We start from the raw sequence: 56,899 nt of genomic DNA, 5'->3' as shown, positions 1-56,899 counted from the left end.
CTTGGCAACCACGCTGTTGCCGGTAACGAGGGCCGCAGCGATCTGGCCGGTGAAGATCGCCAGCGGGAAATTCCATGGCGAGATGCAGGCGATGACGCCACGCGCGACAGTTCCTGCTTCGGCCTTCTCGGCCTCGGCAGCGTAATAGCGAAGGAAGTCGACTGCCTCACGCACTTCCGCCACGCCGTCTGCCAGCGACTTGCCGGCCTCCCGCGTCGCCAGCGAGAAGAACTCCACCGCATTGGCCTCGTAGAGATCGGCGGCGCGGCGCAGGATCGCCGCGCGCTCGGCAACCGGGCGTTTTGCCCAGGCCGGCTGCGCCTCAACCGCGATGCGCACGGCAGTCGACACCTGCTTGGCAGCGGCTTCGTGCACCGTGCCGACGATGTCGTCCGGCTTGGCCGGATTGACGAGCTTGCGCTGGCTGCCATAGCCGGCAGCGCGGGTGACGGGCTTTGCCGCCCAGCGCTCGGGCGTGGCGAATTCCAGTCTGGCCTTGTCGATAGCCGCCAGCGTCACCGGGTCGGTGATGTCGAAACCCTTGGCATTGATCCGCCCTGCCCCGAAAATCTCGGAGGGCCGCGCAATGGCCGGGTTTGCCGCCGGACCTTGTGTTTCAGCAGCCTCGATCGGATCGCGGGCGATGTCTTCGGGCTTCACGTCCTCGTCGGTCAATTGGTGCACGAAGGAGGAATTGGCGCCGTTTTCGAGCAGGCGGCGGACGAGATAGGCGAGCAGATCGGAATGCGCGCCGACCGGCGCATAGATGCGGCAGCGCGTGCCCTCGGTCTTGCGCACCGTCTCATGCAGGGATTCGCCCATGCCATGCAGGCGCTGGAATTCGAAGCAATCGCGGTCAGGCGCCATCGCCAGGATAGCCGCAACCGTATGCGCATTGTGGGTGGCGAATTGCGGATAGATGCGATCGGTCATCGACAGCAGCTTCTTGGCGCAGGCGATGTAGGAAACATCGGTGTTGACCTTGCGCGTGAACACCGGATAGCCGTCGAGGCCGAGCGTCTGGGCGCGCTTGATCTCGGTATCCCAGTAAGCACCCTTGACCAACCGCACCATGATGCGCCGGTCGAGCCGCTTGGCCAGCGCATGGAGCCAGTCGATGACGAAGGCACAGCGCGGGCCATAGGCCTGCACGACGACGCCGAAACCGTCCCAATCTTCCAGTTCCGGATCGGCCAGAACGCGCTCGATGACGTCCAGCGACAGGTCGAGGCGATCGGCCTCCTCGGCATCGATGTTGAGCCCCATTCGGGCGTGGCGGGCAGCAATCGCCAGCGACAGCAGGCGCTTGGCCATGACCGGCAGCATGGTTTCCTTCTGCGCCACTTCGTAGCGAGGGTGAAGCGCTGACAGCTTCACCGAAATGCCCGGATTGGTGCGGATATCCGGGCCGTTCGAGCCGCTGTTGAGCGACGAGATCGCATCGGCATAGGCGCGGTGATAGCGCAGCGCGTCGGCTTCGGTGCGCGCCGCCTCGCCCAGCATGTCGTAGGAATAGAGATAGCCCTTGGCGGTCATCGAGCGGCCGCGCTTGACGGCCTCAGCGATGGTGCGGCCAAGCACGAACTGCTCGCCCATTTCGCGCATTGCGGCTGCCACGGCCTTACGGATGACCGGCTCGCCAAGGCGGCGCACCATGTTGTGCAACGTGCCGGCAATGCCGTCCTCGCCCTCGTCGAGCACGCGGCCGGTCAGCATCAGCGCCCAGGTCGATGCGTTGACGAAGATCGAACTCGAGCCGCCGGAATGCGCCGACCAGTCATGCGGGGCGATCTTGTCCTGGATCAGGTCGTCCATGGTCTGCGTGTCCGGCACGCGCAGCAGCGCCTCGGCCAGGCACATCAGCGCCACGCCTTCCTTGGTGGAGAGGCCGTAAGCGGACAGAAACACTTCCATCAGCCGCGGATCGGTGGAACCGCGCACCGCTTTGACCAGTTGCACCGCCCGCCCCGTGATCGCCTTGCGCTCGGCTTTGCTCAGTCCTGCCGTCTCGACAAGCCGGGCCAGCGCCTCGTCCTCGTCAGGCAGATAGTTGGCGCGGATCTGGGTACGAATGGTGTCGAGCAATGGAGCGGTCATGGACATCCTGCTGGCGCTGAAACGGTTTGGAGACGGCTTCGAGATCTATCATAAACCTCTTTTTCAATCGGTCCAAAATATTGCACTGTAAAGGCTAATTAGACTATAGATCAGTCAGTTTTCTATAAACTTGGACTTCATTTCGAATGTCAAAAGACCAATTGGACCGCATCGACCGCAACATCCTCGCAGCCCTTTCGCGCGATGGCCGGCTTTCCATGGCCGAACTTGCAGCACAGGTCGGCCTGTCGAAGACGCCGGTGCAGGCGCGAGTGCGGCGGCTGGAGCAGGACGGCTTCATTCGCGGCTATTCGGCGGTGATCGACCGCGAGCGCATGGGCGAAGGCCATGTCGCCTTCGTGCAGGTGAAACTGTCGGACACGCGCTCGGCAGCGCTGGATGCCTTCAACCGTTCGGTCCATGCCGTGCGCGAGATCGAGCAATGCCACATGATGGCGGCAAGCTTCGATTACCTGCTGAAGGTCCGCACCACCGACATCGCAGCCTATCGCCGCGTGCTGGGCGAGCGCATCTCTGCCCTGCCCCACGTCGCGCAGACCTCGACCTTCGTGGCGATGGAGACGGTGAAGGATCGGTAGACTTTGAGTGAGCATCGGAATTACCCGAAAACCGAATCCACTTTTCGGTCCGATGCTTAATCCGAAATCGTCTTCAGGAACGCTATCAATGCGGCACGCTCGCGCTCGGAGATCGACAGCGGCACGACTTCCGATTTTCCACTCGGGCTTGCCGGCGCGCGGACATAGTGGTCGACGACATCTTCCAGCCGCTTGATCTGGCCGGCATGCATATAAGGCGGCCTGCCGGCTGCGCCGCGCAGCGACGGCGTCTTGTAGGCGCGCGTGAGTTGCGGGCCGGAAGTCACCATGAAGCGTAGCTCGCCGCAGGCTTCGGGACCGGCATCGCTGAAGGCACCGAGGCAATTGAACGGGTCGTTCTGGACCTGCTTCACCGCTGTCTCACGACCCAGATCTTCCGGCAGACCGGCGACGGCGGGAATGCCGGTGTTGTGGAAATGATCGTCGGTGAAGCGCGGGCCATTATGGCATTCGATGCAGTTCGCCTTGCCGACGAACAGGCGCAATCCATAGACTTCCTCGTCGGAAAGTGCCGCCTCGCCTTCGGGCGTTCTGCCTGCGGTAACGGCGTCGGCAAAGCGATCGAAGCGCGTTTTTTCATGCACGATCGAGCGCTCGAAGGCGGCGATCGCCTTGCCGAGATTGGAAAAGACGCGGCTGATTGTCTGCCGCTGCTGTTCGCTCATGCCCGCCCATGCGGCTTTTTCGGCTGCATTGCCGAGCGGCCCGGCATTTGCCGGCAGACCCTCCAGATCAGGCAATGGCCCGAAAATCCGCTCATAACGGTCGGCGAGATGGGCCTTGATGAAATGCGCATAGAGGGTGCGGTTGCCGCCATGCTCGCGGGCATCCTCCAGCGGTGTCAGCGCCTGCGCCCATAGGCTGTCGCGGCGGCCATCCCAAAACAGGAACGCGCTGCGCGCAACATCCGCCAGCGGCATGGTGCGGCGATTTGTGGTGGTTATGCCCTTGGCAAGCGGCAAGTCGTCCTGGAACTGCCGATCGATCAGGTGACAGGTGCCGCATGCGACATCGCCATTCCGGCTGAGACGCTGTTCGAAGAACAACGTCGCACCAAAAGCTGCCGCAGCCGGCAGGTCGGCATATTTGTTGGTGGGGTCGGCCGGCAGCGGCGGCAGTGCCGAAAGCGACAGCGATGCAACCGTCTTCTTCTCGGCTTCCGTCAGTTCCGGCGGTTTGCAGGCCGCCAGCATCCCGCTCATGACAAGCGCCACGATGGCAAGAGACGGCAGGATGCGGCGCATTTCTACAGCACCAGATTGAACACCACGTGATCATCGCCCTGCGGCGCGGAAATGGCGAATTTCAACTCCCACCAGCCGCCCATGTTGAATTTGACGCCTTCAATGCGATAGCGGCCCTCGCCAAGCTCGCCGGTCATCTGCGGCGCTGTCGGCAGCCCATGACCGTGTTGCGGCATGCCGCCGTCGACGGAGATCTTCGCGCCATCGACTGCCTTGCCGTCGGGCGTTTTCACCGACACGATCCAGTTGTGAAGCTCGCCCTGCTTCACCTCACCCGCCTCCGGTTCGATTGAAACGGCATAAACGCCCTTTTCGCTCGGCTTGGAGCGGGCAAGGTCGAGTTCGGACGGCGGTGGCGCCATGTGCATCTTCGAGAAGGCGATCGCAGCGATGGCCGCAATGCCGATGATCGCGACGAGATAACGCCAGTTGAAAATCATTTTCGCACTCCTCGCCGAATCCCGTTTGCGCAAGCGGCACGTTAGTCTGTGAAGACAACAACGAAAAGCAGCCAAATATCCTTCCATATCAGGGAAGTAGCCAGTACACCCTCGACACGCTAAAACGACGGTGCGGCGAGAGGAGAACGACATGACAAACGGCATTGCGGCGATCGGCGAATGCATGATCGAACTGTCGGGGCAAAGCTCGCAGGTCTGGCGCATGGGTTTTGCCGGCGACACGTTCAACACGCTGTGGGCGATGCGCGCTTTGAGCCCAGGCCACCATGTCGACTTCGTCTCGGCCTTTGGCGATGATCCCTTCTCGACCGACCAGATCGCCTTTTTCCGCGAACACGATATCGGCATCGCTTCAAGCCCGGTCATTCCCGGCGCACGCCCCGGCCTCTATGCGATCAAGCTGACTGGTGCCGAACGTTCTTTCACCTATTGGCGGGGCGACGCTGCCGCGCGCCAGCTTGCCAGCAATGCCGCCGCATTGGCAAAAAGCCTTGAAAATCGGTCGCTTGTCTACTTTTCCGGAATCACTTTGGCAATTCTGGAACCGGCTGCCAGGCGCACGCTGCTGCAGGCCATCGCGACGGCGCGGTCGCATGGCTGCCACATCGCCTTCGACCCGAATTACCGCGCGCGGCTCTGGCCGGACATTGCCACCGCTCGCGAGGCGATCGGTGAAGCGCTGAAGGTAACCGATATTGCCTTGCCGACCTTTCCCGACGAGCAGGAGCTTTATGGGGACGACTCGCCCGAGGAAACCGTGAAGCGGCTCGAGAAGGCAGGTGTCGCGGAGATCGTCGTTAAGAACGGCGAGCACGATGCGCTTATCTCTCATTACGAGAACACTGTTTCGGTTCCCGCGGTCTCCGTCCTCCCTGTCGACACGACCGGCGCCGGCGACAGCTTCAACGGCGCCTACCTTTCGGCGCGGTTGCTCGGCATCGCGCCGACGGACGCGGTCAAGCGCGCCCATCGCGTGGCTGGTGCGGTTGTGCAGGTGCGCGGCGCGCTCGCACCCTTCGATATCCTGAAACTGGCGTTCGATCGGTAGTTTCAGGCGGTTCAGCCAGCGCGGAACCGATATTCCGTCACCTGCCGGTATGTTTCTCCCGGCCGCAGCACGGCTTGCGGAAAATAGGGGCGATTGGGCGAATCCGGCCAGGTCTGCGCCTCGAGGCAAAGACCGGAATAAGCCTTGTAGCGGCGACCGCCCAAACCCTTGGCTTCCGGCGCGACATACTGGCCGATATAGAGCTGGATACCCGGCTCGGTCGTCCAGACTTCCATCTCGACGCCCGAAGCGGCGCCCTGCACCCAGGCAGCCTGCTTGAGCGCGCCACGCGCTGCGGCAAGGCAGAAATTGTTGTCGTAGTCGACCTGTGTCTCTCCGTTCAGGGCTCGCAACGGGCGTGCCTGCCGGAAATCGAACGGCGTGCCATTGATCGGCTGGACGACACCGGTGGGAATGAGTTTTTCGTCGACTGGGAGATAGGCAGCCGCCGCAAGCATCAGGCGATGATCGAGAATCTCGCCGCTGCCGCCATTGTCGAGATTGAAATAGGAATGCTGCGCCAGATTGCAGAGTGTCGGCTCATCGCTGGTTGCCGTGAGTTCGATCGAAAGCGAACCGGAACCCTTGATGCGATAGGTGCAACGCGCTTCCAGCGTGCCCGGAAAGCCCATGGATCCGTCGGGATCGCGCAGGCCGAGCGTGACGAAATCCCGCCCGTTTTCAATCACATCCCAGACTCTGGTGAAGTAACCTTCCGAGCCGCCATGCAGCCCATGCGTCCCGGGCTTGTCCTGATCGATCTGAAAACGCTTGCCGTCGAGCATGAAGCGCCCGTCCCGGATGCGGTTGGCATGGCGCCCGACGATGGCGCCGAAATAACCGGGCGATGCGAGATAATCCTCGAAGCGCTCAAAACCGAGCACCAAAGGCGCATCATGATCGGCCAGGCGCAGATCCTGAACGACGGCACCCCAGGTGATGATGTTTGCCGAAAGCCCGCCCGCGGCGATCGAGAGCCGCTGAACCGGCTTGCCGTCGCCCGTTGTGCCGAAGACTTCACCGTTCGCCATATCCCCTCCGATCAGGCATGAATCCGGCCGCCTCAATGGCTCAGCCAGACAAGCGCTCTAACAAACAACCCCAGAAACCGGAACCGGTTTCTGGGGTTGTTGATCGATTTCAAGTGTCAAAGCACCGCCCGTCCGATCGGACGGGTTGGTGCCTGACAGGATCAGAGGCCGAGGCCGCCGATGCAGACATATTTGGTGTCGAGATAGTCATCCATGCCCTGATGGCCACCCTCGCGACCCAAGCCGGATTCCTTGACGCCGCCGAACGGCGCTTCCGGCGTGGTGATCAGGCCTTCATTGACGCCGACCATGCCGTATTTCAGCCCCTCCATCACGCGGAAGGCACGGCCCAGGTCGCCGGTGTAGAAGTAGGAAGCGAGACCGAATTCGGTATCGTTGGCAAGCTCCACGCCCTCTTCTTCCGTTTCGAACTTGAAGACGGGTGCGACGGGGCCAAAAATCTCGTCCTTCATGAACTTCATGTTCGGCGTGGCGTTGGCAATGACGGTCGGCTGGAAGAAGGAGCCGCCCAGCGCGTGGCGCTTGCCGCCGGCAACGACCTTGCCACCATTGGCGGTAGCGTCCGCGATGAACTCCTCGACCTTCTCGACGGCCTTCTCATCGATCAGCGGGCCCTGCTGCACGCCGGCTTCCAGGCCGGGACCGACCTTGAGATTGTTGGAGGCAGCGGCCAGCTTCTCGACGAACTTGTCATAGATGCCTGCCTGTACGAAGAAGCGGTTGGTGCAGACGCAGGTCTGGCCCGAATTGCGGAACTTCGCGGTGATAGCACCTTCGACCGCGCGGTCGAGATCGGCATCGTCGAAGACCAGGAACGGCGCGTTGCCGCCGAGTTCCATCGAGACCTTCTTGACCGTCGAAGCCGACTTCTCGATCAGCATCTTGCCGACCTCGGTCGAGCCGGTGAAGGTGATCTTCTTGACCAGCGGGTTGGCGCAGATCTCGTCGCCAATCTCGCCTGCCGAGCCGGTGATGATGTTGACGACGCCCTTCGGGATGCCGACTTCCTCGCACAGCGCACCCCAGGCCAGGCCTGAGTAAGGCGTCTGCGATGCAGGCTTGACCACGGCGGTGCAGCCGGCGGCGAGTGCGGGGCCGATCTTGCGCGACAGCATCGAGGACGGGAAGTTCCAAGGCGTGATCGCGGCGATGACGCCGACCGGCTCCTTGGTGACGAGGATGCGGCGATCGGCCCACGGCGACGGCACGATATCGCCATAGGCGCGGCGTGCCTCTTCGGCGAACCACAGCACGTAAGCGGCCGACGAGCCAACTTCGCCCTTGGCTTCGGTCAGCGACTTGCCCTGCTCCAGAGTAAGCAGTTCGGCCAGTGCGTCCTGATTGTCCATGATGGCGTCATGCAGCTTGCGCAGCCACTTGGAGCGCTCGAGCGCCGAGGTCTTGCGGAAGGTCTTGAAGGCCTCGCTGGCAGCCTCGATGGCGCGGCGCGTCTCGGCAGCACCTGAGCGCGGAACGGTGCCGATCTTCAGGCCGGTCGCCGGGTTGATCACGTCGATGGTCTTGCCGGAATCGGCCTGCACCCATTCGCCGTTGATGAGGTTGGCCTGCTTCATGAAGTGGCTGGTTTTCTGCAACATCGTTCTCGCCTCTCGTGCAGCGCGTCAGTGCACGCTGATCCTCTGGAATTCGATGAACCGGACGAACGAAGCGCCCGGCGGGCCGTCGTGTCTGGCCTTGAATATAGGCTCGATCGACGATCGCGCCACCTCTTACCTTAGGGAGTGCTGTTGGATCAATCGCCTTGATCCATGGACGGACTGGTCCAGCGCTATCCGAAGACCATCTGGGCAATCGTCAGCCACAGTGCCGTTGTAACGACGGCGCAGGCGGTGGCGATGGTCATCTGGTTCGAGGCAAGCGCCTGCCCGGTGCCAAACTGCGTGGCAATGAGATAGGAATTGACGCCCGCCGGCAACGAGGCTGCAGCCACCGCGACCTTGGCCGACATCGGCGGAAGGCCAAACAGCCACGCCGCCCCGAGTGCCGCCGCCGGCATCAGGAACAGCTTAAGCGTCGAAAGGACCAGGGCGGGCCGGACATTGCCCGAAATGCCGAACCTGCGCAGGCCAAGACCCATCGCAAAAAGCGCCAGCGGTCCGGCGACATCTGCAAGCGCGTCGACAAGCCGGACGGCCAGCCCCGGCAGCGGCAGGCCGGTGAGACGCCAGAGCACGCCTGCAAAAATGCCGATGATCAGCGAGTTCTTGTAAAGACGGCGCAGAAAGTCGCGAGCAATGTGCAGCGGATGGACGCCGTTCTTCCTCCCGCCGAAAATCTCGAACAGGATGATCGAGGCGGCCAGCATTGTCGGCAGATGCACCGAGATGATCAGCGACAATATCTCGACCCCCTGATGCCCGAAAACACCCAGCATGAAGGGAAATCCAAGCAGGAGCACGTTGGAAAAGGAGGCAGCAACGCCACCCACGACACCCGCCTGCGAATCCCGCCCGAAGATTCTCGTCATCGCGAGATGCCCGGCGGTCCATGTCACCGCAACCGCGGTGAAATAGGTCGCCCAAAGCGCCCACGGTGCCGAGCCGTGGAAATCGGCGCTCACCATCGTGCGGAACAACAGCACCGGCAGAGCGACCCCGACCGCGAACTGCGAAAGCGCGTCGCCCACATCCGTCTTCAAATAGCCGGTCAGCCCGGCGAGATAGCCAAGCATCACAAGACCGAATACGAAAAGGACGGTTTCGACGAGGGGAGACATTTTCTCCCTGATAGGCGAGCGAAGGCTTTAGCGCAATCGCCACCGACATCTCGCCCGGCTTGCCTTTCATGACGGTTTCGCATCCCTATATCCCTCTTGTGGGGTTAGGGTTACGCATGCAGAAATTCGTCATCGCTTTGTTTTTATTGTTTTCGCTATCGCCGGCACAAGCGACGGAAGCGGGCTGGGCCCTGCTGCGCGACGGCGGCCATGTCGTACTTCTGCGCCACGCGATGACGCCCGGAACCGGCGAGCCGACCAATTTCGATATCGAGAAATGCGGCACGCAGCGCAATCTGTCGGATCGCGGCAAGCAGCAGGCACGCAAGATCGGCGCGCTTTTCGCAGCCCGTGCCGACACCACCGACCGTGTATTGTCCAGCCGCTACTGCAACGCGCTCGAAACCGCCCGCCTGGCATTCGGCGACCGGATCGTCGAGCCCTTCGCGCCGCTCGACCGGCCTGCCCCGGACGGCTCGACGCTGAAGGCGCAGGACGATGCGGTCATGCAGGAAATCCGCTCATACAGCGGCTCTGGAAACCTTATTCTCGTCACACATCTGGAAAATATCACCGCACTTACCGGCGGCCCGGCGCGAGAAGGCGAAGCCGTAATCGTGCGCCCGGAGGGTGAGGGACTGCATATTCTGGGGCGAATCGTCTTCAATTGATGGCATGGGAATTGCCCGTGCTTCCCCTGCGCCTAGCCGGCAAAGGCCGATTTGGTCTTTTCCTGCCCGGAAAAACGGATTAGAGAGCCGAACAAACATGCGCGGATGGAATCCGCCCGCACTTGAAGGAAAAGCCGTGTCCACGACATTCGAGAAAGTTGCCAAGATCATCGCCGACACGAGCGAGATCGACATCGACACCATCACCCCGGAAAGCCACACGATCGACGATCTCGGCATCGACAGCCTTGATTTCCTCGACATCGTGTTCGCGATCGACAAGGAATTCGGCATCAAGGTGCCGCTGGAAAAGTGGACGCAGGACGTCAATGACGGCAAGGCATCCACCGACGAATATTTCCTGATGAAGAACCTCTGCGCCAAGATCGACGGCCTCGTCGCGGCAAAGGCAGCAGTCTGACCCCCTTGACGGGGACAGGCCGCCCGACCGACAACAACCGCCCATGAGCGCACACGACGTCGTCATCACCGGTATCGGCCTTGTCTCTTCGCTTGGCGAAGGCACCGATGCGCATTGGCAGAAATTGACCGCAGCCGGCGCCGAGCCGGTTGTCGATTCGTCACGCTATGCGCCCTACTCCATCCATCCCCTGCCCGAGATCGACTGGGGCCTGCAGATCGCCAAGCGCGGCGACCAGCGCCAGATGGAAACCTGGCAGCGGCTCGGCACCTATACGGCCGGCCTTGCGCTGGACGATGCTGGCATCAAGGCGGACGAAGCGCTCTGCGCGACCATGGACATGGTGGTGGCTGCCGGCGGCGGCGAACGCGACGAAACGGTCGACAACGCCATCCTCGCCGCTTCCGAAAGCCGCAACGACCGCGACGTGCTGCTCAACGAGAAACTGACGACCGAACTGCGCCCAACGCTGTTCCTGGCGCAGCTTTCCAATCTGCTCGCCGGCAACATCTCCATCGTCCACAAGGTGACCGGCTCGTCTCGCACCTTCATGGGCGAGGAAGGTGCTGGCGTCTCGGCCGTGGAAACGGCTGCGGCGCGCATCCGTTCGGGCCAGTCGACCCATATGCTTGTCGGCGGCGCATTCCAGACCGAGCATTCCGACATGCTGCTCGGCTACGAACTCGGCGGCTATCTGCACCGCGGCCCGTGGAAGCCGGTATGGCAGCGTGATGGTTCGGAAGGCGGCGGCGTCGTCAGCGGATCGGGGGCGGCTTTCCTGGTGCTCGAATCACGCGAACACGCCAAGGCGCGCGGACGTCACATCTACGCCCAGCTCGGGCCGGTGATTTCCGGCCGTGCCCGGCGCCGCAAGGAAGACCTCTCTGAGGTCGTCAGCGCGATGCTTGAGAAGACCGCCCTGCTGGACGGCCCGTTGCTGACCATGTCGGGCGCATCGGGTGCGCATGCCGCGACAAAGGCCGAGAAGGCCGCATTCGAAAAGAACGCCGCCCTCGCCGCGCGTGCCTTCGGAACGCTGACGGGCCACATGAAGGAAGCACAGTTTCCTTTCGCCGTCGCGCTGGCAGCACTCGCCATCGACCGCAAGGCCGGCTATCCGGCCTTTGACGCGACGGTGGAAAAACCTTTCGAAGGAATTCCGCACACCGTTCTGGCAACGGCGGTCGGCTATCACTATTTCGAGGGCATGGCGCTCGTCGCCGCTGCTGATTGAACCGCCGGGAAACGGACATGGCTAAATACAACGACCATCTCGGCAGGCCGATCGTCGCCGTAACCGGCATTGGCGTTGTCACCTCGCTCGGCGTCGGCAAGGCCGACAACTGGGCAGCGCTTACCTCGGGCCGCTCCGGCATCCATCCGATCACGCGGTTCCCCATCGATCATCTCAACACGCGCATCGCCGGCACGGTCGACTTCCTGCCGTCGAGCGACAAGGGCGCCAGCGCCCTGACCTATGAGCTCGCCGAGACCGCCGGCCGCGAGGCGATCGCGGAATCAGGCCTCGACCCCGATGATTTCGGCGGCCCGCTGTTCCTTGCCTCGCCGCCGGTCGAGCTCGACTGGCGCGAGCGCTTCTCGCTCTACAACACCGGTAAGGACGGCAGCGCCTCCGACCGCCTGCTGACGGTTGCCCGCAACCTGCCGACGCTCGATACTTTCGAGACCTCGCAATTCGGCTCGATCGCCGCCCGCCTCGCCGACGAATTCGGCACGCGCGGCCTGCCGATCACGCTGTCGACTGCCTGCGCCTCGGGCGCGACCGCGATCCAGCTCGGCGTCGAGGCGATCCGGCGCGGCGAATGTGATCGCGCGCTGTCGATCGGCGCGGACGGTTCGGTTACCGCCGAAGCGCTGATCCGATTCTCGCTGCTGTCGGCCCTGTCGACGCACAACGACATTCCCGAAAAGGCCTCGAAACCCTTCTCCAAGGACCGCGACGGCTTCGTCATCGCCGAAGGTTCGGCCGCCCTCGTGCTCGAATCGCTCGAAAGCGCGCTGGCGCGCGGCGCAACCGTGCTCGGCATCTTGCAGGGCTGCGGCGAAAAGGCCGACGACTTCCACCGAACCCGCTCCAAGCCGGACGGCTCGCCGGCCATCGGTGCGGTCAAGGCAGCCCTGTCCGACGCCGGGCTTGGCGAGAACGGCATTTCCTATGTCAACGCGCACGGCACCTCGACGCCGGAAAACGACAAGATGGAGCATCTGTCGCTGTCGACCGTGTTCGGCGAGCGCATGCGCACCACGCCGATCTCGTCCAACAAGTCGATGATCGGCCATACGCTGTCTGCCGCCGGCGCCATCGAGGCGGCATTCTCGCTGCTGACGATGCGCGAAGGCGTCATCCCGCCGACGATCAATTACGACAATCCCGACCCGGCGATCGAACTCGACGTGGTGCCGAACAAGAAGCGCGACGCCGAGGTCGCCACCGTGCTTTCCAATTCCTTTGGCTTCGGCGGCCAGAACACCTGCCTTGTCATGGCGCGGGAACCGGTCTAGTAGCGGCCATCGACATCTTTCGGCATTTTGGTGCGTCCTTCGAGGCTCGCTTCGCTCGCACCTCAGGATGAGGACGTTGGCGCCATGCTTCACCCGAGTTCTGACGCGCAAGCGTTCAAGAGGTCAGGTGAATCGCACAACCTCCCTCATCCTGAGGTGCGAGCGAAGCGAGCCTCGAAGGACGCACCGTTCTAGATCGGACCCCGGAAACATATGCGCGCACTGCAACTCATCGAAGACCGCCGCCTCGAAACGGTTGACCTTCCGGAGCCGCCGGCACCGGCGCTCGGTGAGGTCACGCTGCGCATCAAGGCCGTGGCGCTCAACCACATCGATGTCTGGGGCTGGCGCGGCATGGCATTTGCCAAGCGCAAGCTGCCGCTGGTCGTCGGCGCGGAAGCGTCGGGCGAAGTCGAGGCCGTCGGTCCCGGCGTTTCGAACCTCGCGCCGGGCCAGCTCGTCTCGATCTACGGCGCGCGCACCTGCGGCCTCTGCCGCCCCTGCCGCGAAGGCCGCGACAATCTCTGTGAACACGTCTCGGGCGTGCATGGCTTCCATCTCGACGGTTTTGCGCAGGAAAAGATCAACCTGCCGGCGCGCCTGCTGGTCCCTGCCCCTCCCGGCGTCAGCGATATCGGCGCGGCGGTCGCGCCAGTCACCTTCGGCACGGTCGAGCACATGCTGTTCGACAACGCGAAGCTCCAGCCTGGCGAGACGATCCTCGTCCATGCCGGCGGCTCTGGCATTGGCTCAGCCGCGATCCAGCTTGCCAAGAAGATGGGCTGCACGGTCATCACCACCGTCGGCTCCAACGACAAGATCGACAAGGCCAAGGCGCTCGGCGCCGACCACGTCATCAATTACCGCGAGGACCGTTTTGAGGGCGTCGTGCGCAAGCTGACGAAGAAGAAGGGCGTCGACGTCGTCTTCGAGCATGTCGGCAAGGACACCTGGGCCGGTTCGATGTTCAGCCTGAAGCGCGGCGGCCGCCTCGTCACCTGCGGCTCGACCTCCGGCGTTTCGACCGAGATCAACCTGATGATGCTGTTCCAGCAGCAGCTGAAGCTGCTCGGCTCCTTCGGCTGCCGCATGGAAAACATGGCCGACGCCATGCAGAAGATGGCCGCCGGTCTGGTCGCGCCTGTCATCGACACGGAGGTCGATTTCGATTCCATCGATGCTGCGCTGAAGCGCATGGAAGGCCGCGATGTGTTCGGCAAGATCATCCTGCGCGTCAATTGATGCAGTCACTCAAGCTACGGGCCCGGTGAGACCGTGAAAGCCTTCCTCTACCGCCTGTCGCAGCGGCTCAAGATGGCCAACTACTGGCTGGTTGCGCAGCTTGCCAAGGCGCTGCTTTCCATGTTGCGCCTGCTGCCCACCGACAAGGCGCTGAACTTCGCCGATCGCGCCGGCCGCCGTGTCGGCCCGCTGGTCGGGCGTCATCAGGTAGCGCTCAACAATCTGCGCCAGGCTTTTCCGGAAAAGAGCGAAGACGAAATCCGCTCCATCGCGCTCGACATGTGGGGCAACATGGCCCGGCTGGCGGCGGAATACATCTTCCTCGACCAGCTCTTCGACTACGATCCGAAAGCCACGCAACCCGGTCGCATCGAGGTGCAGGGCGAGCGCATTTTCGAGCACATCGCGGCCGAGCAGAAGCCGCATATCCTGTTCACCGGCCATCTCGGCAATTTCGAACTGCTGCCGATCGCCGGCGCGACCTTCGGCATGAAGGTGACGGCTCTGTTTCGGCCGCCCAACAATCCCTACATCGCCGATTACATCCTCTCGACGCGTCGCTCGACCATGGGTGACCTGCTCGCCTCCAAGACGGGCGCGTCTTTCACGCTTGCCCGCATCCTGGAAAACGACGGCACCATCGGCGTGCTCGTAGACCAGAAATTCATGCGTGGCCTGCGCACGACGTTTTTCGGGCGCGAGTGCGAGACTAGCCCGCTTCTGTCGAAACTTGCCCGGCAATATGATTGCGACGTCTACCCTGCCCGCTGCATCCGCCTGCCGAACAACCGGTTCAGACTGGTGATCGAGAACAAGCTCGAACTGCCGCGCGAAGCCGACGGCTCGGTCGATCTGACCGCCACCGCTCAGCTCGTCAACGATGTCGTCGAGCGCTGGGTGCGCGAGGATCCGGGTCAGTGGATGTGGTTCCACAAGCGCTGGGCGCTGTCGAAGAAGAAGCGTGGACGCGGTCGCAAGCAGGCACCTGCCCAAACGCCGAACACATCGGCGTGATAGAGGTTTTCTGGTCGTAACAAAGTCCGATTTCAGCCGTTCATATTTCGTGATAATGAGAATGGCTATGGACAAGCGGACCGCAAAGAACCAATCGAACGCCGCAGGCGCAGCACTGTGGACACCCTGGGGTCTGCAGCACCGCCCCGAGCGCAATGCGCAGAAGCTGGCGATCCAGAGGCTGATCAAACGTCTGGCTGCGCTGGACAAGCGCCGTAAACTGCGGCCGGCCGGCTAATTCTCCCGACCAAGCACCGGCTGCAACCTTCAACCGCCGTAATAGTTCATGACCGCATGCCGGGCTTCGGCGAAGAACAGCCAGCGTTCCGTCAGCATGCCAAGCGCATGAATCACAACGGCAAGCGTGGCGATGAAGGCGGGAAACAGCCCGTTTTCCGCACCAGTCAACAACAGGCCAAGAAACAGCAAGACCGGAATTAATCCGCCAGCAATCAGGGCGACAAGCCAAAGCTTGCCTGCATGCTTGCGCGCGACCTTGAAGCCCATTTCCCGCGTCAGATAGTTTTCGGTGACATGCGGCCGCTCGAACAGGCGCACATGACCGATACTGCCCAGACCGGTCGCACTTTCGGGCGTCGAAAGTGGCACCAGCCTTTTCATGTGGTCGCGCCACAGCGCCTTCACCGCCCAGGCTGCGATGAGGAACATGATTGCCAGGATTGGAACAAGAACAGTCCTGCCGCTGCCGCAGAAGGCGAAGAAACCGGCAAGGACAAAGCCGCCGGCAACAGCAAACAGCAGATAGCAGAGCGGCGTCAGCGGCGTGTTCCAGGTCTGCACGGATTTCAGCGAGGCATAGATCATGCCGGTGCAATAGACTGTCACGAGGCACAGCACCGTGCCGAGCAGGCCGGGAAGCAGCAGATAGCGGCTTTCGAAGATTGCCATCCACGCCGAGAAGACGAGCGGCAGGAAAGTGAGGATCGCCATGACGCCCTCCCGCGACAGCCAGCTCGACCGCCATTGCGACAGCGCCCGCCAGGCGCGCTGCGGATTGCCGAGATGCAGCGTCGAGGACAGAAGCCCGCCGCCGATCAAGGCCAGCGCCAGCACATGGGCCAATTTCGTGGCGATTGCAGCAGGATCGAGCAGGCCGAGGCCGAGAACGGCGGCAAGGCCGTAGCCGAGGCCGGACAACGTCGTGAAGAGGATGATAGAGGGAGCCGGATGCATGAGATCAGATACGGTCCAGCATGCCGTCGAGCCAGGCAAAAAAGCCCTTGGCGCCGTCGGTGTTTTCCGCCAGCGGCAAACCCCTCGCGCTGTCGGCAAGGGATTTTCGCGGGCGCGGCGGCAGGTATTTGTTGACCGGCCGCGTGCCCTGCTCCGGCATCAGGTCCATGCCGCCGCGTTGGGCGACCATGATCGAAACATCGGAGTGCGTGTCGGCAAGATCGCCGAAATGGCGGGCATTGGCCGGGCATGTGCGCACGCAGGACGGCACGCGGTCCACTTCCTCGAAGGTCTCGTTGTAGATACGGTCAATGCAGAGAGTGCATTTCTTCATCACGCCTGCGGCAACGTCCATCTCGCGTGCGCCATAGGGGCACGCCCAGGCGCATAGCCCGCAGCCGATGCACTTGTCCTCGTCGACCAGCACGATGCCGTCGGCCGACCGTTTGTAGGACGCGCCGGTGGGGCACACGGTGACGCAGGGCGCATCCTCGCAATGCAGGCAGGATTTCGGGAAATGCACGATGCGCGCATCACCCGCCTCGCCGACGATCTCGCCGCCTTCCGGCATCACCTCGAATGTGTGGACGCGATTGAGCCACGCGCCGGAAACGTCGGCACCGTAGGGGTCCTGATCGGACAGGGCCGAGCCGTAGCCGCCGGTGTTCCATTCCTTGCAGCTGACGACGCAGGCATGGCAGCCGACGCAGACATCGAGGTCGATGACGAGCCCGAGTTTTTTCGGCGTCGATTGGGCGGGCAGCATGGTCATTTCGCCCACTCCTGTCCGTAGCGAAGTTCGTCCACATGCTCATGCGCCCTGCCCGGCTCGGCGAGGGCTGGAAAATGCGGCTCGCTAATCTGCGCCTTTTCCGCCTTCTCGATGCGCACGCGCAGATCATACCAAGCCGCCTGTCCCGTAACGGGATCGGAGTTCGACCAGCGCATGCCGTCGCCCTTCGGCGGTAGAAGTTCGTGGATCAAGTGATTCATCAGGAAGCCTTTTTTGGCTTCCGGCGCGTCCCCATCGAGCCCCCAGGCGCCCCTGCGTTTGCCGATGGCGTTCCAGGTCCAGATCGTCGAGGAATTGACCGCCTCCATCCGCGCGATCTCGACTTTGATGCGGCCGTGATGCGAGATGACCCAGACCCAATCCCCATCGACAAGCCCATGCTCGTCGCAGATCGGCCCCGGCACATAGAGCGGGTTGCGGGTGTGAATCTGACGCAGCCAGGCGTTCATCGAACCCCAGGAATGATACATCGCCGCCGGCCGCTGGGTGATGGCGTGGTAGGGATAGGTTTCGCGGTCGACCAGCGCTTCCTCGAAAGGCCGATACCAGTCGGGCAGCGGCGTAAAACTATCCAGGATGCGCTGGCGATGCGTTTCCGGTGCAAAAGGCGCGCGCAGGCCCTCTGCCGATAGCCGGAACTTCTGCAGCGGCTCGCTGTAAAGCTGGAACGTCACCGGCTGCGGCGTGTCGAAGAAGCCCATGCGCACGGCAAAGTCCTGATAGGCCTGGTTCGCATGCTTGAAGAACTGCGCCTCGAGCGGGATATGCGCAGAGAAGAACGAGCCGTTCTCGATATAGCGCTTCAACTGGTCGGGATTGGCGGCTCCGCGCCCTGCTTTGTCGCCATTCAGGCCGCGAAACCCGGCGAGCGGCCCGATGCCAGGGCGGCGCTCGTGGCGCACGATGTAGTCCGCATAATCCTTGTAGATCGCCGTGCCGCGTGAATCGACAAAGGCCGGCAGCTTCAGCCGCGATCCGAGATCGATCAACACGCTCTGGAAGCCGCGCACATCGCGGTCCGGCTCGACCACTGGCCAACGGATGGCGTCCTGCACGGCGTCGGGCTCGGAAATCGGCCGGTCGAGCAGCGAGATGCAGTCATGCCGCTCCAGATAGGTCGTGTCGGGCAATACGAGGTCGGCATAGGCGACCATTTCCGAGGCGTAGGCATCCGAGTAAATGATCTTCGGGATGCGGTATTCGCCGGTCTCGGGGTCCTTGTCCTCCAGCATCTTCATGACGCTGGCGGTGTTCATGGAGGAATTCCAGGCCATGTTGGCCATGTAGAGGAACAGAACATCGATCGGATAAGGATCGCCGGCATGGGCATTAGCGATGACCATATGCATCAAGCCGTGGGCGGAAATCGGCGCATCCCATGAAAACGCCTTGTCGATGCGGGTCGGCTTGCCCTCGGCGTCGATCAGCAGATCCTCAGGCCCGCGCGGGAAACCCAGATGCGGTCCCGACAGCGGCTTGGCCGAGCCGAAATGCTCGGCCTTGCCATGCGGGGTCGGGTGCGCTTCCAACGGCTTGGGATAAGGCGGCTCGAAGCGGAATGCACCGGGACAATCGACCGCCCCGATCAGCACCTGCAGCATGTGCAGCGCCCGCGCCGTCTGAAAACCGTTGGAATGGGCCGAAAGCCCGCGCATGGCATGGAACGACACCGGCCTGCCGACGAAGTGATGATGGCGTTCGCCGTGCACGTCGGTCCAGGGCTGCTCGATGGTGATCGCCTCATCGAAGGCAACGCGGGCGATCTCTGCAGCAAGCCCGCGAATGACATCGACAGCCACGCCGGTTTCCACGGAAGCCGCTTCAGGCGCATATTTCGGGTCGAGATATTTTTCGGCCAGAAGCTGGAAGGACGGCACTGCAAAACGCCCATCGGGCAGTTCATGGCGGCCTGACAATCCCGGGCGAGCGCCTTTCGTGCCGACAGGTACGGCGCGCTCGGTGACCGTTTCAAAGATCAGCGGCTTGCCATCGGCATCGCGCGCGAACAGGCCGTGCTCGGCGGTTCCCGGCGCATCGATGACCAGCCAGGGCGCGTTGGAGTAACGGACGAGGTAATCGACATCGATCTTCCGCGCCTTGAGCAGTTCGTGAACGACCGCGAGGATCAGCAGCCCATCCGTGCCGGGGCGGATGCCAATCCAGTTGTCGGCGACGGCCGAATAGCCAGTGCGCACGGGATTGACCGAGACGAAGCGCGCGCCGTTCTTCTTGACCTTGGCGATGCCCATCTTGATCGGGTTGGAATCGTGGTCTTCCGCGACCCCGAACATCACGAAAAGCTTGGTCCTGTCCCAGTCCGGCGCGCCGAACTCCCAGAAGGCGCCGCCGATGGTCATGATGCCGCCCGCTGCCATGTTCACCGAGCAGAAGCCGCCATGCGCCGCATAGTTCGGCGTGCCAAACTGCTGCGCCCAGAAACCTGTGAGCGACTGCGACTGGTCGCGCCCGGTGAAGAAGGCGAGCTTCTTCGGGTCGTCGTGGCGCACGCCATCGAGCCAGCCTGTGGCGATCGTCAGCGCTTCTTCCCAAGAGATTTCCTGGAATTCGCCGGAACCGCGCGGGCCGGTGCGCTTCAGCGGCGCACGCAGCCTTGCCGGCGCATAATGCTGCATGATGCCGGCCGAACCCTTGGCACAGAGCACGCCGCGATTGACCGGATGGTCGCGGTTGCCCTCGATGTAGCGGATCTTGCCATCCTTGATATGCACATTGATGCCGCAACGGCAGGCGCACATGTAGCAGGTGGTCTTGCGGACCTCGTCGGCAACGGGCGTCGATAGCGCAAGACGCGGCTCGGATGTCATCGGCAGTGCTCCTCTGCCGATTCCTATAGAGCGCACGCCTGAAATGAAATGCCCGAAGACGTCATTTCACGGCAATTTTCGTCTAGACATAAACGACATGCCGCAAAGTGATTGCGGAATATGGTTTGGGCTTGGAATTTCGAATCAATCAGTTGGTGACGATGATCCGCGTGTTGCCCGGCCCCATTTCCCTGACCAGGGAATAGAACTGCGCCGCGTTCGAGGTCGCGAGGCGCACACAGCCATGCGATGCCGGCCGCCCGAGCTGCTTGACGTAGCCGGTGCCATGGATGGCATAGCCACCGCGGAAGAATACCGAGTAAGGCATCGGCGACATCTCGTATTTGCGCGAGTACCACATGCGGTGCATGCGCGTCGGCCGCCAGCTTCCTCGTGGTGTGGAAAAGCCCTTCCGAGCGGTCGATACTCTCCAGGTGTGGATGACACGGCCCTGTTTACTGACCGTCATCGTCTGCGACGAGACACTGACCCTGGCCACAAGATTATCTGCCATGGCCTGAACTGGCGCACCAGAAAGCACAAGCGTAATCGCGAAAAGCATTGCTTTGTACATGTGAATAGCCCCCTTCTTTCCGAGGCTTTACAGCTCGCGACCCAAGAAGACTGTGAAATTCTATACACCGGGTAAATTTGCTGTGGCCAATACGTCACAGCAACGGCGTAACCTGACATCCTCACCGCCACCGGACGGCGACAGCCACGCAGATTGCACCAGAACCCTTGGACCATTGTTCCATCTGGAATGCCTCCGTTGACACTGCGAGGCATCGGCATAGGTTCATCCATGCGACTGGAGCGAACCAATCGCACTCCAGTACGAAACGGCGCGACCCCTAAGCGAGCCGCCGCCACGGAGGGATGAAAAATGCAACAATATTCTCAACTTACCGGTTTGAGCCGGCGCAAGCTGTTGTCCCTGATCGGCATGACGGCCGGCAGCGCTGCCATGTATCAGGCGATGACCAGCCTGGGGCTGGCGAGTGAATCCGGCTACAAGGGGCCGATCAAGCTGGAAGGCGATCCGAAGGGCGCCTCGGTGCTTATCCTTGGTTCAGGCCTTGCCGGCATGACGGCCGCGCTCGAACTAAGGCAAGCCGGCTACAAAGTACAAATACTAGAATATAACGCCCGCCCCGGCGGCCGTAACTGGACCATTCGCGGCGGCGACAGCTTTACCGACATCGCCGGCGCGACGCAGAAATGCGAGTTCGACGAAGGGCTTTACGTCAATCCCGGCCCGTGGCGCATCCCCTATCACCACAACGGTCTGCTCGCCTATTGCAAGCGCCTTGGCGTGACATTGCAGCCATTCCAGCAGATCAACCACAACGCTTTCCTGCATTCGTCAAAGGCCTTCGGCGGCAAGCCCCAGCGCATCCGTGACATCAAGACGGATTTCCAGGGCCATGTCTCCGAACTGCTCGCCAAGGTCACCCAGAAGGGCAAGCTTGAAGGCGACGTCACCAAGGAAGACCAGGAAATGCTGCTCGAGGCGCTCAAGTCATGGGGCGCGCTCGATAGCGACTATTCCTACAAGGAAAGCCTGCATACGAGCGAATATCGCGGTTATGCGAAGGACCCCGGCGGCGGCCTTACGGCAGTGCCGGTGCCCGGCAAGCCGATAGACCTCTCGGACATACTGAGTTCCGGCCTCTGGGGCAGCCTGGAGAACTTTGCGCTCTACGAGTTCCAGACGACGATGTTCCAGCCGGTCGGCGGCATCGACATGATCGGCAAGGCTTTCGCCAAGGAAGTCGGCGACCTCATCACCTACAATGCCAAGGTGACCAAGATCGCGCAGGACGACAAGGGCGTCACCGTGACCTATGAGGACACGCAAAAGCCCGGAACGACCCAGCAGGCCAGTGCCGACTGGTGCGTCTGCACGATCCCGCTGACCATCCTCAGCCAGATCGAGATCAATGTCGGCGCACCGATGCAGGCAGCGATCGAGGCGGTGCCCTATGCTTCCTCGGTCAAGGTCGGGCTACAGTTTAAGCGCCGTTTCTGGGAAGAGGACGAACTGATCTTCGGCGGCGTCAGCTACACCGATCTGCCGATCACGCAGATTTCCTATCCAAGCACCGACTTCAACAAGGCAGGCAAGGGCGTGCTTCTGGGCTGCTACACCTGGAACGGGCCGAATTCCTACGAATTCACCTCGATGTCGCCGGAAGAACGGGTCAAGCGCGCGGTCGATTACGGCTCGCAGATCCATCCACAATACAAGGATGAGTTCGAGAACGGCGTTTCCTGGGCCTGGCACCGGTCGCCCTTCACGCTGGGCTGCGCCGGCGACTGGACGGACGAGGCGCGCAAGGAGCACTACGAAAACCTGTGCAAGATTGACGGGCGCATCGTGCTTGCCGGTGAGCACGCATCCTACATTCCCGCCTGGATGGAGGGGGCAATACTCTCCTCGCTGGATGCGATCACCCGGTTGCACCAGCGCGTGGTTGCGGGGTGATGGCCATGACGATCCATCCCTCTCCCCTCAATTCCGGAAGGCATGTCATCATGACCACCCAATCTTCCCGGGCGCTCAGCCGCCTCACCGCCACCGCCGCTTTCAGCCTGTTCACCCTGTCGGGCGCACTTGCTGATTCGGCTGGCGTCACCTTCAGCTCCGGCAACAACTTCACCGAAAAGACCGGTGAAGAACTCTACGCCAACGTCTGCGCCGCCTGCCACATGAGCGAAGGTCAGGGTGCGGTCGGCGCCGGCCATTATCCGGCGCTGGCCAAGAATGCCAATCTGGAGGCCAGCGGCTACCCGATCACCATTCTGCTGAACGGCCTGAAGGGCATGCCGCCGGTCGGCAAGATGATGAGCGACGACCAGATCGCTGCCGTGGTCAACTATGTGCGGACCCACTTCGGCAACAACTACGAGGATGCCGTGACGGCCGAGGACGTCGCCGGTAGCCGATGACAACTGAGAGGCGGCGGAATTCTACTTTCCGCCGCCTCGCCAATTATCTGATGAAGGAGAATGCGATGAAAAAGATGCGGATCGGCGCCGCCACGCTGGTGGCTGGCTTGATGATTGCGGGAAGCGCGCTGGCGGAAGATGTCGTGCGCCACAAGATCCCAAATTCGGACTTCCCGATCGCCCAGGCCGTCGAAGTACCGGCAGGCAAGACGACCGTCTATGTCAGCGGCGCCGTGCCCTCGGTGGTCGACGAAAAAGCCGAGAAGGGCTCGCTGGCCGCCTATGGCGACACCAAGACCCAGACCGAAACGGTGTTGAAGTCCATCGAGAAGACACTCACCGGCCTCAACCTGAAAATGAGCGACGTCATCAAGATGCAGGTGTTCCTGGTCGGCGACCCGGCCAAGGACGGCAAGATGGATTTCTCAGGCTTCATGGAAGGCTACACCCAGTTCTTCGGTACCAAGGAGCAGCCGAACCTGCCGACGCGCTCGGTGTTCCAGGTCGCCGGTCTCGCGGCCCCGGGGTTCCTGGTCGAGATCGAAGTGACGGCGGTGCGCCCGTAAAACAACTTTCCACCGCTCCGCCCCGCCGGAGCGGTTCTCTCCTCGACTTCACGCAAGCGATGCGCAACACTGAATGCGATCGTCAAAAGGTTCCGTTTCGCGTCGCCCGCATGAATGAAAAACTGCTGAAAACAATCGAAGACCGGACCGATGATCTGGTCGCACTTACAGCCGACCTGATCCGCTTTCCGACCATCAACCCGCCCGGCGAAGCCTATCGCCCCTGCGCCGAATATATCGGCGAGCGGTTGAAGAAACGCAGCTTCGGCGTTGAATATATTCGCGGCGAAGGCACGCCGGGAGACACAGACCGCTATCCGCGCGTCAATGTCGTTGCCCGCTTCGACGGCCGCAGCCCCGGCCCGACGGTGCATTTCAACTCGCATATCGACGTGGTCGAGGCCGGTGATGGCTGGACCGTCGATCCCTTCGCCGGCGTGGTGAAGGACGGGCGGGTCTATGGCCGCGGCGCCTGCGACATGAAGGGCGGGCTGGCCGCTTCGATCATCGCGGTCGAAGCCTTCATGGATGTCTATCCCGACTTTCCCGGCGCGATCGAGATTTCCGGCACAGTCGACGAGGAATCGGGCGGCTATGGCGGCGTCGCCTATCTCGCCGGCAAGGGCTATTTCTCCAAGCCGCGCGTCGACCACGTCATCATTCCCGAACCGCTGAACAAGGACCGCATCTGCCTCGGCCATCGCGGCGTGTGGTGGGCCGAAATCGAAACCAAGGGCGAGATCGCGCATGGCTCGATGCCCTTCCTCGGCGACAATGCCGTACGCCATATGGGTGCGGTGCTGCAGGCCTTCGAGGAAGAGCTGTTCCCCGCGCTCGACCGCAAGCAGACAAAAATGCCGGTGGTGCCCGAGGGTGCGCGGCGCTCGACCATGAACATCAATTCCATCCATGGCGGCCAGACCGAGGATTTCCGGCCCGGCCTGCCCTCGCCCAACGTGCCGGACTGGTGCCGGCTGACCATCGACAGGCGCTTTCTGCTGGAAGAAAACATCGCCGAGGTGAAGAGCGAGGTCACATCCATCCTCGACCGGCTGAAGCGCGAGCGGCCGAAATTCGACTACGACATCCGCGACATCATGGAAGTGCAACCGACCATGACCGAGCGCGACGCGCCGGTGGTGAAGGCCATAGCGCAAGGCATCCACGAAATATTCGACCGCGAGCCGGACTATGTCATCTCGCCCGGCACGTACGACCAGAAGCACGTCGCCCGCATCGGCCACATCTATGACTGTATCGCCTACGGCCCCGGCATTCTCGATCTCGCCCATCGCCCGGACGAGTGGGTCGGCATCGAGGACATGGTGCAATCGGCCAAGGTGATGGCGATCGGCCTCGACCTTTTGCTGCGCGGCAAGGCGCGTTGATTTTTGCGCGAATTGCCGCCGCGATGGTTTTGAAAGGAAAAAAGATTTCCGTTTGAGGCGTTAGCCAGCAACAAACGTGATTTACTCGGCTGCGAATTCACGCTTCTATCCGTCGATTTCGAACGAACGGGAACCGGTTTGACCGGCAGACAACTGAGGGGAATGGGAGTTGGTGACGATGAAATCCTGGAAGACGATCCTGGCGGCAGCGGCACTCGCGCTGGCTTCAAGCACCGCGGCAATGGCGGCGCGCACCGATCTCGTGCTCGGCGTGGTCCTTGAGCCGCCGCATCTCGACCCGACGGCAGGTGCTGCCGCAGCCATCGACGAAGTCGTTTACGCCAACGTCTTCGAGGGCCTGACGCGCATCGGCTCCAAGGGCGAAGTGCTGCCGGATCTGGCCGAAAGTTGGACCGTCTCCGACGACGGCAAGGTCTACACCTTCAAGCTGCATACCGGCGTGAAATTCCATGACGGCACCGACTTCAACGCCGACGACGTGAAATTCTCGCTCGACCGCGCCCGCGCGGAGAATTCCACCAACGCACAGAAGGGCCTGTTCGCGGCGATCGACACGGTGGAAGTCGTCGACCCGGCAACCGTCAAGGTCACGCTGAAGCAGCCGCAGGGTTCTTTCCTCTACAATCTCGGTTGGGGTGACGCGGTGATCGTCGCGCCGGAATCGGCGGAAACCAACAAGGAAGAGCCGATCGGCACCGGGCCGTTCAAGTTCGAAAGCTGGGCCAAGGGTTCGTCCATTAAGCTGGTCAAGGCGGACGGCTATTGGGGCGATCCCGTTTTCCTCGATAAGGCCGAGTTCCGTATCATTCCGGATGCCGCGGCCGCGATCCCTGCCCTGCTTTCGGGCGACGTTCAGGCCTTCCCCAATATGCCGCTCGGCGATGGCCTGCCGCAGATCCAGTCCGACCCGCGCTTCAAGGTGGTGATCGGCTCGACGGAAGGCGAAACCATCCTGTCGATGAACAACAAGAAGCCGCCCTTCGACAATCTCAAGGTGCGCCGGGCGATCTCTTATGCGCTCGACCGCAAGGCAATCATCGATGGCGCCTCGAACGGCTTCGGCGTACCGATCGGCTCGCATTTCGCGCCCCACAATCCGGCCTATGTCGATCTCACCGGCACCTATCCGCACGATGTCGCCAAGGCCAAGGAACTGCTGAAGGAAGCAGGCCTCGAAAACGGCTTCAAGACCACGCTGAAGCTGCCGCCTCCGCCCTATGCACGCGACGGCGGCCAGATCATCGCTTCGGAACTGCGCGAAATCGGCATCGATGCCGAGATCATCCCGCTCGAATGGGCCGACTGGCTGAAGCAGGTCTTCACCGAGAAGGATTACGACATGTCTATCGTCTCGCACACCGAGCCGAACGATATCGATATCTATTCGCGCAAGGACTATTACTTCAACTACGACAATCCGGCCTTCGACAAGGTCATCGAGGAGTTGAACCTGACCTCCGACGAGGCCAAGCGCAAGGAACTCTATGGCCAGGCGCAGAAGATCCTCGCTGACGACGCCGTGGTCGGCTTCCTGTTCGAACTGCCCAAGATCGGCGTCTGGGACGCCAAGGTCGAAGGCCTGTGGGACAATGCGCCGATCCAAGCGACGGATTTGACCAAGGTGAAGTGGGCGGAGTGACCCTCTTACCCTCCCCCTTGCGGGGAGGGTCGGCGAGCGGCCATTGCGCAGCAATGGCGGTGAGACGGGGTGGGGGGCTCGACCTTTCACCGTCGTCACCGAGCATAGCCACCCCCACCCCGCTCCGCTTCGCGGATCGACCCTCCCCGCAAGGGGGAGGGTAAGCCCCGCCATGACCGCCTACCTTTTCAAGCGCCTGCTGATCGGCATCGCGACGCTCGCAGTCGCGTCCATCGTCGTGTTTTCGATGCTGGAAATCGTGCCGGGCGACCCGGCCCGGCTGATGCTCGGCATGAATGCCACGCCGGACGCAGTGCAGGCGCTGCGCGACCAGATGGGCCTCGATCTGCCGGTGATCGTCCGTTATTTCGACTGGATCGGCGGATTGCTGACGCTGGATTTCGGCAAGTCCTACACCTATTCGGTGCCGGTCATCGATCTCGTCGCCGAGCGCGTCGTGGTATCGCTGCCGCTGGCGCTGATCGCGCTGGCATTGTCGACGCTGATTGCTATTCCCGTCGGCATTTTTTCCGCCGAACGGCGTGGCCGCGCCGCCGACACCATCTCGATGGGCGCAGCGCAGATCGGCGTCGCGGTTCCCAATTTCTGGTTCGCGCTGCTTCTGATCTACATTTTCGCGGTTTGGCTGCGGCTGGTGCCGGCCGGCGGCTTTCCCGGCTGGAGCGGTGGGGTCTGGCCGGCGCTGAAGGCCTTGATCCTTCCGGCGATTGCGCTTGCCTTGCCCCAAGCGGCGATCCTTGCCCGCGTCACTCGCTCGGCCATGCTGGAAGTGCTCGGCGAGGACTATATCCGCACCGCCCGCGCCAAGGGCATGCCGCGCCGCACGGTTCTGTGGCGGCACGCGCTGCGCAATGCGATGATCCCAGTGGTGACCATTCTCGGCCTGCAATTCGCCTTCCTGCTCGCCGGCACCATCATCATCGAGAATGTGTTTTATCTCCCCGGCCTCGGCCGGCTGATCTTCCAGGCCATCACCCAGCGCGACCTGATCGTCGTCGAAAGCGTGGTCATGCTGCTGGTCGCGGTGGTGGTAATCGTCAACCTGCTGGTCGATCTGTCCTACGCGATCGTCGATCCTCGCCTGAGGACCAACCGATGACGACGCCGGCAACAGAACCAACCAACCCGCCAGAGGCCGGCTTCGTCGCGCAGGCCTTGCGCAACCGCTCCTTCGTTATCGGCTTCGTCATCACCGCGCTTATCGCCGGCATGGCATTGCTGTCGTTCTTCTGGACGCCTTACGACGTGACGAAGTTGATCGTCGCCGACCGTATGCTGCCGCCTTCGGCAACCCATCTGTTCGGCACCGACCAGTTCGGCCGCGACGTGCTATCGATGATCATGGTCGGCGCGCGCAGTTCCATCGCGGTGGCGCTGGTGGCGGTCGGCATCGGCATGGGGCTGGGCGTGCCGCTCGGCTGCTGGGCAGCGGCGCGCGGCGGCTTCGTCGATGATTTGTTGATGCGCTTCAACGATCTCGTCTTCGCGTTCCCTGCCCTGCTTTCGGCGGTGATCATCACCGCGATCTTCGGGCCGGGCGCAATCAACGCCGTCATCGCCATCGGCATCTTCAACATACCGGTCTTCGCCCGCGTCGCGCGGGCCGGAGCGCTGGCGATATGGCCGCGCGAATTCATTCTCGCAGCGCGCGCTGCCGGCAAGAACAAGACGCAGATCACCGTCGAGCACATATTGCCCAACATCGCCAACCTGCTGCTGGTGCAGGGCACGATCCAGTTTGCGCTCGGCATATTGGCCGAAGCCGGCCTCTCCTATGTCGGGCTTGGCGTGCAGCCGCCAATGCCTAGCTGGGGGCGCATGCTGTTCGACGCGCAGACGCGCATGATGGTGGCGCCCTATCTGGCGCTGATCCCCGGCTTTGCCATCGTCTTCACCGTACTCGGCCTCAACCTTCTCGGCGACGGCATCAGCGACATCATCGACCCCAAACTGCGGCGGCAGCGATGAGCCTGCTGGAAATCGAAAACCTGACGCTGTCGATCGGCAACACCCCGATTCTAAGGAATATCGACCTGACGCTCGGTGCCGGCGAGGTCATGGGGCTTGTCGGAGAATCCGGCTCTGGCAAGTCGATGACGGCGCTGACCATCATGCAGCTTCTGCCGCAGGCGGCGCGCGCGCAAGGCAAAGTCCGCTTCGATGGCATCGATATCCTGGCTGCAACCGAAGACCAGATGTGCGCCCTGCGCGGCGATGATATCGGCATGGTGTTCCAGGAGCCGATGACCGCGCTGAACCCGGTCAAGACCATCGGCGAGCAGGTTGCGGAGGGCATACGCTGGCACACCGGCGCGAACCGCGCTGAGGCCGAGGAGCGCGCCCGCAAAATCCTCGACCGCGTCGGCCTGCCCGAGGCAAAATTTCCGCTGACGCGCTATCCGCATGAATTGTCGGGCGGCCAGCGCCAGCGCGTGGTGATCGCGATTGCCTGCGCGCTGAAGCCGAAACTGCTCATTGCCGACGAGCCGACCACCGCGCTCGACGTCGTGCTGCAGGCGCAGATTCTCGACCTGCTGCGCGATCTGGTCAATGAGACTCGCATGGCACTGCTGCTGATCTCGCACGATCTGGCCGTCGTCACCGAGATGGCCGACCGCATCACCATCATGCGCCATGGCGAAGTGATGGAGGAAGGCGACACGGCGCGAACGCTGTCGGAGCAGTCGCATCCCTATACGCGGCAGCTGGCTTTGGCTTCGATGCATGTGCCGGCGCGCCGCCCCATCTCCCCCCTCGAGGGGGAGATGTCGCCAAAGGCGACAGAGGGGGTTGCATCAGGAGGAACCGCCCATGCGCCGAGCACTGCCGAGGTGACCCCCTCTGGCCGCTCCGCGGCCATCTCCCCCTCAAGGGGGGAGAAAGCGCCGTTGCTTGTCGTTGAAAACGTTACGCGCGACTATCCCGGCAGGCGCACATCCTGGCTCCGCAAGCCGGAGCCGGTCCGTGCCGTGAACGACGTCTCCTTCACGATGAAACAGGGCCAGTCGACCGCGCTGGTCGGCCGTTCCGGCTGCGGGAAATCGACGCTTGCCCGCATGATCCTGGCGCTAGACAAGCCCACCGGCGGCGCTATCCGCTTCATGGGCGAAACCTTGACCGGCAAGGACGAAGCCCAGCTGAAACCGGCGCGGCGCAACATGCAGGTGGTGTTTCAGGATCCTTACGGTTCGTTCAATCCCCGTCACAAGGTCGAGCGGCTGGTGGCCGAGCCGCTGCATGTGCTGGAAAAACAGCCCGCTACCAAAGAGCGACGCGAACTCGTCGCCCGCGCGCTGCACGAAGTCGGCCTGAAGCCGGCGGACATGGACAAATATCCGCACGAGTTTTCCGGCGGCCAGCGGCAGCGCCTGTCGATCGCCCGCGCCATCATCACGCGGCCGAAGCTGGTCGTGGCCGACGAGCCGGTCTCGGCGCTGGACGTGTCGATCCGCGCGCAAATCCTCGATCTGTTTGCCGACCTCAACCAGCGGCTCGGCGTCGCCTATCTCTTCATCACGCATGACCTTTCTGTCGCCCGCGCCATCACCGACGAGGTCATGGTCATGCATGAGGGCAGGATCGTCGAGCGCGGCAGGACCAACGAGGTTCTCGACAACCCGCAGTCGGAGGCCGGAAAGGCACTGGTCGCCGCCACGCCGGATCTGCGCCGGGCGATTGCGAAAAGATTGCAGGAACAGGGGTGAACGGCCGGACGAACTAAGCGGCGACGTTTCACCCCTCCGGTTTCACCACGTCCACCGGGCTGATCCCCAGCATATCGAGCGTGCGCCGCAGTAGCCGCACTTCGTTTTCGGCGAGTTGGTGGTCCGCCTTGGCAATCTCGGCCATATGGCGGGCGAGCAGCTTGCGCCGCTCGATATCGAGGTCGCGGAACAGCGCCACAGCCTGCGCGCCGGTGGTCTCGTAGCCATAATCGTTGAGATATTCGACAACCGCATCGAGGCTATCGCCGCCAATGCCGAAGGATTCCTCACAGATGCGGCGGAACACCTCCATCTCGCTCTCGCTGACCGTGCCGTCGGCAAGGATCATGCGGAACAGCAGGAGAAGCTCGGCCGAAAGCACCGGATCGTCGGCAACCTTGCGGACGCCGGGATCGCCCTCGAACAGATTGCGTATTTGCGTAAGCAGGCTAGCAGCCATGGAATCCTCGTTTCTCCCTCACGGCGATTGGTAGCGCGAAATCCGGCTTGCGCAAACGGGTCTCCTGTGGTCGAAGCGGTTAATTCTTCCCACCAGCCAATCCCATGCTCGACATTGCTTCCGAAACAATCGCGCTTCTTGCCGCGGCAGCGTTTATTGCCGGCTTCATCGATTCGATCGCTGGCGGCGGCGGGCTGATCACAATTCCGGCGCTGTTGCTCGCCGGCTTCTCGCCGATCGAGACGCTCGGCACCAACAAGCTGCAGGGCCTGTTCGGCACCGGCTCGGCCACGATCACCTACGCCGCCAAGGGCCATGTCGACCTGAAAAAGCAACTGCCGTCGGCGCTGCTGGCCTGTCTCGGCAGCATTCTTGGGGCTCTTCTGGCAACTGTCCTGCCCAGCGACCTGCTGCGCCTGGTCCTACCCATCGTGCTGATTGCAATTGCGCTTTATTTCGCGCTGAAGCCGAATATGGACGATGTCGACCGCGTGCAGCGCCTGACGCCATTCCTCTTCGGGCTGACGATCGTGCCGGCAATCGGCTTCTATGATGGCGTTTTCGGCCCCGGCACCGGCTCTTTCCTGATGCTCTCCTTCGTAGCACTCGCCGGTTACGGCATGCTCAAGGCGACGGCGCACACCAAGCTCCTCAACTTCGCCTCGAACATCGGCGGCTTCGCCGTCTTCGCTTTCGTCGGCGTCGTCTCGTGGAAAATCGGGCTGATGATGGGCGTGGCGCAGTTCCTCGGCGCACGTGTCGGCGCGAGCCTGGCCATCAAGAGCGGTGCGAAGCTGATCAAGCCGCTATTGGTGCTGACCTGCATTGCCTTGGCGATCAAGCTGCTGGCAGACCCGACCAACCCGCTGCGGACGATGTTTGGCGTCTGAGCGCCCAGGGGTTACACTCTCATTGCACGAATCATGCGGAGGGAGACAACCATGAATCTCAGTGCGCCCACCCAAATCGTTTTCCTGATTTCACTCGTGATCGCCGTAATCGGTGTCATAGCCGCGCTCGGTGTTTTGGCGTTTATTCCTCTGGCGTCGGTCTGGATTTTGACCATCGCCTATATCGTGCTTGCGGCAGGCTGCCTGCTGAAGGGCGTCTAGAACTTTCACCAAAGCATCCGGCACATTGCCGGGTGCTTTTGGTCGCCACACGGTTCTGCTAGATTCGGCGTGAAGGAAACGCCGAATGAGCGAAGTATCCGAAACACGTTCGATCCTGGCTGCGCCTCAAGCGGGCGCCTTCGAGATGGTGCAACGTGCGCCGGATGCCGCTTTGGCCGGACTGGTCACGCGCTTCACCGGTTATCGCGAACTCGCGGCCGGACACTTTCGCCAGACGGAAGCTGCCTCGCTCACGGTGCCGCTGATCATCAGCTTTGGCGGCGCGTTTTCGATCGGGCTTGGCCGGACGCCAGGTTTCGAAGATCGAGTAACGAGCTTCGCCGCCGGGCTCTTCGCCGGACCCGTCATCATCGATTCCTTCGGCGACGCCCACTGCATCCAGGTCGATTTCACGCCGCTCGGGGCACGCCGGTTCTTCGGCATGCCAATGACCGAACTGACCGGCCGCATGGTCGATCTCAGTGATGTGCTGGGGGCGGAAGGACGGGAATTGCGCGAACGTCTCGGACATGCCGCGACGTGGACAGAACGTCTTGCAATGGCCGAGCGCTTTGTCACCCGCCGCATCGCCGATGCGTCGCGAGCACCCTCGCCGGTTTCCTGGGCTTTCGACCGTCTGATGGGGAGCGGTGGGCGCATACCGATCAGCAGGCTTGCAACGGAAATCGGCTGGAGCCGCAAGCATCTCGCTAGTCGCTTTGCCGCCGAGATCGGGATCGGCCCGAAAACGCTGTCACGCATCGTCCGCTTCAACCGTGTATTGGTGCTTTCGAGGGGCGATCAGGAAGACGGCTGGGCCGGTATCGCGGCAGAATGCGGTTATGCCGATCAGGCGCATCTGACGCGCGATTTCCGCGAACTCGCCGGTGCGACACCGGCAGCCTGGCTGGCGCGGGCCGCATGATGCGGTAACATTTCTTCAAGACGGTGGGACGCCCCTTCGCCACAATGGGTTCAATGGACCCAAGGCGAAGGAGGAAACCATGTCCGCAACCGCTTCACTCGAACCGCCACGCATTTACCCGACCTTCCGCTATCGCGACGCCGCCGGGATGATCGACTGGCTAGGCAAAGCTTTCGGCTTCACCGTCCACGCGCGTTATGCCGACGATAAGGGCGTCGTCCAGCATGCCGAACTGGCACTGGGTTCCGCCATGATCATGCTCGGAACGGTGCGCGACGATGCGTATGGCAAGATGGTCGGCGCACCGGGCCAGAACTGCGGTAAGTCCACCTATATTGCCGTCGGTGACGCCGACGCCCTGTTTGCGCGGGCAAAAGCTGCCGACGCCAAAATCCTCGAAGGCCTGACCGACCGCGACTACGGCAGCCGCGAATTCATCTGCGCCGATCCCGAAGGCAATGTCTGGTCCTTCGGCACCTATTGGCCAAAGGCGCATGAGAAAGCGGGCTGATCAGCGCGCGGCGGCAAAGATTGCGTCGACGTCGAGATGCATTTCGAGATGGTCTGCAATCTCATCCAGCGCCCGCTCGACCTCGGCGCGGTAGTCGATGCCGCCACCCTTGATGCCGAGGCTTTCGAGGAATTTCGCCCGGAACGCATCGGCTCCGAAAAGGCCGTGCATATAGGTGCCAAACACCTTGCCGTCGGCCGATGTCGCGCCGTCGTCGGTATTGTTGATGATGGCCGTGGGCCGCAGGCAATCCGGCCCGGTGGTGGCACCGAGATGGATCTCGTAGCCCGACAGCGGCACGTCGAAATGCACCGAGCGCGCGATGACATTGCGCACGGTCTTTTCCGGCTCCATCACCGTCTCGATGTCGAGCAGGCCAAGCCCTTCCGCTTCCCTGACGCTGCCTTCGATGCCGTGCGGGTCGCGCACGGTGCGGCCGAGCATCTGGTAGCCGCCGCAGATGCCGACGACGTGACCGCCGCGCCTGCGATGGTCGAGGAGATCTCGGTCCCAACCGTTTTCGCGGAACATCAGCAGGTCGCCGATGGTCGACTTGGAGCCGGGAATGACGACGAGCCCCGCATCTTCCGGCAACCTTTGGCCGGGCGGCACGAACGCCACTTCGACCTGCGGCTCGGCGCGCAATGGGTCGAGATCGTCGAAATTGGCGATGCGGCCGAGCATGGGCACGGCAACCTTCAGCGCCCGCTTTTCGCCTGAAGTCAGCCGCTCGAGAATGACCGAATCCTCTGAAGGCAGCAGCGCCGCTGCCTTCAGCCACGGAACAACGCCGAAGCACGGCCAGCTGGTGAAACGGTTTATGGCAGCAATGCCGTCGTCGAACAGGGTCACGTCGCCGCGGAACTTGTTGATGAGGTAGCCGACGATCATGCGCCGGTCTTCTTCCGGCAGGATCAGATGCGTGCCGGCCACGGAGGCGATCACCCCACCGCGATCGATGTCGCCAACGAGGATCACCGGCACGTCGGCGCGCGTGGCAAAGCCCATATTGGCGATGTCGCGCGGCCTGAGATTGATTTCCGCGGGCGAGCCGGCGCCCTCCACGATGATGAGATCGGCGCCCTCCCCGAGCTTCTGCCAGGAATCGAGCACCGCACCCATCAGTTGCGGCTTCATGGCCTGGTAGTCGCGCGCCTTGGCCTCGCCGAAAACCTTGCCCTGCACGACCACCTGCGCGCCGACATCGCTTTGCGGCTTGAGCAGCACCGGGTTCATGTGGATCGACGGCGCAACACCGCAGGCGATGGCCTGAAGCCATTGCGCACGGCCGATCTCACCGCCGCCCGCCTCGCCCGGAATATCGGCGACGGCGGCATTGTTCGACATGTTCTGCGGCTTGAACGGCCGCACCTTCAGCCCCCGCTTTTTCGCTGCTCGGCACAGGCCGGCGACAAGCACCGTCTTGCCGACATCCGAGCCCGTGCCCTGGAGCATGATCGCCTTGGCCATGATGCTCAGCCTTGCCCGCCGGTGATCGTGGAACGCGCTGCAAGCGGCCCGCCGCGCCACAGATAGAGCGCCAGCAGCGGCTCGTCTCCGGTCTTCATGGCGTGATTGACGTTGGACGGGTGATGAATGACTTCGCCACCCTCTCGGATGACGAACTCGCCCTCGCCCTTGCGCCATTCGGTACCGCCGGTCAGCGGAATGTAGATTTCCTCGGCTTCATGATGGTGGTCTGGATAGACGATATTCGGGCCGAGAACGAGCAATCCGCCGGCCATTGCATCATTCTCAAAATGCCCGCGCGTGCCGAACACTTCCAGCCAGCCGTAATTGTCGATGAAATGCTGGCCGAAATCGGCAGCGGTGTAGGTCTGGCCCCAGCGCAGCTCGGAGCGATGATCCGCGACGAACTTTGCCAATGGTCGCGCCGTGGCCGTGGCAAGTTCGGCGGTGCGGTCGAGAAGACTCGAACTTGGAAGCTCGTGCGGCTCCACCGCGCGCGGCGACATCGCCCAGTCGCATGAGGCCGTGAAATTCCGAAGGCGCTCATCCTCGAAAGTCGCCAGGAACACGCGGAATTGGTCGAGCAGTTCCTCAAAAAATATCGTCACAAGATGCCTCGATCATGTATTTGTGCACAGCCGCTCCGCATGAGGTCGGGTTGCGCGGGTGCATCATTGGTCTAGATTGATCGGCACGCCTAGAGCATGATCGCGAAAAGTCGCAGAGTTTCTGCACCAGATCATGCGGCAAAACGAACTTTCGCGGACAAAACCGTCCGATCGCAAAAATGTTCGCAAGCCGGGAAACGTCAGGGAGGACGCCATGGACGCCGCAGTCGACCCGACCGCCGGTCAGTTCGATCTCAACGAGGATCAACGCGCCATCCAGGAGATGGCCGAAGCCTTCGCGCAGGATCGTGTCGCGCCCAACGCGCTCGAATGGGACAAGCAGCGCCATTTTCCCGCAGATGTGATTCGCGAGACCGGCCCGCTCGGGCTCGGCGGCATCTATGTGCGCGACGATGTCGGCGGCTCGGCGCTCGGACGGCTGGACGCCGTGCTGGTGTTCGAGGCGCTGTCGAAGGCCTGCCCGGGCTTTGCCTCCTTCATCTCCATCCACAACATGGCGACGTGGATGATCGATCGCTTCGGCAATGAGGAACAGCGCCAGCGCCTCATTCCCAAGCTGACTTCGATGGAATGGCTGGCCAGCTATTGCCTGACCGAGCCGGGCTCGGGGTCGGACGCTGCAGCCCTGAAAACCCGCGCGGTTCGCAGCGGCGGCAATGGCAGCGACTATGTCGTGAATGGCGCGAAGCAGTTCATTTCCGGCGCCGGCGACAGCGATGTCTATGTCACCATGGTCCGCACGGGCCAGGACGGCCCGAAAGGCATCTCCACCCTCGTCGTGCCCAAGGATGCGCCCGGCCTGTCGTTCGGTGCCGTCGAGAGCAAGATGGGCTGGCACATGCAGTCAACCCGTCAGGTGATCTTCGAAGATTGCAAGGTGCCGGCCGAGAACCTGCTGTCCGACGAAGGCGCTGGCTTCGGCATTGCAATGTCAGGGCTGGATGGCGGGCGTTTGAACATCGCCGCCTGCTCGCTGGGCGGTGCGCAATCGGCGCTCGACAAGGCGGTAAGCTATACGGCCGAGCGCAAGGCTTTCGGCCAGGCGATCAACCAGTTCCAGGCGCTCCAGTTCAAGCTCGCCGACATGGAAACGGAATTGCAGGCCGCGCGCATCTTCCTCTACACCGCCGCCTCCAAGCTCGATCGCAAGGCGCCGGACGCCGGCAAGTGGTCAGCCATGGCCAAGCGCTTCGTCACCGACACCGGCTTCAACGTCGCCAACGACGCCCTGCAGCTGCATGGCGGCTACGGCTATCTGCACGACTACGGCATCGAAAAACTGGTGCGCGATCTTCGCGTCCACCAGATTCTTGAAGGCACCAACGAGATCATGCGCGTGATCATCGCGCGGGCTTTGATTGGGAGATAGTGAGTAGAAAATAGTGAGTAGTGAGTAGAAGAGAAAAGTTCCGAAACTCATCGCTATTCCGATTTCCCTACTCGCTATTCACTACTCACTATTTTCTACTCTCTATTCCGGAGGAACCTCGACATGACCACCATCGCCTTCATCGGCCTCGGCAATATGGGCAATCCGATGGCTGCCAACCTTGTGAAGGCCGGTCATGCGGTGCAGGGTTTCGACCTCATGCCGGAAAACCTGACCGTCGCGCGCGAGCATGGCATCACCGTCATGGCCAATGCCGCCGCTGCTCTCAAGGACGCTGAGGTGGTCATAACCATGCTGCCAGCCGGCAAGCATGTGCTGTCCGTCTATGAGGACATCGCGCCGAAGGCCGAGAAAGGCGCACTGCTGATCGACTCCTCGACCATCGACGTAGAATCGGCCCGCAAGGCACACGCTATCGCTGCGAAGCACGGCCTCCTGTCGATCGACGCGCCGGTTTCCGGCGGCACTGGCGGTGCGACCGCCGGCACGCTGACCTTCATGGCCGGTGGCGCGGCTGACGCATTCGCCAAGGCCGAGCCGATCCTGAAGCCGATGGCCGGACGCATCGTCCATTGCGGCGATGCCGGTGCCGGTCAGGCCGCCAAGATCTGCAACAACATGATCCTCGGCATCTCGATGATCGGCGTGGCCGAAGCCTTCGTGCTGGCCGAAAAGCTCGGCCTGTCGCATCAGGCGCTGTTCGACGTCGCCTCCACCTCTTCCGGCCAGTGCTGGTCGCTGACCACCTACTGCCCCGTTCCCGGCCCGGTGCCGACCTCGCCAGCCAATCGCGACTACAAGCCCGGCTTTGCTGCAGCATTGATGCTGAAGGATCTCAAGCTTGCGCAGGAGGCGGCGCAAGGCGCAGGTGCCGTCACGCCGCTCGGTGCGGAAGCCGCTCAGCTCTACGCGCTGTTCAACGCGCAGGGACAGGGCGGCGCCGATTTTTCCGGCATCATCAATTTCCTGCGCGGTGACGTCACGTAAGCGAGCGGCGAAGGTTTTCGCCGTAAATTCGCCGAAAGATTCAAATTTTTAGATTTGATTAAGGTCTCGATAACCACGCGGTAACGTTGTGCAGCTAGAACAGTGAGCAGGCGGTCTTCGCAGCCGCCCACCGCTCCGGATCAGGTCTTGCGTACCGGAGCCGTTACCTTCGCAGCGTATATTCAGTGGCGAAGGGCCATGCGTATGAATGGCAAAGCCGTGCTCTTCCGCCTGGAGGACGCGGTTTTTGCCTTTAGAACGTGTGTAAAGTCTGCCTCAGCTCTTCGAAGACAATCGCCGGTAGTTCGCCTTCACGCGAAGGCTGGCAGGTTTCAGCGCCGCCTGAACGGCGCGGTCAGCAGCAACGCCGCTGAACAGAGACGGCGTCCTGCCGGAAAATACGTCGAACCAGAAACTGGACGCGGACTGCATCAGCGACATCTGCGCCGCCATCATGCCCTCGGCCATGGCGGCGTTCTTCTCGTTGATCGCGCGCAGCGTCTCCGTGCCCCACGGATTGGTGCTTCTGTCCTCGCTCAGCATCGTTGGCAAGCGCATGGCGGCCACCATCGGTGCGAGCATCAGGTTTCCGGCTATCGTGGCTGACCGGCGGTTCGTCCGGTTGCTGCGGCTTTTCATGAAATTCTCCTAGCCGCGAGGCTCGAACTGAACGTCGACCGGCGGACGTAAAGCGTTGGCGAGGCGATTGGTTTCATTCGCCATGCCGACAACCGCCAGCAATTCCATGAGCTGAGCCTCGCTCATGCCCTTGGCGCGTGCCGAAGCGGTGTGGGAATAGGTGCAGTACTCGCAGCCATTCGTCGCCGAGACCGCAATGTAGATCATTTCCTTGACCAGAGGATCGAGCGCGCCCTGCCCCATCACCTCGCGCAGCGTTTCCCATGTGCGCTTCAGCAGTGCCGGGTCATGCGCCAGAACCTTCCAGAAATTGTTGATCCAGTCGGTTTTGCGCGTCTGCATGATGTCGTCGTAGACGGCACGAACGGCATCGTTCGCCATTTCGTATTCGATCAGGGGAACGATGGGTTTGCCGCTCATGCCGGTCTCCGGTGGTCAGAAGGGGCGTGAGTTCATCACACCCCTCGTTTCAGTCTCAGCTTGCCTTGCGAAGATCGGCTTCGGCGAGGTCGAGTGCCTTGGCGATGCGCTCGCCGGCCATGTCGATGGTTTCGCGGGTCCAGATCAACGGCGGCGAGAGGATCATCGAGTCGCCGGTCGCACGCAGCATCATGCCTTGCGCGATCGCGTGGTCGCGCACGACCACAGCGGCACTGCCGACCGGCTGGAAGCGCTCGCGCGTCGCCTTGTCCTTGACGATCTCGATCGCGCCCATCAGGCCGATGCTGCGCACCTCGCCAACCAGTGGATGGCGGGAAATACGCTCCCGCAGCATCTGCGCGAAGTAAGGCCCGGTGTCGTTCTTGACGCGCTCGATCAGTCCTTCCTTCTCGATGAGTTCGAGGTTCTTCAGCGCCACGGCGCAGGCAACCGGGTGGCCGGAATAGGTGTAGCCGTGATTGAACTCGCCACCCTTCTCCACCAGCGTGGTGGCGATACGGTCACCGACCAGCAGCGCCGACAGCGGCTGGTAGCCCGAGGTCAGCGCCTTGGCGGTGGTGATCGTGTCGGCCTCGATGCCCATGGTCTGCGCGGCAAACCATTCGCCGGTGCGGCCATAGCCAGTGATGACCTCGTCGAGCATCAGAAGGACATCGTATTTGCGGCAGATTCGCTGGATTTCCGGCCAATAGCTTGCCGGCGGGATCTTCACGCCGCCAGCACCCATGATCGGCTCGCCGATGAAGGCAGCGACGTTTTCGGCGCCCGCTTCAAGGATGGCGTCCTCGACGGCCTTTGCCGCGCGCAGGCCGAAATCGTGGTCGCTTTCGCCGGGCAGCGCCAGTTCGTAGGCATAGGGCATCATGACATGGACGATATTCGGCACCGCGCCGCCAAGCTGCTCATGCATGCCCGACATGCCGCCAAGCGACGCGCCGGTGATGGTCGAGCCGTGATAGGCCATGTTGCGCGAGATGATGCGGTTCTTCTGCGGCTTGCCTTCCAGCGCCCAGTAATGGCGCACGAGACGCAGGGCCGTATCGTTCGATTCCGAGCCGGACGAACCGTAGAAGACCTGGTTCATGTTCTTCGGCGCGATCTCCGCGAGCTTCTTGGAAAGCAGCACGGGCGTCGGCGTCGAACAGCGGAAGAAGGAGTTGTAATAAGGCAGTTCCTTCATCTGCTCGTAGGCGGCTTCGGCCAGTTCGTTGCGGCCATAGCCGATATTGACGCACCACAGGCCGGCCATGCCGTCGAGCAGCTCGTTGCCTTCGGAATCATAGATGAACGGGCCGTTGGCGCGGGTGATCATGCGCGCGCCGGCGGCACGCAGATCCTTGTGGTCGGTGAAGGGATGAATGTGATGTGCGGAGTCGATCGCCTGCAGCTGCGCTAGCGAAAAGTTCTGGTAAGTCATGGACTTGTTCCTTCCAGTTGAATCAATCCGGCATGGCCGGCGCGAATTCAAAGGAAGGACGGCGGCGAATAGCCGATGCGGGCGCACAGGCGCAAAAGCTCGACGTGGCGCGTTCTGGAAGAAGGCGTCACGGCTATGTCGAGGGTTCGCGGGTGTATCGTGCCCATGGCTCACTCTAGCCGATGCGGACCTGAAGGTTCAAGCAGGCATGCAGGGCTGTGGCCACCTTCCGCTCCGGCATGTCGCTTTGCTCGCGCTAATGGTCGTCGCATCCGCACTAAGCGCGTTGGGCTCGGTCCATTATGCAGTCTGATTTTCGCATAATACGAGGCCCATCATGACTGCTGCCCTCAATCCCGCAGAACCGGTTCTCGCCACCGATCGCGCCCGTCGCGGCGGGCGTGCCGGAAAGCGCGCCGGCGGCTCGGCAACTTTCGAGCAGCCGCCATTCCGGCAGCTGAAAATCCCCTTTGCGCCAACGAAGATCATTTCCGACGACGAGTTGGAATCGATCCATCGCGCCTCGTTGCGCGTATTGAAGGAAATCGGCGTCGACGTTCTGCATGACGAGGCGCGCGCCATCATGAAACGCCATGGCGCGGACGTCCGCGAAGGCACCGAGCGGGTGCGCTTCGACAGCGACATGATCCTCGAACTGATTTCGCATGCGCCGTCTGAATTCACTCTGCATGCCCGCAATCCAGCCCACAATGTCCGCTTCGGCGGCAACAATCTCGTGATTTCGCAGATGGCTTCCGCGCCGAACTGCTCCGACCTCGACAATGGCCGCCGCCCCGGCAACCAGGCGGACTATCGCAACTTCCTCAAGCTCGCCCAGATGCACAACATTTTGCAGACCACAGGCGGGTACCCGGTCGAGCCGGTCGACATCCACCCGTCGGTGCGCCATCTCGAATGCATTCGCGATCTGGCAACGCTGACCGACAAGGTTTTTCACATCTATTCGCTCGGCAAGGAGCGCAATGTCGACGGAATCGAGATCGCCCGCATCGCGCGCGGCATTTCCCGCGAGCAGCTGCAGGATGAACCCTCGGTCTACACCATCATCAACACCAACTCGCCGCTGAAGCTCGACGTTCCGATGATGGAGGGCATCATCCAGATGTCCGGTAGCGGCCAAGTGGTGATTGTCACGCCATTCACGCTTGCCGGCGCAATGGCACCGGTGACGGTGGCCGGCGCGCTGGTGCAGCAGAATGCCGAGGCGCTTTCGGGCATCGCCTTCACGCAGATGGTGAAGAAGGGCGCACCGGTCGGCTATGGCGGCTTCACCTCCAATGTCGACATGAAATCGGGCGCGCCGGCCTTCGGCACGCCAGAATATATGAAAGCACAAATGATCGGCGGCCAGCTCGCCCGCCGCTACCAGATACCCTACCGCACCTCCAATGTCTGCGCCGCCAACACGGTCGATGCGCAGGCAGCCTATGAAAGCGTGTTTTCGCTGTGGGGCGCGATTCAAGGCGGCGCCAATTTCATCCTGCACGGCGCCGGCTGGCTCGAAGGCGGGCTGCGCTGTTCCTATGAAAAGACGATCCTCGACATCGACCTTCTGCAGATGGTGGCTGAATTCCTGACACCGCTCGACCTTTCCGACGACGCGCTTGGCTTCAACGCCATCGAATCCGTCGGCCCCGGCGGCCATTTCTTCGGCACGCAGCACACGCAGGACCGCTATAAGACAGCCTTCTATTCGCCGATCATCTCAGACTGGCGCAATTTCGAGACTTGGGCGGAAGCAGGCAGCCCGACCGCCATGGAACGGGCAAATCGCATCTGGAAGGAACGCCTCGCCACCTACGAGAAACCCTACATGGACCCGGCTATCGCCGAGGAGATCGACGCCTTCGTCGCCAAGCGCCGGGCCGAAGGCGGCGCACCGACGGATTTTTGAGCGCTGATGGCAAGCAGTCGACCCCCACTCCGATCCGCTTCGCGGACCACCTCTCCCCCGTTCGACGGGGGAGAGGAAAGGCGCGAGCCGACAAAGCTTGACGCCCTTCCTCTCCCTCCGGAGGGGGGAGAGGTGGCTCGGCGAAGCCGAGACGGAGTGGGGGAAGGCGTTGCCGAAACCCGCAGCCGGCGCAAGAAAGGCACGACCGGTCGTGCCCGTGAACTAAGACAGGGCGGCAACCAAGCCGAGGCTCTGCTTTGGCTAGAGCTAAAAAACCGGAAGCTCGGCGGCTATCGCTTCACCCGCCAATTTCCCATCGGCCCCTACTATGCAGATTTCGCCTGCCGTGAAAAATGGCTGGTCGTCGAGATCGACGGCAGCCAGCACGCCGACAGCCAACGCGACCTTCGCCGCGATAAATTCATACGCTCGCACGGCTACTCAGTCCTGCGCTTCTGGAACACCGACGTCCTGAAGCACCGCATCTCCGTCTGCGAAACCATTCTTGCAGCACTTGACGGCCGGCTGGCGGAAGACGTCAGCGCCTTCGACCTGCGGTTTGCATTCGCGCCCCGCACAAAAGTTGAATCTATTCCTCTGCACATGGATATAACCACATGAAATCCCACGTAAAAGCTGTAGTCATCGGTGGCGGCGTCGTTGGCTGCTCGGTGCTCTATCACCTTGCCCGCGCCGGCTGGACGGATGTCATGCTGATCGAGCGTTCGGAGCTGACCTCCGGCTCGTCCTGGCATGCGGCCGGTGGCTTCCATACGCTGAACGGCGATCCGAACGTCGCCAAGCTGCAGGCCTATACGGTGCAGCTCTATAAGGAGCTTGAAGAACTTTCCGGCCAGTCCTGTTCGCTGCATCTCACCGGCGGCATCATGATGGCCGACACGCCGGAGCGCATGGACTTCCTGCGGCTCGCCCATGCCAAGGGCCGCTATCTCGGCATGGACACCGAACTGATCACGCCGTCAGAGGCCAAGGCCATGTTCCCCTTCATGGACGAGACAAATTTCGTCGGCGCCATGTGGGACCCGGTCGAGGGCCATCTCGACCCTTCCGGTACCACCCACGCCTATGCCAAGGCGGCGCAGAAACTCGGGGCGCAGATCGTGCTGCGCAACCCGGTCAAGGAACTGACGCAGGAGGTCGACGGCACCTGGAATGTCGTCACCGAACAGGGCACGGTGAAGGCCGAGCATGTGGTGAACTGCGGCGGCCTGTGGGCCCGCGAGATCGGCCGCATGGTCGGGCTGGAGCTGCCCGTGCTCGCCATGGAGCACATGTATCTGCTGACCGAGCCGATGCCGGAGGTCGAGGAATTCAACAAGTCGACCGGCCGCGAAATGGTCGGCGTGCTCGACTTCAAGGGCGAGATCTACACCCGCCAGGAGCGCAACGGCATTTTGCTCGGCACCTATGAAAAGGCCTGCAAGCCGTGGTCGCCGGTCAATACGCCGTGGGATTTTGGCCACGAACTGCTCCAGCCCGACATCGACCGCATCGCGCCGTCGCTGGAAATCGGCTTCAAGCATTTTCCGGGCATCGCCAACGCCGGCATCAAGCAGATCATCAACGGCCCCTTCACCTTCGCTCCCGACGGCAACCCGCTGGTCGGCCCGGTGCAGGGCCTGACCAACTACTGGACGGCCTGCGCCGTCATGGCAGGCTTCTCACAAGGCGGCGGCGTCGGGCTCGCGCTGTCGAACTGGATGGTCAATGGCGATCCGGGCTTCGACGTCTGGGGCATGGACGTCACCCGCTACGGCGAATGGGCAAGCCTGCGCTACACCAACGCCAAGGTGCGCGAAAACTATTCGCGCCGCTTCTCCATCCGCTTCCCGAACGAGGAACTGCCGGCAGCGCGGCCCGCGCAGACGACGCCGCTCTACGACACCATGGTGGCGCAGAATGCCGTCATGGGCGATAGCTGGGGCCTGGAAACCCCGCTCTGGTTTGCGCCCCAGGGCACCGAGCCGAAGGATATCGTCTCCTTCCACCGCTCCAACGATTTCGAGCACATCGGCAATGAAGTTCGCGCGACCCGCGAAAGCGTCGGCGTGACCGAAATCGCCAACTTCGCCAAATATGAGGTGAGCGGCCCGGGTGCGGAGAATTTCCTCAACCGGCTGATGACCAACCGCATGCCGAAAACCGGGCGTCTGGTGCTGACGCCGATGCTCAACGAATTCGGCAAGCTGATCGGCGATTTTACCATCGCCAAATGCGCCGAAGACCGCTTCATGATCTGGGGCTCGTCTGCGGCGCAGAAATACCATATGCGCTGGTTCGAAAAGCAGCTGCCGAAGGACGGCTCCGTTCGCATCCACCGCTTCGACCAGACGCTGGTCGGCCTCTCGATTGCCGGTCCGCGCTCGCAGGACCTGCTCGCCAAGCTGGTCGATGCTGACGTGTCGACCAAAGCCTTCCGCTTCATGGATTTCCGCGAGATGGCTGTCGGCGGCGCACCCTGCATGGTCAACCGCATCAGCTACACCGGCGATCTCGGCTACGAAATCTGGATGGCGCCCGCCTATCAGCGGCTCGTCTATCACGCGATCAAGGAAGCCGGCGAGGAATTCGGCATCGTCGATTTCGGCATGCGCGCCCTGCTCTCCATGCGGCTGGAAAAGAACTTCCCGACCTGGTTCCGCGAGTTGCGGCCGATCTACGGGCCGTTCGAAGGCTCAATGGACCGCTTCACCAGGTTGGAGAAGAATGACTTCGTCGGCCGCGACGCCGCGGCCAAGGAGCACGCCGAAGGCCCGAAGCTGCGCCGTGTCTCCATGGTGGTGGAAGCCAACGGCGCCGACGTGATGGGCGACGAGCCTATCTGGGCCAAGGTCGGCGCCACCGATCACGGCACGATCGACAAGCCGCACGGCTACGGTGCGCCGCGCTTCGACGAGACCGGCGCAGAGACCCGCACCTCCGAAGCCGACGAAGGTGCTTCCAGCATTCGCGGCATCGTCGAGGGCGAATGGCGCGTGGTCGGCTGGGTGACGTCGGGCGGCTATGCTCACTATGTCCAGAAGTCGCTGGCGCAGGGCTATGTGCCGGCAGCCCTGGCCGAAAACGACAATGAAGGCATGTTCGAGATCGAAATCCTCGGCCACCGCCGCCCTGCCCGCATCAACATCCAGCCGTTGTTCGATCCGGCGGGTGAGAAGATGCGGGGGTAAGGGAAAGTCGCATTGGCCAACAAATGAAGCACCCCCACTCCGTCGCGCTTCGCGCGCCACCTCTCCCCCTGCCCCGGGGAGAGGAAACGCGGTGGCAAGCTTGGCGCCCTTCCTCTCCCCCGTCGATCGGGAGAGAGGTGGCGCGCGCAGCGCGACGGAGTGGGGGTCGACCGGCGGACCAACTCTGATGGACACGCCCTCGAAAGGCAATTTCGGCCGTCACCGCAAGATCGCGCCATTCGATCCAACTGCGACCACGGACATTGGATTCCTCAGCCGCAAGGCCCGCCAAAAAGCTGCCTCCCTGAACCAGCATGTGCTCGGCTACGGCGAGACGGCTGAAACCGAATGGGCCGCGGCCGGCATCCCCGCTCCCGATCTGCCGGCGATGCGGAAATACCGCCTCGATCGCATTCGCGCCGAGTTGAAGCGCCGCGATTATGCCGGGGCCCTGCTCTACGACCCGGTCAACATTCGCTACGCCACAGACTCGACCAACATGCAGCTCTGGGTCGCGCACAACCCGACGCGGCACTGCTTTGTCGCCACCGAAGGGCCGGTGGTGCTGTTCGATTACTTCTCCTGCGAGCATCTGTCGGATCACTCAGGCGTCGTTGACGAGGTGCGACCGGCGATTTCCTGGATGTATCTCTATGGCGGCGAACTGACCGAAAAGCGGGTGCAGCGCTGGGCGGCCGGCATCGCCGATCTCGTCCGCGAACATGGCGGTGGCAACCGACGTATCGCGGTCGATCATCTCGATCATGAAGGCGTTGCCGAACTGGCAAGGCTCGGCATTTCGGTTGGCAATGGCGAAGCCGTGACGGAGACCGCGCGGCTGATCAAATCGCCTGACGAAATCCTCTGCATGCGCCGCGCCATCGTTTCCTGCGAGGCGGCAATGGGCGAGATGGAAGCAGCGCTCAAGTCCGGCATTTCCGAAAACGAGCTTTGGGCCGAGCTACATCGCGGTAACATCGCGCGCGGCGGCGAGTGGATCGAAACGCGGCTGCTGTCGTCCGGTCCACGCACCAATCCGTGGTTTCAGGAATGCTCCTCGCGCACCATCGAAGCTGGCGATCTCGTCGCCTTCGACACCGACCTCATCGGCCCCTACGGCTTCTGCGCCGACCTGTCGCGGACATGGCTCTGCGGCGATGGCAGGTCGACCGACGACCAGCGCGATCTTTTCCGCATCGCCGCCGATCAGATCGCCCACAACACCGAATTGATGAAGCCGGGGATCTCGTTCCGCGATCTGGTCGAGCGCTCTCAAATCCCGCCGCCGGACTGTTTCCCGGCGCGCTACGGCGTGCTCTATCACGGCGTCGGGCTGGCCGACGAATATCCGACGCTGCCGCATGCGGCCGACTGGACAGACGACACACCCGACGGCGTTCTCGAACCCGGCATGGTGTTGTGCGTCGAAAGCTATATCGGCCGCCTCGGCGGCCATGAGGGCGTGAAGATCGAGGAACAGGTGCTGATTACTGAAACCGGCAACCAGCAACTGTCCGTCTATCCTTTAGATGCGAGGTTGCTCGGACGCTGACCGCCCGAGCGCTCGGATCAACCCGCCTTCTGCTCGGCGACGCGCTTTTCCGCATCGTCATCGCTCATCCGCGCAAAATAGCTCGCGATCAGCGCACCGGAAACATTGTGCCAGACGCTGAAGACAGCACTCGGCACCGCGGCCAGCGGCGAGAAATGCGCATTGGCAAGGGCGGCACCCAGCCCGCTGTTCTGCATGCCGACCTCGATGCTGATGGCCTTGCACTTGGCGAGTGACAGCCCGGAGAACCGGGCGGCAAAATAGCCGAGCAGCAGCCCAAAGCCGTTATGCAGCACGACGACGGCGAAGATCAGCAGGCCGGACTGGCTGATAGCGGCCTTGTTGACGGCAACGACAGCCGCAACGATCAGCACAATGCCGACGACGCTGACCAGCGGCAGCATGGGAACCGCCGCCTTGACCACGCCCGGCACCAGCTTCTGCAGCAGGAAGCCGAGCGCCAGCGGCACGAGAATGACCTTGACGATCGACAGGAACATGCTCATCGCATCCACCGGCAGATACTGGCTGGCGAAGAACCAGACCAGGAAAGGCGTGACGATAGGCGCGAGCAGCGTGGTCACGCTGGTGCAGGCAACGCTGAGCGCCACATCGCCCTTGCTGAGATAGGTCATGACGTTGCTGGCCGTGCCGCCGGGGCAGCAGCCCACAAGGATCACGCCGGCAGCCACTTCCGGCGACATCGGGATGATGCGCGTGAGCAAGACGGCGAGCGCCGGCATGATGATGAACTGGCCGAGCACGCCAATCGTCACGTCGAACGGCCGGCGCGCGACTTCGCTGAAGTCCTTGATCGATATGGTGAGGCCCATTCCGAACATGATGATGCCGAGCAGCACCACGATCCAGGGCGCGAACAGGCTGAACGTCGCCGGCAGAAGAAAACCGAGCACGGCGAACACGATCACCCAGATGGCGAAGGTGCGGCCAACGAAATCGGAGAATGCAGCTATTGTTTTCACGATCCTACTTCCTTGAGGATTTGGGGAGGGGCGGACTGTCTTGGGAGGGACAGAAAGTTGCGCGCTTTTCCCGTCTATTTGACGGATTGGCAACCCCTTGGCCGCCTACGCGACATTTTCTGGCCCAAGGGAAGTGGATCGCCGGCGCAGATAACGCCATGCAACAATGTCGACGAAGCGGCGTGACGGTCGATCAGATTGGAAGAGAAATTACCGGCGCTGTCAGTGAGGTGATGTAGGGCAGGCCCTTGCGATGAGCGGTCCAGCCGACGACGTGCACATGTTGCGCGGCAGGTTCAAATCGTTTTGCCAGATCCCAGCTCCGACAATCGATCGCACAGATATCCGCCCGGCCCTCGGCGACGGCAATGATCGAGGCGCGATGGCCGCCAGTCTCGATGCGCTTCGGGAAAATGGCAAGGCTTTCGCCCATCGCGTCCAGATCACGCCGCAAGGCGATGATGCCCGACATCGAATCATCGCTGTTGTAGCCGAGCCGCTTGCCGCGGATCAGGTCTAGGGAAATGAGGGGCCGGCCGTCGGATGGCGCAGACACCGGAGCGCCCTCACCCCGCCGCATCACGATCGCGCTGGAATAGAATTCACCCTGCCCGCCCTCGAAGGCGTCGTAGCTCGGTTGGCCAATCACCCGCACATGCCTGGAAAGGCCAAGCTCCATCGGCCCCCAGCAAGTCTGTGCGAAAAGCAGGTTCGGATGCAGCCAGACCGTCGGGAAATCGAGTTCGTCAGGCGGGAGAGTTGCCGGATCGGGCGCGACCAGCTCGCCCGCTGTGTCCCGGATGCCTCCGGGCACCGGCGGCAGATCGGCGTTTCTGCGAACGAGCCTTTCTGGCGCATCGATTCCGGCGGCGCCAAAAGCCTCGCGCAGCCGCGCCCATTCGGCGTCGGTTTCGGCTCGAGCTTCGGGCCAGTCATACATGGAGAGTGCGGCGACGAATCCGGTCATGGCGTCATCTCCGCCGATCAGGTCTGCAATGGCAAGGTGGAATTCAGCCTATTCCTTGGGCGGCTCGGCCGGCACGGGAATGGTGCCCAGCCCGTTCACCGAACGGCCACGCACACGCGGCTGGAACGCACGGCCGGCTTCCGGTGCACGTCGAAGTGCGGGGTGCACCACCGGCTCCTTGGCGCGAAAAGCGTATTCCCTGAGCAGCGCCAGATAGTTCGGAAACACATAGCCCTTGTTCATCGCGATCCATTCGTCGCGCCGTTCGCGGAACAATTTCGGCAGCCGATACCAGGGGATGGTCGGGCTCTTGTGATGGACGAGATGCAGATTGTTGTTGAGGAACAGGAAGGCGAAGGGTGAGCGCTCGATGATGATGGTGCGCCCGTCCGGCCGCTCCGACCACTGATGTTCGGCAAAAGTGCGCACCGAGATGAAGGACTGCCCGAGCCAGACCGGCACCAGCACATAGAGCCAGAGCGGAATGCCGAAGACCTCGGTCACCAGCGGCAGCACGACCGCGAGACCGGCAGCATGCAGCAGCCACGCCTTGCGCACGGCCCGGTCGCCATCAGCGATGAGCCTTGCCTCTTCCAGCAGGAAACCGATGGTGCCAAGCGCCGGGCCGAGAACGAAACGACCAACCATCGTGTTGTTGATGGAAAGCAGCGTCTTCAGCCAGCGCGGCAGTTCCTCATGCTTCCAGAAGGACTGATAATAGCTTTCCGGATCGTCGAACGGATCGGTCAGGCTCTCGTCGGCATGGTGGCGCAGATGCAGCGATTTGAAACGGCGGAAGGGGTAAACCAGCCCGATCGGCAGGCCGACCAGCAATTCATTGAGCCAGGATTTTCGTGTCGGGTGGCCGTGCGACGCCTCGTGCATGAGCGAGGACTGCATGGCGAGAATTAAGGCCAGAACCAGAAGCGCCAGAACCGGATAGCTCGGCCAGAGGAAGAAACAGGCTCCCGCCCAGGAGCCGTAAGTGGCTGTGATGAGCACTATTGTCGGCCATTCGACTGCCGGCGTGCCGTTTCGCCGTATGCTTTTTTTGTATGCCATGCCCTCGACCACTGCCCCCAGCGCCGGAACCGAATGATTCCTGACACTATGCTGTCAGTAGTGATGGCAAGATTCAACGCGACAATGTGCACAGAATGTTGATATTGCGCTTATTGATACGCATATGTTGCGCGTTGTAAACAAACAGACGGAACAATCTCGCTGTTGCCTGCGTTGAATTGCGTTGTGCGCGCAAAATTCTGCCTCATGGGAGCACCATTTTGGACAAACGCGACCTTTCCGGGCTGTTTCGCGAACGGTTGAGGACACTGGTGCAGCGTTCCGGCCAGAATCAGTCGGCGTTCGCCGCATCGGTGGGCATAGATCGCTCAGCCCTTTCCCAGCTCCTGTCGGAAGACACGACGCGTCTGCCGCGCGCCGAAACGCTGATGACGATCGCCGAAGAGCATAAGGTCTCGCTCGACTGGCTGCTCGGGCTCAGCCAGGACGAAGGGCTGACCGGCGAAATCCGCGCCAGCCTCGAAATCGAAGAAGGTTCCGGCGGCTTCGATCGCACCTTGCTGGCAAAATGGCACGCCGAGGCGGCAGGCACGAAGATACGCTATGTGCCGGCCGGCATTCCGGATCTTCTGCGCACGGACGCGCTGGTCGATTACGAGGCTGACATCACCAACAAGAGCCGCCAGTCCCAGGCCGGCGAGACGCAATACCGCATCGACTACAACCGACGTCCGGAAACCGACATGGAAGTGTGCATGCCGCGGCACACGCTGGAAATCTTCGCCGCCGGCATGGGCGTGTGGAGCGGCTTTTCCGAACAGGACCGGCGCGACCAGCTGAACCACATGGCAACGCTCCTCGACGATCTTTATCCGACCTTCCGCCTGTTCCTCTATGATGGGCGCATGCGCTATTCCGTGCCCTACACCATCTTCGGGCCTTATCGCGCGGCGATCTATGTCGGCGACATGTATCTGGTGCTGAACGCCACGGCACCGGTCCGCACGCTGACCCGCCATTTCGACAATCTGATCCGTGGCGCCGAGATCAACGCTCACGAGGCAGCCGGCTTTGCGCGCAAACTTGCCGAAATGCCTGACGTGGGCCAGGCCTGAAGACCGGTCGCAATCCCATTTCGGTTGAGTTTCCTTTTTCGACGCGTAGATATGGTTCCTTCGCCTTCGCTCAGGACGTCTCATGCAAGACCATCGCCATCTCGTTGTTCCGCCGCAGTCGGGGCGCTCCATCCGCGTCTCGCGTGGTGATCTCATTCGCATCATCGATCCCAAGGGGCAGCAGGTGGCCGACCTGTGGGCGTTCACGACCGAAGGCAAGCTCGACTGGCTGAGCACGTCGCAGACGCGCGACATCAACGAAAAGCTGTTCCCTATCGCCGGACAGTGCTTCTACAGCGCCAATGGCGTGCCGATGCTGACCTTGGTCGAGGATGGCTCACCCGGCCCGCATGACATGCTGTTTCCGGCCTGCAATCCCGCGCTCTATGAGCGCGCGGGCTTCGCCGATCATCCAAATTGCCAGGACAACATGCTGAACGCGCTTGCGAGAGAAGGCATAGACCTGCCCTTCTGTCCCGACCCGGTCGATTTCTTTCAGAATTCGCTGCCGGAACCGGACGGCCATCTCGACGTCTACGCCTCGATCAACCCGCCGGGCGGCTATGTGACCTTGCGCGCCGAACTCGACCTTCTGATCGTGGTGACGGCCTGTTCGGTAGATTATTACCCGACGAACGGCGGCGTGTGCACGGAAATCGAGATCGAAGTCACCTCCCGGCTGCCGTGATATGCTTTACTGCATTCCAGCACTGCAGTTTGATGCGTTTTCTTGACTAGACATAAAGACTTCTTTATATCCTTATCTCAACAATATTCCTGAAGGCATTTCTCCATGACCAACCCCATTGACGCATTGCTCGCAGAAAAAGGCGTGCTTCTGGCCGACGGCGCCACGGGCACGAACCTGTTCGGCATGGGACTGGAAGCCGGCGAAGCGCCGGAACTCTGGAACGAGACCGCGCCTGAGAAGATCACGGCGCTGCACCAGAACTTCGTCGATGCCGGCGCAGATATCATTCTCACCAATTCCTTCGGCGGCACCCGCCACCGGCTGAAGCTGCATCATGCGCAGGACCGAGTTCATGAGCTGAACAAGCGGGCCGCCGAAATCGCCCGCGCGGTTGCCGACAAGGCCGGCCGCAAGGTCATCGTTGCCGGTTCCGTCGGCCCGACCGGCGAGCTTCTCGTGCCGCTTGGTGCGATGACCTATGACGAAGCCGTCGAGGCTTTCGCCGAGCAGATCAAAGGCTTGAAGGAAGGCGGCGCGGAAATCGCCTGGATCGAAACCATGTCCGCGCCTGACGAAGCCAAGGCGGCGGCGCAGGCGGCGATCGATGCCGGCATGCCCTACACCTACACGGTTTCCTTTGACACCGCTGGCCGCTCGATGATGGGCCTCGCGCCCAAGGACATCCACGGCGTTTCCGAAGGCTTGCCGCAGGGCCCGGTCGGGGTCGGCGCCAATTGCGGCGTCGGCGCTTCCGACATCCTGTCGTCGCTGCTCGACATGACCGAGGCCAAGCCGGATGCAACCGTGATCGTCAAAGGCAATTGCGGCATTCCGGAATTTCGCGGCACGGATATCCATTATTCCGGCACGCCCGAACTGATGGCCGATTATGTCCGGCTTGCCGTCGACAGCGGTGCAAAGATCATCGGCGGCTGCTGCGGCACCTCGTTCGAGCATCTGGCGGCGATGCGTAAGGCGCTGGACAGCCACCACAAGGCAGATCGCCCGACCGTCGAGACGATCGTCGAGCGCATTGGTCCGCTGCGCAACAAGACGGCGGACCAGAGCGGCGGCACCGGTGAGAGCGCCGATGCCCGTCGCGAGCGCCGCCGCAGCCGCGCATAAAGCACAACACACAAGAAAAGGCCCTTCCGTGATCCACGGAAGGGCCTTTTTCGTTTCAAGGCTTCGTTTTACAGGCCTTCGAGGTCCAGCCGCGCTTTGCGCAGTATCTCCAGCGCCTTCTCGGCCTGCTCGGCGCTTAGCTCGCCGCCGCGCAACCGTCCGAAGATGGCCTGCGCCAGCGCACGAACCTCGTCGCCAAGCGCCACGCCGTTGACCTCGGCCGAAGCCTCGTCAAGCTGGGCGTTGATCTTGTCGAGTTCGGCAGCGTGCTCGGCGAGATAAGCCTTGCCCTGCTCGGTGATCGAATAGAGCCGCTTGTTGCCGTTGGTCTCGGAGACGACCAGATCGGCCTCCTCCAGCATCTGCAGCATCGGATAGATCGCGCCGGGGCTCGGGCTGTATGCGCCCTGGAACTTCGCTTCCAGCGCCTTGATGATGTCGTAGCCATGGCGAGGTTCCTCGGCGATCAGGCCGAGAACGAACAGGCGCAGCGCGCCGGGATCGAACATGCGCGGACCGCGCCCGCCGAAGGGGCCACCGCGATGACGGCCGAACCGGCCACCTCCGCCGCCGCCGCCACGGCCGAAGCGTCCGCCGCCCTTGCCGCCATCCGGGCCGGACATGAACCAGCCGCCGCAGCGTTTTTCGTGATTATGGGGATGATTGAACATTTGAGTGTCTCTCCAGATTTTGTGTTTCATGCGATATATCTATCAAAAGATATATCTTTTACAAGATACATCTTCTGTGCAAAATCTGAAAATCGTACAAGCCTTTGATCCCAAAAAGGAAAAAGACCGACGAAGTTTCCCTCGTCGGCCCTTCAGTAAGCTTTCTTTCGGTGTTTCGCCCTCTCAAGTAGGGCAGGCACATCACTGCGCTAGCGCCCTCCACTGCCGAGCGCGGCGGCAAGGCGCACCAGCGACAGGAACTCAGAACGGTAGCCGAACGGGTCCGCTCCACGCGCCGCCGAGGCGATCTCCCTGATACGGTCGTAGCCGAAATTCGCCGTCTGGTCGGCATCGCGCAGCTTCTGGCCGAAAGCCGCGACCGCAACGGAAAACCGCTGGTCGTCGCTGGCATCGTCGAACGAGCCCACTTCATTGGCCAAAGTCACCGGCGTGGTGACGAGCTTGGAGACATCGCCGTCGGGAAGCTTGTAGCGGATCTTCACGAAGGCATATTCGTCTGCGTTCGCCACCCCGGTTGCATTATCGGTCTTCGCCTCGCCATAGCGCAGATCGTCCACCGCCTGCGCCGGGCTGCCCTTGGGCGTGATCTCGTAGACCGCCGTCACCGAATGCCCGGAGCCGATCTCGCCGGCATCGACACGGTCGTTGTTGAAGTCCTCGCGCTTCAGCGCGCGGGTCTCATAGCCGATCAGGCGATACTCGGAAACTTTTTCCGGATTGAACTCGACCTGTATCTTCACGTCCTTGGCGATGGGAAACAGCGTCGAGCCTGCATCCTGCACCAGCACCTTCTCGGCCTCGGCCAGCGTGTCGATATAGGCGGCGGTGCCGTTGCCGTTCTGGGCGATGGTCTGCATCATCTGGTCGTTGAGGTTGCCGCGGCCGAAGCCGAAGACCGACAGGAAGATGCCGGATTTGCGCTTTTCCTCGACCATGCGCTTCAGGTCGGCGTCGTCGCTCTGGCCGACATTGAAATCGCCGTCGGTCGCCAGCATGACCCGGTTGATGCCATCCTTGATGAAGGACTTCTGGGCGAGCCGGTAGGCTTCCTCGATGCCCGCCGCACCCGCGGTCGAGCCGCCGGGCTGCAGCCTGTCGATAGCCTCGAGTATTTTCACCTTGTCCGAGCCACTGGTCGGCTCCAGCACCGTGCCGGCCTCCCCGGCATAGGTGACGATCGACACGGTATCATCAGGCCCCAGCCTGTTGACCAGCAGCCGGAAGGCCGATTGCAGCAGCGGCAGCTTGTCAGGCTCGTTCATCGAGCCGGAAACATCGATCAGGAAGACGAGATTGGCCTTCGGCTGCTCGGCCGGCTTCACGTCATAGCCCTTGATGGCGATATGCATGAGCTTGGTGTTCTCGTTCCACGGTGTCGGCATGACGGTGACCGTGGAATTGAACGGCGTCGCAGCAGAGTCCGGACCAGCCCAGTCGTAGGGGAAGTAGTTGATCATCTCCTCGACGCGAACCGTGTCCGGCTGCGGCAGGACGCCTTCCTTCAGCGAGCGCCGAACGAAGGAGTAGGACGCCGTGTCGACATCGATCGAGAAGGTCGAGACAGGGTTCTCCTTGGCCGAATGGATCGGATTGGTGTCGAACTGCTGGACGCGGTCATTGGAGGCTTCGGCTGGCGCGTAGACATCCGCCGGGGTCGGCATGATCGCCTGCGGCTCTGCCATCAGCGTAGTGCTGTCGGCGGCATTCTGATTGGATACCACTGCTTTCGACCGCGATAAAACCGTCGGGCTGGGCGGCGCACTGCCGCCGGCGGCTTGTGGCTGGGCCTCGCTGGCCGAAAGCGCCGGCTCCCGCTGGGGAGTGGCAGGCTTGGCAAGCGCCTCATCCTTGTCCTGCTCGGCTTCGACGGGAGCCTGCTGAACCGTCGCCGGCTGCTCGACGCGTTCACGCGGTTCGCTCACCTTGCGCTCGGTGCCGAAATCGAACGGCGAGTTTTCGACAAGTTGGAACGTCATATAGCCGGCGACCGGCAGGGCAACGAGCCCGGCAAGCGCGGGTGCGGCATAGAGTTTCTTCTGCATCATCTCACTCCAGAGTTTGTGTATCCGGTCAGTGAGACGAAGGCTTGGCTGCGATCCTTGGGTGGCAGGTGATGTTTTTTTCTCGTCAAAGGCCTCAAAAGCGGCATTCAGCGCGCGCGCCCTGGCTTCCGCGCTCGGCTTGGGCACGGCGCTGTCGCGCAGCCTGTTGAGTTCGTTGTCGTCGACCATGATCAATCTTCCCCGGCCGAGCGCATGATGAGCTTCAGCCGTTTCTTCGCTTCATGGATGTGCCAGGAGACCGTCGCCTCGGCGCAGGCCATGGCGTCGGCCGCCGCCGCATGGTTCAGGCCTTCGCCATAGACCAGCAGAACCGCCTCGCGCTGCTTGTCCGGCAGTTGTCGCACCGCCGCCCAGAGCGCTTCCGCCTGGTCTTCCGGCTCGCTCGTTGCCTCGCCCGAAATCAGCGCATGGACACCAAAGGCTTCGGTCTTGGCTGTCTCGCGGGCGTTCTTGCGCACCATGTCGCGCGCTGCATTCAGGGTCATGGCATAGAGCCATGTGGTGAAGGCCCCGCCGCCGCGATAATCGCGGATCGCCCGGCCAAGCCGGGCGCAGACTTCCTGGGCGATGTCTTCGGCGTCCGACTTTCGGCCGCACCAGCGCCAGGCGACGCGATGGACAAAATCATAGTGCCTCTCGACGAGTTCGCCGAAAGCCTGCCTGTCGCCATTGCGCGCCCGCCCGATCAGATCGGCATCGGTGGCCTCGCCCTCATCCAATGTCATCGCCATCATCGTTCCTGAGACGAAAGCTATTCGATAATCCTTTGGGGGATGGAAAGATTTTTTTGATGGCGGGGATTACCTTCCCAAGGGCTGGGTGGGGTCGCTGCGGCAGTGCTCGACGTTCCTTTGCGCTGCGCTCGGCATGAACCGACCCCACCCGCTTCCTTCGCTTCGCTCAGTCCGCGACCTCCCCTCAAGGGGGAGGTGGGCGCCGGCGCACTTCATCGCCACCCTCCCTCATCCTGAGGTACGAGCGGTAGCGAGCCTCGAAGGACGCACCTGTTCATCGCCACGCCTGCTTTCGCATCTGGCCATTGTCAAAGATCGGGAAGCGGGGCGCATGGCCGTGCCTTCCTAATGTTTAGTACGTGGCGCGACTTCCGCGCCCCGCTCGGTGTCTGTCCCGAAGTTGGCCGGTCACAACGCCCGCTCCATGTACATTCCATGGACAAGACGCCGCGGGTTCTCCGCATCCTGCGCGATCTACCCTTGATCCTTCCGCCACAGATTTTCACCTGAAGCCTCCAGTCAGGGCATGCGGCCGCAGGACGCCGGCCTGTGTCGGGCCCTCGGGTCCCTGGCTACCACACCAGGGCGGGAGGTCACCGCCACTCCCCCTTGATCCCGGTTCCAGACCCGGTCC

The 56,899-nt window shown here is 62.3% G+C and carries 53 protein-coding genes (1 of these 53 cut by a window edge); 30 read left to right on the top strand and 23 right to left on the bottom strand.

Annotated features, from left to right (window positions below; all coding sequences use genetic code 11):
* Nucleotides 1-2,103, bottom strand: the 5' portion of a protein-coding gene (gene putA, locus BM413_RS08705) for a bifunctional proline dehydrogenase/L-glutamate gamma-semialdehyde dehydrogenase PutA (protein ID WP_175544284.1). 1,521 nt of this gene lie to the left of the window's left edge; only the first 2,103 of its 3,624 coding nucleotides appear in the window; it begins with the start codon at nucleotides 2,101-2,103; the stop codon falls past the left edge of the window.
* Between the two features lie 140 nt (nucleotides 2,104-2,243).
* Here putA and BM413_RS08700 point away from each other — a divergent pair, with 140 nt between their 5' ends.
* Complete coding sequence (locus BM413_RS08700; RefSeq protein ID WP_091912393.1) at nucleotides 2,244-2,696, top strand: Lrp/AsnC family transcriptional regulator; 453 nt, start codon at nucleotides 2,244-2,246, stop codon at nucleotides 2,694-2,696.
* A gap of 56 nt (nucleotides 2,697-2,752) precedes the next feature.
* Here BM413_RS08700 and BM413_RS08695 read toward each other — a convergent pair whose 3' ends face one another.
* Together BM413_RS08695 and BM413_RS08690 are read right to left on the bottom strand one after the other, a co-directional pair.
* Complete coding sequence (locus BM413_RS08695) at nucleotides 2,753-3,961, bottom strand: cytochrome-c peroxidase (RefSeq protein WP_091912391.1); 1,209 nt, start codon at nucleotides 3,959-3,961, stop codon at nucleotides 2,753-2,755.
* A 2-nt stretch (nucleotides 3,962-3,963) separates the two neighbouring features.
* The gene (locus BM413_RS08690) at nucleotides 3,964-4,401 is read right to left on the bottom strand and encodes a FixH family protein (RefSeq protein WP_091912390.1); all 438 of its coding nucleotides are present in this window, start codon (nucleotides 4,399-4,401) and stop codon (nucleotides 3,964-3,966) included.
* Between the two features lie 151 nt (nucleotides 4,402-4,552).
* Here BM413_RS08690 and BM413_RS08685 point away from each other — a divergent pair, with 151 nt between their 5' ends.
* Nucleotides 4,553-5,470, top strand: coding sequence for a sugar kinase (locus BM413_RS08685; RefSeq protein WP_091912388.1), 918 nt, complete (start codon nucleotides 4,553-4,555; stop codon nucleotides 5,468-5,470).
* An 11-nt stretch (nucleotides 5,471-5,481) separates the two neighbouring features.
* Here the strand turns inward: BM413_RS08685 and BM413_RS08680 are convergent, their stop codons facing one another.
* From BM413_RS08680 to BM413_RS08670, 3 genes are all read right to left on the bottom strand, one after another.
* Nucleotides 5,482-6,501: an aldose epimerase family protein gene (locus BM413_RS08680; RefSeq protein ID WP_091912386.1), complete on the bottom strand. Its 1,020-nt coding sequence runs from the start codon at nucleotides 6,499-6,501 to the stop codon at nucleotides 5,482-5,484.
* Between the two features lie 161 nt (nucleotides 6,502-6,662).
* Nucleotides 6,663-8,120 (bottom strand): NAD-dependent succinate-semialdehyde dehydrogenase, encoded by a 1,458-nt coding sequence (locus BM413_RS08675; protein WP_091912384.1) that lies wholly within the window; start codon nucleotides 8,118-8,120, stop codon nucleotides 6,663-6,665.
* Nucleotides 8,121-8,311: 191 nt separating this feature from the next.
* Nucleotides 8,312-9,259, bottom strand: a complete 948-nt coding sequence (locus BM413_RS08670) for an AEC family transporter (RefSeq protein WP_091912383.1) — start codon at nucleotides 9,257-9,259, stop codon at nucleotides 8,312-8,314.
* 116 nt (nucleotides 9,260-9,375) lie between these two features.
* On the opposite strand from BM413_RS08670, the gene BM413_RS08665 reads away from it, so the two are divergent.
* From BM413_RS08665 to BM413_RS33060, 7 genes are all read left to right on the top strand, one after another.
* Entirely contained in the window at nucleotides 9,376-9,930 is a 555-nt protein-coding gene (locus BM413_RS08665; protein ID WP_091912381.1) for a histidine phosphatase family protein, read from the top strand.
* 136 nt (nucleotides 9,931-10,066) lie between these two features.
* Nucleotides 10,067-10,351, top strand: coding sequence for an acyl carrier protein (locus BM413_RS08660; protein ID WP_091912840.1), 285 nt, complete (start codon nucleotides 10,067-10,069; stop codon nucleotides 10,349-10,351).
* A gap of 43 nt (nucleotides 10,352-10,394) precedes the next feature.
* Nucleotides 10,395-11,585, top strand: coding sequence for a beta-ketoacyl-ACP synthase (locus tag BM413_RS08655; protein ID WP_091912378.1), 1,191 nt, complete (start codon nucleotides 10,395-10,397; stop codon nucleotides 11,583-11,585).
* Nucleotides 11,586-11,602: 17 nt separating this feature from the next.
* On the top strand, nucleotides 11,603-12,874 hold the full coding sequence (locus BM413_RS08650; RefSeq protein WP_091912376.1) for a beta-ketoacyl-ACP synthase: 1,272 nt from the start codon (nucleotides 11,603-11,605) through the stop codon (nucleotides 12,872-12,874).
* A 213-nt stretch (nucleotides 12,875-13,087) separates the two neighbouring features.
* Complete coding sequence (locus BM413_RS08645) at nucleotides 13,088-14,116, top strand: zinc-binding dehydrogenase (protein WP_091912372.1); 1,029 nt, start codon at nucleotides 13,088-13,090, stop codon at nucleotides 14,114-14,116.
* A 33-nt stretch (nucleotides 14,117-14,149) separates the two neighbouring features.
* Nucleotides 14,150-15,130, top strand: a complete 981-nt coding sequence (locus tag BM413_RS08640) for a lipid A biosynthesis lauroyl acyltransferase (RefSeq protein WP_091912370.1) — start codon at nucleotides 14,150-14,152, stop codon at nucleotides 15,128-15,130.
* Nucleotides 15,131-15,197: 67 nt separating this feature from the next.
* On the top strand, nucleotides 15,198-15,368 hold the full coding sequence (locus BM413_RS33060) for a hypothetical protein (protein WP_175544283.1): 171 nt from the start codon (nucleotides 15,198-15,200) through the stop codon (nucleotides 15,366-15,368).
* Between the two features lie 29 nt (nucleotides 15,369-15,397).
* Here the strand turns inward: BM413_RS33060 and BM413_RS08635 are convergent, their stop codons facing one another.
* From BM413_RS08635 to BM413_RS08620, 4 genes are all read right to left on the bottom strand, one after another.
* A complete protein-coding gene (locus BM413_RS08635) occupies nucleotides 15,398-16,324 on the bottom strand; it encodes a dimethyl sulfoxide reductase anchor subunit family protein (protein WP_091912838.1) in 927 nt (308 codons plus the stop codon).
* Nucleotides 16,325-16,328: 4 nt separating this feature from the next.
* Nucleotides 16,329-17,096, bottom strand: a complete 768-nt coding sequence (locus BM413_RS08630; protein ID WP_091912368.1) for a 4Fe-4S dicluster domain-containing protein — start codon at nucleotides 17,094-17,096, stop codon at nucleotides 16,329-16,331.
* A complete protein-coding gene (locus BM413_RS08625; protein WP_091912366.1) occupies nucleotides 17,093-19,942 on the bottom strand; it encodes a molybdopterin oxidoreductase family protein in 2,850 nt (949 codons plus the stop codon). The genes BM413_RS08630 and BM413_RS08625 overlap by 4 nt, the downstream gene beginning before the upstream one ends.
* 148 nt (nucleotides 19,943-20,090) lie before the next feature.
* Nucleotides 20,091-20,516: a L,D-transpeptidase gene (locus BM413_RS08620; protein ID WP_091912364.1), complete on the bottom strand. Its 426-nt coding sequence runs from the start codon at nucleotides 20,514-20,516 to the stop codon at nucleotides 20,091-20,093.
* 312 nt (nucleotides 20,517-20,828) lie between these two features.
* Between BM413_RS08620 and BM413_RS08615 the strand changes: the two genes are divergently transcribed.
* The 8 genes from BM413_RS08615 to BM413_RS08580 all read left to right on the top strand — a co-directional run bounded on the left by BM413_RS08615 (nucleotide 20,829) and on the right by BM413_RS08580 (nucleotide 30,233).
* The gene (locus BM413_RS08615) at nucleotides 20,829-22,430 is read left to right on the top strand and encodes a flavin monoamine oxidase family protein (protein ID WP_091912362.1); all 1,602 of its coding nucleotides are present in this window, start codon (nucleotides 20,829-20,831) and stop codon (nucleotides 22,428-22,430) included.
* 5 nt (nucleotides 22,431-22,435) lie between these two features.
* Nucleotides 22,436-22,894 (top strand): c-type cytochrome, encoded by a 459-nt coding sequence (locus tag BM413_RS08610; RefSeq protein WP_348272896.1) that lies wholly within the window; start codon nucleotides 22,436-22,438, stop codon nucleotides 22,892-22,894.
* A gap of 65 nt (nucleotides 22,895-22,959) precedes the next feature.
* The gene (locus tag BM413_RS08605) at nucleotides 22,960-23,460 is read left to right on the top strand and encodes a RidA family protein (RefSeq protein WP_091912358.1); all 501 of its coding nucleotides are present in this window, start codon (nucleotides 22,960-22,962) and stop codon (nucleotides 23,458-23,460) included.
* A gap of 110 nt (nucleotides 23,461-23,570) precedes the next feature.
* Nucleotides 23,571-24,848 carry an acetylornithine deacetylase/succinyl-diaminopimelate desuccinylase family protein gene (locus BM413_RS08600; protein WP_091912836.1) on the top strand — a complete coding sequence of 426 codons (1,278 nt, stop codon included), beginning with the start codon at nucleotides 23,571-23,573 and terminating at the stop codon, nucleotides 24,846-24,848.
* A gap of 178 nt (nucleotides 24,849-25,026) precedes the next feature.
* Entirely contained in the window at nucleotides 25,027-26,508 is a 1,482-nt protein-coding gene (locus tag BM413_RS08595) for an ABC transporter substrate-binding protein (protein ID WP_091912356.1), read from the top strand.
* Between the two features lie 172 nt (nucleotides 26,509-26,680).
* Nucleotides 26,681-27,628: an ABC transporter permease gene (locus BM413_RS08590; RefSeq protein WP_091912354.1), complete on the top strand. Its 948-nt coding sequence runs from the start codon at nucleotides 26,681-26,683 to the stop codon at nucleotides 27,626-27,628.
* A complete protein-coding gene (locus tag BM413_RS08585) occupies nucleotides 27,625-28,497 on the top strand; it encodes an ABC transporter permease (protein WP_091912353.1) in 873 nt (290 codons plus the stop codon). The genes BM413_RS08590 and BM413_RS08585 overlap by 4 nt, the downstream gene beginning before the upstream one ends.
* Nucleotides 28,494-30,233 carry an ABC transporter ATP-binding protein gene (locus BM413_RS08580; protein ID WP_091912351.1) on the top strand — a complete coding sequence of 580 codons (1,740 nt, stop codon included), beginning with the start codon at nucleotides 28,494-28,496 and terminating at the stop codon, nucleotides 30,231-30,233. The genes BM413_RS08585 and BM413_RS08580 overlap by 4 nt, the downstream gene beginning before the upstream one ends.
* 28 nt (nucleotides 30,234-30,261) lie before the next feature.
* Here BM413_RS08580 and BM413_RS08575 read toward each other — a convergent pair whose 3' ends face one another.
* Entirely contained in the window at nucleotides 30,262-30,693 is a 432-nt protein-coding gene (locus tag BM413_RS08575) for a tellurite resistance TerB family protein (protein ID WP_091912349.1), read from the bottom strand.
* Nucleotides 30,694-30,797: 104 nt separating this feature from the next.
* Here BM413_RS08575 and BM413_RS08570 point away from each other — a divergent pair, with 104 nt between their 5' ends.
* From BM413_RS08570 to BM413_RS08555, 4 genes are all read left to right on the top strand, one after another.
* Nucleotides 30,798-31,583, top strand: coding sequence for a TSUP family transporter (locus tag BM413_RS08570; protein ID WP_091912347.1), 786 nt, complete (start codon nucleotides 30,798-30,800; stop codon nucleotides 31,581-31,583).
* Between the two features lie 51 nt (nucleotides 31,584-31,634).
* On the top strand, nucleotides 31,635-31,805 hold the full coding sequence (locus BM413_RS08565) for a hypothetical protein (RefSeq protein WP_091912345.1): 171 nt from the start codon (nucleotides 31,635-31,637) through the stop codon (nucleotides 31,803-31,805).
* A gap of 85 nt (nucleotides 31,806-31,890) precedes the next feature.
* On the top strand, nucleotides 31,891-32,730 hold the full coding sequence (locus tag BM413_RS08560; protein ID WP_091912343.1) for a helix-turn-helix domain-containing protein: 840 nt from the start codon (nucleotides 31,891-31,893) through the stop codon (nucleotides 32,728-32,730).
* A 79-nt stretch (nucleotides 32,731-32,809) separates the two neighbouring features.
* Nucleotides 32,810-33,241, top strand: coding sequence for a VOC family protein (locus BM413_RS08555; protein ID WP_091912340.1), 432 nt, complete (start codon nucleotides 32,810-32,812; stop codon nucleotides 33,239-33,241).
* On the opposite strand, the gene BM413_RS08550 is transcribed toward BM413_RS08555, so the two are convergent.
* Complete coding sequence (locus BM413_RS08550; protein ID WP_091912338.1) at nucleotides 33,242-34,711, bottom strand: cobyric acid synthase; 1,470 nt, start codon at nucleotides 34,709-34,711, stop codon at nucleotides 33,242-33,244.
* Nucleotides 34,712-34,716: 5 nt separating this feature from the next.
* Entirely contained in the window at nucleotides 34,717-35,319 is a 603-nt protein-coding gene (locus tag BM413_RS08545) for a dimethylsulfonioproprionate lyase family protein (protein WP_091912336.1), read from the bottom strand.
* Between the two features lie 214 nt (nucleotides 35,320-35,533).
* On the opposite strand from BM413_RS08545, the gene BM413_RS08540 reads away from it, so the two are divergent.
* Together BM413_RS08540 and mmsB are read left to right on the top strand one after the other, a co-directional pair.
* Complete coding sequence (locus tag BM413_RS08540; RefSeq protein ID WP_091912834.1) at nucleotides 35,534-36,709, top strand: isobutyryl-CoA dehydrogenase; 1,176 nt, start codon at nucleotides 35,534-35,536, stop codon at nucleotides 36,707-36,709.
* Nucleotides 36,710-36,832: 123 nt separating this feature from the next.
* Entirely contained in the window at nucleotides 36,833-37,717 is an 885-nt protein-coding gene (gene mmsB / locus BM413_RS08535) for a 3-hydroxyisobutyrate dehydrogenase (RefSeq protein ID WP_091912334.1), read from the top strand.
* A 276-nt stretch (nucleotides 37,718-37,993) separates the two neighbouring features.
* On the opposite strand, the gene BM413_RS08530 is transcribed toward mmsB, so the two are convergent.
* From BM413_RS08530 to BM413_RS33390, 4 genes are read right to left on the bottom strand one after another with little or no spacing between them, the layout of a single operon-like run.
* Nucleotides 37,994-38,356, bottom strand: coding sequence for a hypothetical protein (locus BM413_RS08530; protein WP_091912332.1), 363 nt, complete (start codon nucleotides 38,354-38,356; stop codon nucleotides 37,994-37,996).
* A 9-nt stretch (nucleotides 38,357-38,365) separates the two neighbouring features.
* Entirely contained in the window at nucleotides 38,366-38,776 is a 411-nt protein-coding gene (locus BM413_RS08525; protein WP_091912330.1) for a carboxymuconolactone decarboxylase family protein, read from the bottom strand.
* Between the two features lie 55 nt (nucleotides 38,777-38,831).
* Nucleotides 38,832-40,214: an aspartate aminotransferase family protein gene (locus BM413_RS08520; protein WP_091912328.1), complete on the bottom strand. Its 1,383-nt coding sequence runs from the start codon at nucleotides 40,212-40,214 to the stop codon at nucleotides 38,832-38,834.
* A gap of 47 nt (nucleotides 40,215-40,261) precedes the next feature.
* Nucleotides 40,262-40,381, bottom strand: coding sequence for a capsid protein (locus tag BM413_RS33390; protein WP_197716847.1), 120 nt, complete (start codon nucleotides 40,379-40,381; stop codon nucleotides 40,262-40,264).
* A 170-nt stretch (nucleotides 40,382-40,551) separates the two neighbouring features.
* Between BM413_RS33390 and BM413_RS08515 the strand changes: the two genes are divergently transcribed.
* The 4 genes from BM413_RS08515 (at nucleotide 40,552) to BM413_RS08500 (ending at nucleotide 46,872) form a co-directional block, all read left to right on the top strand.
* Entirely contained in the window at nucleotides 40,552-42,129 is a 1,578-nt protein-coding gene (locus BM413_RS08515) for a trimethylamine methyltransferase family protein (RefSeq protein WP_091912326.1), read from the top strand.
* A gap of 156 nt (nucleotides 42,130-42,285) precedes the next feature.
* Nucleotides 42,286-42,750: an endonuclease domain-containing protein gene (locus tag BM413_RS08510; RefSeq protein WP_244537809.1), complete on the top strand. Its 465-nt coding sequence runs from the start codon at nucleotides 42,286-42,288 to the stop codon at nucleotides 42,748-42,750.
* Nucleotides 42,747-45,320, top strand: coding sequence for a GcvT family protein (locus BM413_RS08505; RefSeq protein ID WP_091912321.1), 2,574 nt, complete (start codon nucleotides 42,747-42,749; stop codon nucleotides 45,318-45,320). Before BM413_RS08510 ends, BM413_RS08505 begins: the two co-directional genes overlap by 4 nt.
* 187 nt (nucleotides 45,321-45,507) lie before the next feature.
* Complete coding sequence (locus BM413_RS08500) at nucleotides 45,508-46,872, top strand: M24 family metallopeptidase (RefSeq protein WP_091912320.1); 1,365 nt, start codon at nucleotides 45,508-45,510, stop codon at nucleotides 46,870-46,872.
* 17 nt (nucleotides 46,873-46,889) lie between these two features.
* Here the strand turns inward: BM413_RS08500 and BM413_RS08495 are convergent, their stop codons facing one another.
* From BM413_RS08495 to BM413_RS08485, 3 genes are all read right to left on the bottom strand, one after another.
* A complete protein-coding gene (locus BM413_RS08495; protein WP_091912318.1) occupies nucleotides 46,890-47,855 on the bottom strand; it encodes a bile acid:sodium symporter family protein in 966 nt (321 codons plus the stop codon).
* 193 nt (nucleotides 47,856-48,048) lie between these two features.
* Nucleotides 48,049-48,822: a phosphate/phosphite/phosphonate ABC transporter substrate-binding protein gene (locus tag BM413_RS08490; protein WP_091912316.1), complete on the bottom strand. Its 774-nt coding sequence runs from the start codon at nucleotides 48,820-48,822 to the stop codon at nucleotides 48,049-48,051.
* A 48-nt stretch (nucleotides 48,823-48,870) separates the two neighbouring features.
* Nucleotides 48,871-49,884: a fatty acid desaturase gene (locus BM413_RS08485; protein WP_091912832.1), complete on the bottom strand. Its 1,014-nt coding sequence runs from the start codon at nucleotides 49,882-49,884 to the stop codon at nucleotides 48,871-48,873.
* Nucleotides 49,885-50,105: 221 nt separating this feature from the next.
* On the opposite strand from BM413_RS08485, the gene BM413_RS08480 reads away from it, so the two are divergent.
* The 3 genes from BM413_RS08480 (at nucleotide 50,106) to bmt (ending at nucleotide 52,776) form a co-directional block, all read left to right on the top strand.
* Nucleotides 50,106-50,960 (top strand): helix-turn-helix domain-containing protein, encoded by an 855-nt coding sequence (locus tag BM413_RS08480; RefSeq protein ID WP_091912314.1) that lies wholly within the window; start codon nucleotides 50,106-50,108, stop codon nucleotides 50,958-50,960.
* A gap of 82 nt (nucleotides 50,961-51,042) precedes the next feature.
* Nucleotides 51,043-51,648, top strand: coding sequence for a DUF1989 domain-containing protein (locus BM413_RS08475; protein ID WP_091912312.1), 606 nt, complete (start codon nucleotides 51,043-51,045; stop codon nucleotides 51,646-51,648).
* A 105-nt stretch (nucleotides 51,649-51,753) separates the two neighbouring features.
* The gene (gene bmt / locus BM413_RS08470) at nucleotides 51,754-52,776 is read left to right on the top strand and encodes a betaine--homocysteine S-methyltransferase (protein WP_091912310.1); all 1,023 of its coding nucleotides are present in this window, start codon (nucleotides 51,754-51,756) and stop codon (nucleotides 52,774-52,776) included.
* A 68-nt stretch (nucleotides 52,777-52,844) separates the two neighbouring features.
* On the opposite strand, the gene BM413_RS08465 is transcribed toward bmt, so the two are convergent.
* The 3 genes from BM413_RS08465 to BM413_RS08455 form a co-directional block, all read right to left on the bottom strand.
* Entirely contained in the window at nucleotides 52,845-53,447 is a 603-nt protein-coding gene (locus BM413_RS08465; protein ID WP_091912308.1) for a PadR family transcriptional regulator, read from the bottom strand.
* A gap of 209 nt (nucleotides 53,448-53,656) precedes the next feature.
* Nucleotides 53,657-55,699 carry a YfbK domain-containing protein gene (locus tag BM413_RS08460; RefSeq protein ID WP_091912306.1) on the bottom strand — a complete coding sequence of 681 codons (2,043 nt, stop codon included), beginning with the start codon at nucleotides 55,697-55,699 and terminating at the stop codon, nucleotides 53,657-53,659.
* Nucleotides 55,700-55,701: 2 nt separating this feature from the next.
* Nucleotides 55,702-56,262 carry an RNA polymerase sigma factor gene (locus BM413_RS08455; protein ID WP_091912304.1) on the bottom strand — a complete coding sequence of 187 codons (561 nt, stop codon included), beginning with the start codon at nucleotides 56,260-56,262 and terminating at the stop codon, nucleotides 55,702-55,704.
* Nucleotides 56,263-56,899: the final 637 nt, after the last annotated feature.

The organism is Mesorhizobium sp. YR577 (assembly GCF_900116595.1).
Lineage (GTDB): Bacteria > Pseudomonadota > Alphaproteobacteria > Rhizobiales > Rhizobiaceae > Mesorhizobium_M.
The sequence above is the reverse complement of the archived record's forward strand: the minus strand, read 5'-3'. Positions and strand labels throughout refer to the sequence as shown.

Bases quoted from the DNA above. Each gene is read 5' to 3' on its own strand.
- BM413_RS08650 (WP_091912376.1), top strand. From the start codon at position 11,603: ATGGCTAAATACAACGACCATCTCGGCAGGCCGATCGTCGCCGTAACC.
- BM413_RS08460 (WP_091912306.1), bottom strand. From the start codon at position 55,699: ATGGTCGACGACAACGAACTCAACAGGCTGCGCGACAGCGCCGTGCCC.
- bmt (WP_091912310.1), top strand. From the start codon at position 51,754: ATGACCAACCCCATTGACGCATTGCTCGCAGAAAAAGGCGTGCTTCTG.
- BM413_RS08690 (WP_091912390.1), bottom strand. From the start codon at position 4,401: ATGATTTTCAACTGGCGTTATCTCGTCGCGATCATCGGCATTGCGGCC.
- BM413_RS08665 (WP_091912381.1), top strand. From the start codon at position 9,376: ATGCAGAAATTCGTCATCGCTTTGTTTTTATTGTTTTCGCTATCGCCG.
- BM413_RS08565 (WP_091912345.1), top strand. From the start codon at position 31,635: ATGAATCTCAGTGCGCCCACCCAAATCGTTTTCCTGATTTCACTCGTG.
- BM413_RS08560 (WP_091912343.1), top strand. From the start codon at position 31,891: ATGAGCGAAGTATCCGAAACACGTTCGATCCTGGCTGCGCCTCAAGCG.
- BM413_RS08600 (WP_091912836.1), top strand. From the start codon at position 23,571: ATGAATGAAAAACTGCTGAAAACAATCGAAGACCGGACCGATGATCTG.
- BM413_RS08505 (WP_091912321.1), top strand. From the start codon at position 42,747: ATGAAATCCCACGTAAAAGCTGTAGTCATCGGTGGCGGCGTCGTTGGC.
- BM413_RS08685 (WP_091912388.1), top strand. From the start codon at position 4,553: ATGACAAACGGCATTGCGGCGATCGGCGAATGCATGATCGAACTGTCG.
- BM413_RS08455 (WP_091912304.1), bottom strand. From the start codon at position 56,262: ATGGCGATGACATTGGATGAGGGCGAGGCCACCGATGCCGATCTGATC.
- BM413_RS08525 (WP_091912330.1), bottom strand. From the start codon at position 38,776: ATGAGCGGCAAACCCATCGTTCCCCTGATCGAATACGAAATGGCGAAC.
- BM413_RS33060 (WP_175544283.1), top strand. From the start codon at position 15,198: ATGGACAAGCGGACCGCAAAGAACCAATCGAACGCCGCAGGCGCAGCA.
- BM413_RS08635 (WP_091912838.1), bottom strand. From the start codon at position 16,324: ATGCATCCGGCTCCCTCTATCATCCTCTTCACGACGTTGTCCGGCCTC.
- BM413_RS08695 (WP_091912391.1), bottom strand. From the start codon at position 3,961: ATGCGCCGCATCCTGCCGTCTCTTGCCATCGTGGCGCTTGTCATGAGC.
- BM413_RS08475 (WP_091912312.1), top strand. From the start codon at position 51,043: ATGCAAGACCATCGCCATCTCGTTGTTCCGCCGCAGTCGGGGCGCTCC.
- BM413_RS33390 (WP_197716847.1), bottom strand. From the start codon at position 40,381: ATGGGCACGATACACCCGCGAACCCTCGACATAGCCGTGACGCCTTCT.
- BM413_RS08550 (WP_091912338.1), bottom strand. From the start codon at position 34,711: ATGGCCAAGGCGATCATGCTCCAGGGCACGGGCTCGGATGTCGGCAAG.
- BM413_RS08500 (WP_091912320.1), top strand. From the start codon at position 45,508: ATGGACACGCCCTCGAAAGGCAATTTCGGCCGTCACCGCAAGATCGCG.
- BM413_RS08490 (WP_091912316.1), bottom strand. From the start codon at position 48,822: ATGACCGGATTCGTCGCCGCACTCTCCATGTATGACTGGCCCGAAGCT.
- BM413_RS08575 (WP_091912349.1), bottom strand. From the start codon at position 30,693: ATGGCTGCTAGCCTGCTTACGCAAATACGCAATCTGTTCGAGGGCGAT.
- BM413_RS08620 (WP_091912364.1), bottom strand. From the start codon at position 20,516: ATGTACAAAGCAATGCTTTTCGCGATTACGCTTGTGCTTTCTGGTGCG.
- BM413_RS08515 (WP_091912326.1), top strand. From the start codon at position 40,552: ATGACTGCTGCCCTCAATCCCGCAGAACCGGTTCTCGCCACCGATCGC.
- BM413_RS08610 (WP_348272896.1), top strand. From the start codon at position 22,436: ATGACGATCCATCCCTCTCCCCTCAATTCCGGAAGGCATGTCATCATG.
- BM413_RS08555 (WP_091912340.1), top strand. From the start codon at position 32,810: ATGTCCGCAACCGCTTCACTCGAACCGCCACGCATTTACCCGACCTTC.
- BM413_RS08615 (WP_091912362.1), top strand. From the start codon at position 20,829: ATGCAACAATATTCTCAACTTACCGGTTTGAGCCGGCGCAAGCTGTTG.
- BM413_RS08585 (WP_091912353.1), top strand. From the start codon at position 27,625: ATGACGACGCCGGCAACAGAACCAACCAACCCGCCAGAGGCCGGCTTC.
- BM413_RS08590 (WP_091912354.1), top strand. From the start codon at position 26,681: ATGACCGCCTACCTTTTCAAGCGCCTGCTGATCGGCATCGCGACGCTC.
- BM413_RS08605 (WP_091912358.1), top strand. From the start codon at position 22,960: ATGAAAAAGATGCGGATCGGCGCCGCCACGCTGGTGGCTGGCTTGATG.
- BM413_RS08655 (WP_091912378.1), top strand. From the start codon at position 10,395: ATGAGCGCACACGACGTCGTCATCACCGGTATCGGCCTTGTCTCTTCG.
- BM413_RS08675 (WP_091912384.1), bottom strand. From the start codon at position 8,120: ATGTTGCAGAAAACCAGCCACTTCATGAAGCAGGCCAACCTCATCAAC.
- BM413_RS08700 (WP_091912393.1), top strand. From the start codon at position 2,244: ATGTCAAAAGACCAATTGGACCGCATCGACCGCAACATCCTCGCAGCC.
- BM413_RS08520 (WP_091912328.1), bottom strand. From the start codon at position 40,214: ATGACTTACCAGAACTTTTCGCTAGCGCAGCTGCAGGCGATCGACTCC.
- BM413_RS08570 (WP_091912347.1), top strand. From the start codon at position 30,798: ATGCTCGACATTGCTTCCGAAACAATCGCGCTTCTTGCCGCGGCAGCG.
- BM413_RS08670 (WP_091912383.1), bottom strand. From the start codon at position 9,259: ATGTCTCCCCTCGTCGAAACCGTCCTTTTCGTATTCGGTCTTGTGATG.
- BM413_RS08465 (WP_091912308.1), bottom strand. From the start codon at position 53,447: ATGTTCAATCATCCCCATAATCACGAAAAACGCTGCGGCGGCTGGTTC.
- BM413_RS08530 (WP_091912332.1), bottom strand. From the start codon at position 38,356: ATGAAAAGCCGCAGCAACCGGACGAACCGCCGGTCAGCCACGATAGCC.
- BM413_RS08485 (WP_091912832.1), bottom strand. From the start codon at position 49,884: ATGGCATACAAAAAAAGCATACGGCGAAACGGCACGCCGGCAGTCGAA.
- BM413_RS08595 (WP_091912356.1), top strand. From the start codon at position 25,027: ATGAAATCCTGGAAGACGATCCTGGCGGCAGCGGCACTCGCGCTGGCT.
- BM413_RS08625 (WP_091912366.1), bottom strand. From the start codon at position 19,942: ATGACATCCGAGCCGCGTCTTGCGCTATCGACGCCCGTTGCCGACGAG.
- mmsB (WP_091912334.1), top strand. From the start codon at position 36,833: ATGACCACCATCGCCTTCATCGGCCTCGGCAATATGGGCAATCCGATG.
- BM413_RS08645 (WP_091912372.1), top strand. From the start codon at position 13,088: ATGCGCGCACTGCAACTCATCGAAGACCGCCGCCTCGAAACGGTTGAC.
- BM413_RS08580 (WP_091912351.1), top strand. From the start codon at position 28,494: ATGAGCCTGCTGGAAATCGAAAACCTGACGCTGTCGATCGGCAACACC.
- BM413_RS08680 (WP_091912386.1), bottom strand. From the start codon at position 6,501: ATGGCGAACGGTGAAGTCTTCGGCACAACGGGCGACGGCAAGCCGGTT.
- BM413_RS08540 (WP_091912834.1), top strand. From the start codon at position 35,534: ATGGACGCCGCAGTCGACCCGACCGCCGGTCAGTTCGATCTCAACGAG.
- BM413_RS08630 (WP_091912368.1), bottom strand. From the start codon at position 17,096: ATGACCATGCTGCCCGCCCAATCGACGCCGAAAAAACTCGGGCTCGTC.